Raw genomic sequence first — 56,178 nt, forward strand, 5'->3', positions numbered from 1 at the left:
GCGGCAGCAGATAGGCGTCCTCGCCGGCCATCATCCGCTCGCGGCGCTGATTCATATCGGTGCGCCGTTCCGCGCGCTCGGCCTTGCGCTCCTCGCGGGACAGCTTCGGACCGCGCAGTTCCTTGCGCCGCTTCCTGGCCTCGGCGCTGGTCATCGGAGCCGGTGCGACGGGGCCGCGCCGACGCGACGCCTCGCTGCGCTTCGGAGTCGGTTTGCCCTTCGGGGCCGTGGTGACGCGTTCCACCGGTGCATCGTCGGTGGCTTTCACGGCGGCCTTCCCTGAGACGTTCGTGGAAGGGTCGGCGTCCCCTCGATCTCCGGCGTCGTCGCTCTTGCGGCCCAGCAGCTTCACGGCTCCCAGGTTACTTCTCCGCGGACGGCGCACCCAATCCGTGCCGGGATAGTCTGCCGTGGTGACAGGCACCGAGTCCCCCGCCAGAACCGTGCTGATCGCCCCGGATTGCTTCGGCGACAGTCTCACCGCAGTGCAGGCCGCGCAATCCATCGCGCAGGGGTGGCGGACGTCGCGCCCCGGCGACACACTGACGCTCGCGCCGCAGTCCGACGGCGGACCCGGGTTCGTCGAGGTGCTGGCAACCCGGCTGGGCGAGGTCCGAACGCTCACGGTCAGCGGGCCGTTGGACGTCGACGTGGAGGCGCAGTGGGTGCTCGATTCCGACCCCCCGGTGACGGCGTACATCGAGTGCGCGCAGGCGTGCGGACTCGCGCTGCTCGGCGGCCCGCCGACCGTCCGCACCGCACTCGATGCGCACAGTAGGGGAGTCGGCCAGCTCATCGCCGCCGCGCACGCGGCGGGGGCCGGCCGCATCGTGGTCGGACTCGGCGGCAGCGGAAGCACCGACGGCGGCCGCGGGATGGTCGAGGCGCTCGGGGGGCTGAGCGGCGCCCGCGAATTGCTCGACGGTGTCGAACTGATCGCCGCCAGCGACGTCGAACATCCCCTGCTCGGCCCGATGGGCGCCGCCTCGGTGTTCGGACCGCAGAAGGGCGCCGACACCGAAACCGTCGCCGTGCTTGAACAGCGGCTCACCGCGTGGGCCGAGGAACTCGACGCGGCCGCAGGCCGGCGGGTCAGCGACGATCCGGGCGCGGGTGCGGCCGGGGGTATCGGTGCCGCGCTGCTCGCGCTCGGCGGTCGCCGCGAGTCGGGCGCGGCGATCATCGCCGAACACACCGGCCTGAGCAACGATGTCGCGGCCGCCGACCTGGTCATCACCGGCGAAGGGCGATTCGACGACCAGTCGCTCCACGGAAAGGTCGTCAGCGCGCTGGCCGCGGGGGCCCGCTCGCACCACATCCCGGTGCTGGTGCTCGCCGGGCAGGTCACGCTCGGCGAGCCCGCGCTGCAGGCGGCGGGGATCGAGTCCGCCCATTCCCTCACCGAACACGCGGGATCGGTGGAGAAGGCGATCGAGGACGCAGCCAACCAGCTCACCGGACTGGCCACCGAGGTCGCCGCGGGATGGCAGTAGCCCGCCGTCGATGGGGAATACGGCCGAAACCAGGTACCGTTGAGAAGGTGGAGCCACCCTCGATTCGCCGGGGAGACCGGCTCCACCCACGTACATCCACACGGGAGATTCCATGACTGTTCAGGACGAGTCGGCTGTGCAGGCTGGCCAGACCACCGAGGCTGCGCACGGCGTGACCCTGACGGATGCCGCGGCAGCCAAGGCGAAGGCCCTGCTCGACCAGGAGGGTCGTGACGACCTGGCGCTGCGGATCGCCGTCCAGCCGGGCGGATGCGCCGGCCTGCGCTACAACCTGTTCTTCGACGACCGCTCGCTCGACGGCGACCTGACCGTGGACTTCAGCGGTGTCGAACTGACCGTCGACCGGATGAGCGCCCCCTACGTGCAGGGCGCCACCATCGACTTCGTCGACACGATCGAGAAGCAGGGCTTCACCATCGACAACCCGAACGCCACCGGTTCGTGCGCCTGCGGCGACTCGTTCAACTGAGCTAGTACTGGCCGGCCGTCCGCGGCAGATACGAACACACCAGGATCTCGTTGTCGACCGAGATCAGCTGCGCGACGGCCTGCTCGTCAGCCTCCTGAGGCTGATTTCGTGACGAACCGCTGGCGGGCAACACCCGCATTGTGAACAGCACCTGCGCCTGCGTGGGCGACGACAGCACCATCTTGTCGATGGACGTGACCTCGGCGCTGTCGTATTGCTTGCGGAACGCGTCGCTGGAGAGTCCGGCGAGCGCGAGATCCGACCGCCGCTCCTTGACCGAATCGAACAATCCGCACAGCGTGTGGCGCGCGACCTGTTCGTCATCTCCGTTGGACAGCGCGTCGAGGTAGTCCTGGATCGCCGCCTGCGCGGACGTGTCCGTCAACGCGCCGGTCGCCGCCTGCTCGTCCCGTCCTCCGCTCAGCGCCACCGCGGCGATCACACCGGCCACCGCCAGCACAGCCACCACCGCGACGGCGATCGCGACCCATGGGCCGCGTCTGCGCTTCGGATACTGCACGGGCGGAGGCAGCGTGCCGGGGTAGGACGCGTCGGCACCGCCGGGGTAGGGCTGTGCCATCGGGGGATAGGTCTGCTGGGGGTAAGGCTCCGGATACATCTGAGGGCCTGCTGGTCCAGCGCCGTATGGGGGCGGGTAGGGACCAGTCATCAATTTGCTCCCGGGAACGTCGGTCGGATCCTGCGGCATCTACAGTGGCCGGGCAGGCACTTATAGGCAGGTTAGCGCACCTCGACGCGTGGACCCTGTTCGTGACCCTGCCGATGACATCGGCCGACACTAGGCTGAAACGCTGAGACGACGAAGGGTGGGACTGCGTGACCATCGCGGTGACCGGATCGATAGCAACTGACCATCTGATGCGCTTTCCGGGGAAGTTCTCCGAGCAGCTTCTGGCCGACCACCTGCAGAAGGTGTCGCTGAGCTTCCTCGTCGACGACCTCGTCATGCACCGCGGCGGCGTCGCGGGCAACATGGCCTTCGCGATGGGCGTGCTCGGCGGTAACCCCACCCTCGTCGGCGCGGTCGGCGCGGACTTCGACGACTACCGGCAGTGGCTCACCTCGCACGGCGTGAACTGTGACAACGTGCTCGTCTCCGACAGCGCCTACACGGCACGGTTCGTCTGCACCACCGACGAGGACATGGCCCAGATCGCCTCGTTCTATCCCGGCGCCATGTCGGAATCGCGCAACATCAAACTCGCCGACATCGTCGCCAAGACGGGATCGCCCAGCCTGACGATCATCGGCGCCAACGATCCGGAGGCGATGTTCCTCTACACCGAGGAATGCCGGGCTCTGGGGCTGGCATTCGCCGCCGACCCGAGCCAGCAGTTGGCCCGGCTGTCGGGTGAGGAGATCCGCAAGCTGATCGACGGCGCGACCTACCTTTTCACCAACGACTACGAGTGGGACCTGCTGCTGCAGAAGTCCGGCTGGTCCGAGGCCGAGGTGATGAGCCAGATCGAACTCCGCGTCACCACCCTCGGCGAGAAGGGCGTCGACCTCGTCGGCCGCGACGGCACCTTCATCCACGTCGACGTCGTGCCCGAGACCCACAAGGATGACCCGACCGGAATCGGTGACGCGTTCCGCGCGGGCTTCCTCACCGGCCGCGACGCCGGCCTGTCGCTGGAGCGTTCGGCTCAGCTCGCCTCGCTGGTCGCGACGCTGGTGCTCGAGGCGCCCGGCCCTCAGGAATGGGCCTGGGACAAGGACTCCGCGGTCACGCGCCTGTCCGACGCCTTCGGCGCGGAGGCGGCTCAGGAAATCGCCGCGGCGCTTTAGCGCCGACAGCGCGCGCAGGGGCCCTCTAGATCTGGACCGGGTAGGTCGGCTCGCTGATCTGCGGTGTGACGCTCTTTTCGACGAAGATCGCGTACCACAGCATGAAGATCAGCACCGTCCACAGCCGGCGGCTGTGATCGGTTGTGCCGCTTCGATGTTCGTCGAGCATCCGGCGTACCGCGGCCAGATCGACCAGGTGGCCGGCCTGTGACGAGCCGACGACCGAATACGCCCACTCCAGCAGCTCACCCGCGCGCAGCCAGTGCCGGATCGGCACGGGGAAACCCAGTTTCGGCCGGTTCAGCACATGGGCGGGCACGATGGGCTCAAGCGCGCGGCGCAGCGCGAACTTCGTCGTCGACCTCGTGATCTTCTGGTCATAGGGCAGTCGCGACGCCACCGCGAACACCTCGGGATCCAGGAACGGGACGCGCAACTCCAGCGAATTGGCCATGGTCATCTTGTCGGCCTTGACCAGGATGTCGCCGCGGAGCCAGGTGAACAGGTCGATGTGCTGCATCCGCGCGACGGGATCCCAGCCCTGCGACTGCGCATACACCGGCGCAGTCACGTCGGTGTGCACCCAATCCTCGCGAAACCCGGGCAGTACGGCGCGTAGATGGGCGTCCGAGAAGCTGCGGGCATTGCCGTAGTACCGCTCCTCGAGCGTCAGCGATCCGCGATGGAGCAGGCTCTTGCCGCGCATCCCCTCGGGCAGGGGGCCGGCCATCCTGCCCACCGATTTGCGAACCCCGCGAGGAAGGTAGTCGAAAGGCTTCAGCGACAACGGTTCTCGATAGATGGTGTAACCGCCGAACAGTTCGTCGGCGCCCTCGCCGGACAGCACCACCTTGACGTGCTTGCGTGCCTCCTTGGCGATGAAATACAGCGGCACCAGGGCCGGATCCGCGACAGGTTCGTCGAGATACCAGACGATCTCGGGAAGCGCGGCGACGAACTCCTCCTGTCCGACGACCTTGGTGACGTGCCGTGCGCCGATGGCCTCCGCGGACGCCACCGCCACGTCGACCTCCGAGAAGCCCTCGCGTTCGAAGCCCGTCGTGAACGTGATGAGCCGCGGGTTGTGCCGCATCGCCAGCGCGGCGATCGCCGTGGAGTCGATGCCGCCCGACAGGAACGCCCCCACCGTCACGTCGGCGCGCATGTGTTTGGCCACCGAGTCCTCGAGGACCGCGGTGATCTCGTCGTAGCGCGCCTGCTCTGCACCGGCAGCGAACGGAACCGCCGCGAAGCGCGGCGTGAAGTATCGCTTCACCTCGGGCTGCGCGCCGGGCCGCACGCGGGCGTAGCTGCCGGATTCGAGCCTGCGGATGCCGCGGTGCAGCGTCTCGGGCTCGGGGACGTACTGCAACACCGTGTAGTGCTGGACGGCGCGCTCGTCGATGGCGAGGTCGACGCCGAGATCGTCGGCAAGATCGAGCAGACACTTCTTCTCGCTGCCCACCGCCGTACCGCCCGTCCCGGTGGCCATGTAGAGCGGCTTGATGCCGAACGGGTCCCTCGCGCAGAACAGCTCCTGCTCGACGGTGTCCCACAGCGCGAACGCGAACATGCCGCGCAGCCGGGTCAGCGCGCCCGTGCCCCAGTGGTGATAGGCGGCCAGGATGGCCTCCCCGTCACCGTCGGTGTGAAAGGCCGCGCCGAATTCTGCGGCGAGTTCCTCACGCAATTCCAGGTAGTTGTAGATCTCGCCGTTGAACACCAGGGTGTAGCGCTCGGGCGCCTCACTCGGGCCCCATCGCAGCGGTTGGTGGCTGTGGGCGATGTCGATGATCGACAGCCGGTTGAAGCCGAGCACGACGCGGGTGTCGCTCCATGTGCCGGGTTCGTCGGGGCCGCGGTGACGCATCTGGGCCGAGGCTCCCGACACTGCGTCGACGATCGCGGGGGAGACGTCAGACGACGGGTCGGTTACCAGCGCAAGCAGTCCACACACCGCGCCAGTATGCCCAATCGTCCGGTCGCTTCGCTCCCGCCCGGGGGCGTGGTCTACGCTGCGTAGTATTCAGTGCAGCCGTCTGACCGGCCCCCGGTCCAGAGACTTTGTAGGAGGCGCCAACGTGCCCGCTCGCGGCCTGAAGTTGGTGGCATTGTCCCTGCTCCTGGGCGGGACGGCGGTGCTACTCAGCGGATGCAGTTGGTCTGAGGCCCTCGGCCTCGGATGGCCCAACGGCATCACCCCGGAGGCTCACCTCAACCGTGAACTGTGGATCGGTTCGGTCATCGCGGCATTCGTCGTGGGTGGCCTGGTCTACCTCCTTCTGTTCTGGACCATGGCCTTCCATCGCAAGAAGGCCGGCGACACCGAACTGCCGCGCCAGTTCGGCTACAACATGCCGCTCGAGCTGACCCTGACCGTCATCCCCTTCATCATCATCTCGGTGCTCTTCTACTTCACCGTCGTGGTTCAGGAGGAGATGCTCAACAAGGAGCCGAACCCCGAGGTCGTCATCGACGTCACCGCCTACCAGTGGAACTGGAAGTTCGGTTACCAGAAGGTGGAGTTCGCCGACGGCACGATGTCCTATGACGGCGTCGACAACGAGCGCAAAGAAGCCATGACCTCGCAGCCCGAGGGCGGCGACGGCCACGGCGGCGAGCTGGCCGGCGCCATTGCGGGCAAGAGCCCAGAGGATCGCACCTACCTGAACTTCGACAAGATCGAGACGCTCGGCTCCACCAGCGAGATCCCGGTCCTGGTCGTTCCGTCGGGCAAGCGGATCGAATTCCAGATCGCGTCGGCCGACGTCATTCACGGGTTCTGGGTGCCGGAGTTCCTGTTCAAGCGCGACGTGCTGCCGAACCCGAAGGAAAACAACTCCGACAACATCTTCCAGATCAGCGAGATCTTCCAGACCGGTGCGTTCGTCGGCCGGTGCACGGAGATGTGCGGCACCTACCACTCGATGATGAACTTCGAGCTGCGGGTCGTGGAGCCCAACGACTTCAAGGCCTACCTCGCTCAGCGCGAGGGCGGCAAGACCAACGCCGAGGCGCTGCAGGCGATCAACCAGCCGCCGCTGGCCGTCACCACACGGCCATTCGACAGCCGCCGCGGAGAACTGGCACCCGGGGTGCCCGAGGCGACCAGGTAAGGACGGCACATGCATATCGAAGCCAGGTTGTTCGAGTTCCTGACTGCGTTCTTCGCGTTGTCGACGGTCGTCTACGGCGTGCTGACGCACCTCTTCCAGGATCCCGGGGGCGTGGAATGGGCGGGCACCACGGCTCTGGCCCTGACCACCGGCCTGACCCTGATCACCGGAACTTTCTTCCGTTTCGTCGCCCGCCGTCTGGACACCAGGCCCGAGGACTACGAGGACGCCGAGATCGCCGACGGCGCGGGCGAACTCGGTTTCTACAGCCCGCACAGCTGGTGGCCCATCATGATCGCCCTGTCGGGTTCGATCACCGCGGTCGGCATGGCGATGTGGCTGCCATGGCTGATCATCGCCGGCGTGTGCTTCATCCTGACGACCGTCGCCGGGCTGGTGTTCGAGTACCACACCGGGCCTGAGAAGCACTGACCGAAGGTCACAATCAGGGCATGAGTTGGCCCGCAACCCGCCTCGGGAAGTCTGTTCGAGTGTCGCCGTTGGGTAGTGTTGCCGAGGCGCCATGAGCCGCTGTGGCAACCACCGGCGCTGCAGAAGCAGTCGAAAAGGATAGACGTAGATGAGCGGGCCGAATCCTCCCGGGCGGGACTCTGGCAGCTCTGGCGATCCAGGCGAGGAGCCGGGTGGCGCGTCCGACGACGCGACCCAGAACGTCACCGGTGCGGGAGCCGACAACCCCGACACCGGGCAGACGGATTTCTACTCCCGCGCCTACTCCGCGCCGGAATCCGAACAGTTCGTCAGCAGCGCCTACGCGGCGTCGTCGGACATCGTGCCGTACGACTACGACAGCTATGACGCCGGCGACCCCGGTGACCTCCCCCCGCCGCCCCGCTGGCCGTGGGTCGTCGGGGTCGTCGCGATCGTCGCCGCGATCGCGCTCGTGGTGTCGGTGTCGGTTCTGGTGACCCGTACGGAGACAGACAACCTGGCCACCCCGGAAACGACCACCCAGTCGGCGCCGCCGATCCAGGACGAGATCCTGACGACGACACCGCCCCCTCCGCCACCGCCGCCCCCGCCCACGACGGAGCCGCCGCCACCCCCTCCGCCGCCGGAGACCGTCACGGTGACCGAGCCCCCGCCTCCGCCGCCGCCGACCGAAGCCCCTCCGCCTCCGCCGCCGCAGACGACCGAGGCGCCGCCTCCACCGCCGACGACCACGACGCGGGCAGGGCCACGCCAGGTGACGTACTCGGTCACCGGTACCAAGGCGCCGGGCGACATCATCACCGTCACCTACATCGACGCGTCCGGACGCAGTCGCACCCAGCGCAACGTCTACATCCCGTGGTCGCTGACCGTCACCCCGATCTCCCAGTCCGAGGTCGGCTCGGTGCAGGCGTCGAGCCTGTTCCTGGTCAGCCGACTGAACTGTTCGATCACCACGAGCGACGGGACGGTGTTGTCCTCCAACACCGGCAATGCCGCTCAGACAAGCTGTTAGGCCAACTCACCGCCGATGACATATCTCACCGATACGAGGCCCGGCGCGGGATTCGACGTCGCCGCGCTCGACCGCACCGACCGCCTGCTCCTCGGCGGCTCCGTCGCCGTATGGCTGGCCGCGCTGGGCGCCGGCGTCGCCGCCACGGTCGCCCTGGTCGACCTGGCCGGCGGACACAAGGAGTCCACCGGTGACTCCGGTACGCCATGGATCCTATACACGATCATCGGTGTCTCAGCGGCGGTGATCGTCGCTGCCGTGCCGCTGCTGCTGAGGGCCAGGCGGGCGCCCGACGAGGAACTGACGCCGGTGGAGAGGCGGATGGCCCAGCAGACCGCTGACAGGACCCAGACCCCGTCGCGCACCGGCGACGCGCCGACCGAGAAGCTTCGCGTCCCGCCGCCTCCGGTGGACACCAATAGCGGGCGGCTGCCGCGGATTCTGCAGTCGCCCACGGCCACGGCGTCCGTCGCCGATTCGCCGGCCATCGACCGGCTGTGGCTTCGCAACACCGCTGCTCTGGTGTGCGCGATGGGGGCGGCGACCCTGCTCGTCTCCGCAGCCACCTATCTGATGGCGGTCGACAACGCGACCGCATCCTGGGTGCTCTACGGCCTCGCCGCTGTCGTCACGGTGGGCATGGTCGCCATCCCGTGGTACTTCCTGCGCGAGCTCCGCACCGAGTTGGGCAGCTGATCGTGTCCCTCTGACATCCCAAAAACCAGTCCGCCCCAGCCATTTCGGCTGGGGCGGACTGGTTTGTCGGGACAGTATGGGTCAGTGATGGCCGTTGCTGGAACCGTTGGACGAGCCGTTGGAGGCGCTCGTCCGCTCCTGATGCTCGCGCAACGCCGTCAGGGCCCGATGCTCGGCCGCGTGTGCGGCCTCGGTGATCGCCTCGTGCTCGGACATCGGATCGCCCTTGAGGAAGCCACCCGTACCCGGTGCACCCGCCGACCCCAGCTTGTTCATCCGCTTGGGCAGGGCCGCGCCCTGGTACTCCAGCGGAATCGGGTGGCCGTGGTCGTCGACCGGGCCGAGAGGCTGGTGCAGCTCGACGTAGGCACCGTGCGGGAGCCGCTTGATGATGCCCGTCTCGACACCGTGCTCGAGCACCTCGCGATCGCTGCGCTGCAGCGCCACCGCCCAGCGGTACGCGACGAAGTAGACGATGGCAGGCAGCACGACCATTCCGATACGGCCGATCCACGTGGTCGCATTCAGCGAGATGTGGAACTTCAGCGCGATGATGTCGTTCATGCACGCGAACGTCAGCAGGATGTAGAACGAGATCGCCGCCGCGCCGACCGCGGTCCGTGTCGGTGCGTCACGCGGACGCTGCAGCAGGTTGTGGTGCGCATTGTCCCCGGTGAGCTTCTTCTCGATGAACGGGTACATCGCGAGCAACCCGAAGATCAGCCCCATTCCGACAGCGACCCACACGCCCTGCGGAATCGTATGGCCGAACGGGTAGAACTCCCACGCGGGCCACAGTCGGATCAGACCGTCCGTCCACATCATGTAGAAGTCGGGCTGGCTTCCCGCCGACACCTGTGACGGCTTGTACGGTCCGAGCACCCAGACCGGGTTGATCTGAAGCAGACCACCCATCAGCCCGAGGATGCCGACCGTGACCGCGAAGAACGCTCCGGACTTCACGGCGAACACCGGCATCACGCGCACGCCGACGACGTTCGTCTCGGTACGACCGGGACCGGGGAACTGCGTGTGCTTCTGGAACCACACCAGCGCCAGGTGAACCCCGATGAGCGCCAGGATGATGCCCGGGATCAACAGGATGTGGAGTGCGTACAGGCGGGGGATGAGGATCTCACCGGGGAAATCGCCACCGAACAGCGCCCAGTGCATCCACGTCCCGACCACCGGGATGCCCATCGTGATGCCCGACAGAGCGGCGCGGATGCCGGTGCCCGACAGCAGATCGTCGGGCAGCGAGTAGCCGAAGAAGCCCTCGAACATGGCCAGGATCAGCAGCAGCGAACCGATGACCCAGTTCGCCTCGCGTGGCCGGCGGAATGCGCCGGTGAAGAAGATGCGGGCCAGGTGGACCATGATCGATGCCGCGAACAGCAGTGCCGCCCAGTGGTGCACCTGGCGGACGAACAGGCCGCCGCGGACCTCGAAGCTGATGTCCAGCGTGGTCTCGTAGGCGCGCGACATCGCGACACCGCGCAGCGGCTGGTAGACGCCGTCGTAGGTCACATGCGCCATCGACGGGTCGAAGAACAGCGTGAGGTAGACGCCCGTGATGAGAAGGACGATGAAGCTGTACATCGCGATCTCGCCCAGCAGGAACGACCAGTGCGTCGGGAACACCTTGTTCAGCTGGCGGCGTACCGCGGCCGAGGGGTGGTACCGCGAGTCGATCGCGTCACCCTGCCTGCCGGCAATTTCTCCTGCGCTTGGACGTGGGCTCATGACTTACGCTCCCAGAATGCCGGTCCGACGGGTTCGATGAAGTCGCCGTTGGCGACCAAGTAGCCGTCCTGGTCGATCGTGATCGGCAGCTGCGCCAGCGAGCGGGCGGCCGGGCCGAAGATCGGCTTCGCGAAGTGCAGCGCGTCGAACTGCGACTGGTGGCACGGACACAGGATGCGATAGGTCTGCTGCTCGTAGAGCGAGGACGGGCAACCGAGGTGGGAGCAGACCTTCGTGTAGGCGAACAGCTCGCCGAAGTTGAAGCTCTCCTGGCCACGTCGCTTCACCACACGCGGCATGTCGAGCGGTTTGATGCGGATCAACATCACCGGGTTGCGCACACCCATCGAGATCTCGAAGATGTGGTGCTCGGATTCGACAGTCGTGCCGTCGCCGTCGGATTCCCGCCACGGGTACACGGTTTCCATGCCGCCGGCGTCGAGATCCTCAGGACGCATCTTGACGAACGGCGATTCGCCCGGCTTGCCGGTCGCGCGTGCCAGGAAGATCGTCTCGCCCTCGTACCGGGGCGTCCACCCCGACGTCCACAGCACCGCCTTCATGCCTTCGGCGGTCGGAACGACCGGCTTCCACGGGTTCTTGATCAGGCCGCCGATGAAAGCCACCAGGGTGCCGACGCCGAAGGCGCCGAAGCCGATACCGAGCGACAGGCCGATCATCTTGCGGCGCTTGATGGTTGAGCCGTCGAGCGCATCGCCGAGGTTGGCGGCGACCGTCTTGCGGTGGATCTCGGGGGACGGGCCGTCGTGCCGGTCCTGAATCGAGATCTCCTCGGGGATGAACTTCTTCTGGTAGAGCACCGCGCCGATGCCGATCGCCAGAACCGACAGACCGAAGGTCAGCCCGTACAGAGGTGTGGTCAGCGAGTACAGGAACTCACCCTCGCCGCCGAACGGCACGTACTCCCACGGCCAGAACAGGAAGATCAACAGAAGGGCCAGACCCGAGAACCCCGAGAGCAGGAACCAATAGGCGACGCTCCGCTCGGCACGCTTCTCGGCCTTGGTGCCGGGCACCGGCCAACGCGGCTCTTTGTAGACGATCTCGACCCCGTCGAGCTTGCCGCCGAGTGCGACGAGCTCGTCCTGGGACATCTTGGCCAGTTCGGCGTCGGTGGGCTGTCCGGGCTCACCCTTGTGTCCCGGCACATCGGTGCCCTTGACCTCACCCTTGAGGTCGTCCTGTCCCTCGCTCATGCCCGTGCTCCGATCCAGAGGGCGGCCGCGATGATGGCCACCATTCCGACGATCCATGCGACCATCCCCTCGGATGTGGGGCCGAAGCCGCCGAGGCCGAGGCCGCCCGGGGTCGGCGTCTCGGCCGATTCGCGGACGTAGGCGACGATGTCGCGCTTCTCTTCAGGGTCGAGCTGCCGGTCGGAGAACTTCGGCATGTTCTGCGGCCCGGTAGCCATCGCGGTGTAGATCTGCGCGGGCGTCGCGTCACCGAGATCCGGCGCGTACTTGCCCGACGACAGCGCACCGCCCTTTCCGGTGAAGTTGTGGCACGAGGCGCAATTCAGGCGGAACAGGTCGCCGCCGCGTGCGACGTCGCTGCCGATGAGCGACTGCCCGGCGATCTGTCCGTTCTCGTCGCGCGGGACGACGGGGCCACCGCCGTTGGCCTGCACGAAGGCGCCGAGCGCATCGATCTGCGACTCGTCGAAGGCAGGCGACTTCGCGGGCGCCTGCGCCTCGTTGCGCATCGCGGGCATACGTCCGGTCGAGACCTGGAAGTAGACGGCCGCTTCGCCGACGCCGATTAGGCTGGGCCCGCGGTCGGCGACACCCTGCAGGTTCACGCCGTGGCACGACACGCAGGACGTGTCGTAGAGCTGCTGACCAGTGCGCAGCATCGCCGAAGCGGATTCGTCGGCGACGGCCACCTGCGGGGCAGGCGTCAGGGTGGCAGCCAAACCGCCGGCCATCACCAATCCGCTCAACAGCAGCAATGCCGCCGTCACGCGGCGGCGAAGGCGGCGTCGGCGAACTGTCGCCGGCCGACCGGCTCCGGGCGACTTGCTGGTCATCGAACCCCTTCTGTTGGGCTGATTCTTCGACTGCGGCTCGTCGGACGCATCGGCGGGGCCGATCATCGGACGAAGTAGATGACGGCGAACAGGGCAATCCACACGATGTCCACGAAGTGCCAGTAGTAGGACACCACGATCGCGGCGGTGGCCTGGGCGGGCGTGAACTTGCTCATCCGGGTGCGGACGAGCAAGAAGATGAAGGCGACCAGACCGCCGATGACGTGCAGACCGTGGAAGCCGGTCGCGAGGTAGAAGACGGTGCCGTAGGCGCTGCCCGGGATCGTGGTTCCGGTGTGAACCAGGTGGTAGTACTCGTAAGCCTGTCCCAGCACGAAGAACAGGCCCATCGCGAAGGTCAGCGTGTACCAGCGGCGCAGCCCGAACACGTCGCCGCGCTCGGCGGCGAACACACCCATCTGGCACGTGAACGACGACGCGATGAGGACCAGCGTCACCGGCACTGCCAGCGCGAGGTTCAGCTCGGTGGGCTCGGGTGGCCAGTCGCCCCCGGCCTGCGCGCGTGCGGTGAAGTACATCGCGAACAGCCCAGCAAAGAACATCAACTCACTGGAAAGCCACACGATGGTGCCGACACTGACCATATTGGGTCGGTTCAGCGAATGCACCCGCGACGTGATTGCGGTTCCCGAGGTCCCTACAGCGCTCGTCACAGGAGCAAGTATGACGCTTTGTAGTTGTTGAACTCCACCCGGGTCGAGCAATTCGTCATAATCACGTTCGTGACTACCCCTCCTGCCCCGCCCGTCTCGCGTCAGAACGACCCCGGTACCACCCCCACCTGGGCGATGATTCTCGGCAGACTGACCAACAATCAGGGGCTCCTGCCCGGTCAGGCGGGTTGGGCGATGGACCAGATCATGGGCGGCACCGCGACACCCGCGCAGATCGCGGCGTTCGGCGTGGCGATGAAGATGAAGCGACCCACTTCCGCCGAGGTCGGCGAACTCGCCGAGATCATGCTCAAGCACGCGCGCAAGGTGCCGACGGACACGTTCGGGACGGCGACGGTCGACGTCGTCGGCACGGGTGGCGACGGCGCCAACACCGTCAACCTGTCGACGATGGCCTCCATCGTGGTGGCCGCTGCCGGCGTGCGCGTGATCAAGCACGGAAACCGGGCCGCGTCGTCGCTGTCCGGGGGTGCCGACACACTCGAAGCGCTGGGCCTGCGGATCGATCTGGGCCCCGACGAGGTTGCGCGCTGCGTCGCCGAGGTGGGCATCGGGTTCGCGTTCGCCCCGCAGTTCCATCCGTCCTACCGGCACGCCGGGGTGGCCCGCCGTGAGATCGGCGTGCCGACGGTGTTCAATCTGCTTGGCCCACTGACCAATCCGGCCACGCCGCGGGCGGGTCTGATCGGCTGCGCATGGGGTGAGCTCGCCGAGGTGATGGCCGAGGTGTTCGCCACCCGCGGGGCCAGCGTGCTGGTGGTCCACGGCGACGACGGCCTCGACGAGCTGACGACGACCACGACGAGCACGATCTGGCGCGTGCAGGCCGGGACCGTGGAGCGGCTGAGGTTCGATCCGGCCGCGTTCGGGTTCGCCCGGGCCGAGATCTCCGCGCTGACGGGAGGCGACGCCGAATCGAACGCCGCGTCGGCCAGGGCAGTGCTGGCCGGTGCCGAGGGCCCGGTGCGGGATGCCGTCGTGCTCAACGCGGCGGGAGCGCTGGTATCGCATGCCGGGCTATCCAGCGACGCCAAGTGGGTTCCGGCGTGGGAGTCCGGGCTCGCGAGGGCGAAGGAAGCCATCGACTCCGGGGCTGCCGAACAGCTGCTCGCGCGATGGGTGCGGTTCACTCAGCAACTGTGAGCTGATCGGTTCCACGTCGCGTAACTGTTCGGCGGCCAGTCGCGCCGACCGTGCCGTGGCAGCCCATGCCGCCCAGCGGCCGGCGGCGGTGGCGGGCGAACAGTAGCCGGTGTCGGTGCGCACGATCCGCACGCCCGGCTGGCCCAGCCAGCGCGCGATCAAAGCCGTCTCCTCGACGAGCGCGCCGCCGAGGGGGCCCGCCGTGGGCAGCACCGACTGCGCGGCTGCGGTCAGCGCGTCGACCACCGGCATCGGCGGCACGCCCCGGGGCGCGACACCTGCGGCGGCGAGCTGTCCGTGACGGACGACGGACAGATGCCAGCCTCGGTTGCCATCGGGTCTGGCGGCGACCAGCTCGCCGATCGCGCACAGTGCGCGCAGCCGCTGGCCGCGCCACAGCACGTCGATGGCGGCGGCCGTGTGGTCGCGCAGTCTCGCGGCGGTCTCGTAGCGATTGCGCTCGGCCAGGTCGGCGATGTGTGCCAGGGCCGCCTCGAGCGGGCGTCCGCATCGGCCGTCGATGAGCGCGAGTGCGCCCTCCGATGCGGCCGCGTATCCACCGGCGTCGGCGCCGCGGACGGCGGGACAGGGGGAGACCTCGCGCTCGGGGCAGGCCGGGCCGTGGACGGCCGATCGGCCGAGCCGCTTGGTGCAGGTCCGCACTCCCGTGAAGCGGGCCATCAACGCCGCGGTCTCGACCGCGTCGGTGCGCGACCGGAACGGCCCCACCGCACTGTCGGTGCGCGGCGTGCGTACCGCCGAGAACCGGGGGAACGGTTCGTCGGTCAGGGTCACCCACCACCACCGGTGCGGGAACTTCGACCGCTTGTTGTACGGCGGGGCATGCGCGGCCAGCAGGCGTAGCTCGCGCACGCCCGCCTCGAGGTCGTGCGCGCACTCGACGTGGTCGACGGCGGTGGCCAGCGAGACCATCTCCTTGATCCGCGTGCGCGGATCGGCGCCGTTGAAGTACTGCCCGACGCGGCGGCGCAGATCCACGGCGGTGCCGACGTAGAGCACCTCGGCCGACGGCCCGCGGAACAGGTAGACGCCGGGACTGCGCGGCATGGCGCGGGCGAGGTGGCGCTTGCTGCGCTGCGCCGGGGTGACGTCGGGAAGGTATCCACGCAGTTCGGAGTAGGTGTGCACGCCCTGGTTGCCTACGCGCTCGATGAGGCCGTGCAGGACGTCGACGGTGGCGCGGGCGTCGTCGAGGGCCCGGTGAGTGGGCGTCGTGGAAGCGCCGAACAGCTGGGCCAGCGCCGAGAGCCGCACGCTGGGGGCTTCGTCCCGGGTCAAGACCCGCCGGGCGAGGGTGACGGTGCACAGCACGGGCGGTTTCGGCCATGGCAGGTGGTTGCGTTCGGCCGCGGCGCGCAGGAATCCGACGTCGAAGCCGGCGTTGTGCGCGACGAGGACGGCGCCGCGGGCGAACTCAAGGAAGGCCGGCAGGACGGCGTCGATCTTGGGTGCGTCATAGACCATCGCCGACGTGATGCCGGTCAGCGCGACGATCTGCGGTGGTATCGCGCGGCCGGGGTCGACCAACGTAGCAAACTCTCCCAAGATTTCGCCGCCGCGCACTTTGACCGCGCCGATCTCGGTGATCTCGTCGTGGCGGTCGCCTGAGGAACGGCCGCCGGTCGTTTCCAGATCGACGACGACGAAGGTGGTCTCGCGCAGCGTGGGGTCGGCGAGCGGATCGACATCCGCGAAGCTCAGCTGACCCATGTGCTGAACGTAGGTGCCACCGGTGACAACTTCGGTGAAGCAGAGCCGAGGGTGCGTATCCGGACTCGGCCCGCTCTGGCTGGAGTTGTCGGTGGCCGTCGATACCGTGCGGACGACTGCAATCGAGAGGACAGTGCGATGGCTCAGAATCAGTGGCCGCCGGGGCAGGACGCCGACGACGGCACGGTGAAGATCGACTGCGACGACTGTGCCGTCCGCGGTCCTGGATGCCAGGATTGCGTCGTCAGCGTGCTTCTCGGGGTTCCCGAGACGCTGCACGTGGACGAGCGCCGAGCCCTTGAGGTGCTGGCCGAGGTGGGTCTGGCGCCCAAGTTGCGGCTCGTGCCGATCCATCGGCAGAGTGGCACCGGTGTCGCCTGACGACACGCACCGCCTCGGCGCTCCCGGTCCTCAGGAATGGCTGCTAAATTTGCCTCTTCCGTTGGACAAGGCCGTTGCCGTTTCGTAACCTGTCTGAGACCTAAGTGAGTTCGAGGCGGCTCGTCACGGCAGTTGAAGGACGCAAAAATCTTGAGGCTCGACCGCGCACACAGGAGCATTCGCCGTACTCGGCAAACCATTGTCAGCACGTTGGCCGTTGTGGCTGTGGCCGGCGCCGTGCTGACCGGGCAGGCCTACGCCGACCCCGCCGAGGACGCTCTGGCAAAGCTGAACGATCTTTCTCGTCAAGCTGAGCAGACCACCGAGGCGATGCACTCGGCGCAGCTGGACCTGGACAACAAGCTGGTGATCCAGCAGGCCGCGGAGACCAAGCACGCCGGCGATGTCGCCGCGATGGAATCCGCGAAGGCGCAGCTGACCGATTTCCAGAGCAAGGTCGACAAGCTCGCCGCCGCGCAGTACATGGGCGGGCGTCCGTCCGGTTTCGACGCGATCCTGACCGCTTCGTCGCCGCAGGGCCTGATCGACCAGCTGTCCGTGCAGCGGGTGATGGCCGGCGAGATGCAGTCGCAGATGGCCGCGTTCCGCGACGCCGGCCAGCGGGCCGAGGTCGCCGAGCAGGCGTCGGCCGCTTCCGCTGCCGAGGCCAAGACCGCCGCCGAGCAGGCCGCGGCCGTGCGCGCCGATCTACAGTCCAAGCAGAGCCAGCTGCAGACCCAGATCGCGATCGTCAAGGCGCAATACGAGGCGCTGACCCCGGTCCAGCGCGAAGCGCTCGCTGCCGCTCCGCCGCCTCCTCCCGTCCCTGCCGGTGCCCCGCTGCCGCTCGCGCCGCCCGCACCCGGACAGGACCCCGCGATCCTCGCCGCGCCGCCCGCTCCGCCGGTTCCCGGTGCCATCCCGCCCGGTGACATCGCCCCGCCCGGGTCTCCTGCCTCCACCACCGTCATCCAGGCTGCGCTGAGCCGCATCGGTTCGCCCTACTCGTGGGGTGGGTCCGGTCCGAGCGCTTTCGACTGCTCCGGTCTGGTGATGTGGTCGTTCCAGCAGGCGGGGATCTCGCTGCCGCATTCCAGCCAGGCGCTGGCACGCGGCGGCCAGCCCGTGTCGAGGGATCAGATGCAGCCGGGGGACCTCGTCACCTATTACTCCGACGCCTCGCACGTCGGGATCTACATCGGCGACGGCATGATGGTGCACGCCTCCACCTACGGCACACCGGTGCGCGTCGCCCCGGTGGACAATGCGCCGATCTACAACGTCCGTCGTTACTGACCCGTCCTGGGGCTCCCGCTCCGTCAACCGGCGCAGGCTCGGTGCGCTTCTCGGCGCCGAGCTCATCTGTGCAGTCCTGTTGATCAGCGGGCCGCAGCTGGCGCCGTCGGGCCCCGCGATCGCGTCTCCGGTCTCCGAGTCGCGACCCGCGCAGCTGCCGGGCACGCGCTCGGTCTCCACACCCGACGGGCGCACGACGCAACTGGTCGATCTCGGAGCGACGGGCGGGCGTGCGCTGATCGACCGCATCGCCGCCGAACTGCCCGGCGCCACCAACGCCGTCACCGCCTTCTGGGGCTCTGACTGGCGCCGCGACATCTCCATCGTGGTGGCGGGATCCGCGGAGCAATTCGGCGCCCTGGCGGGCGGCGGACTCGACATCGCGGCCACCACCACCGCCGACCGCATCATGTTCTCGCCGGGCGCGACCGCGATGAACGCCGCCGATCTGCGAACGGTGTTGCGCCACGAGCTGTTTCACTATGCGGCCAGGGCTGACACCGCACCCGATGCGCCGGTGTGGCTCACCGAAGGCGTCGCCGACTATGTCGGCAGACCGCCGGCAGCCACCGCCCCCGCCGCGCCGGCGGCACTGCCGACTGACGCCGAGCTGACCGCACCCGGGCCGGGGCGCTCGGCGGCCTACGACCGCGCGTGGGAGTTCGCCACCTACATCGCCGGCACCTACGGCGTCGACAAACTTCGTGCGCTCTACGTCGCCGCGTGCGGGCACGGCCACCCCGACGTGGACACCGCGATCCTGGCGGTGCTCGGGGTGGATGTCTCGAAGGTGCTGAGCCGGTGAAACGGATGCTGCTGGTCACCAACGACTTTCCGCCGCGCCGCGGCGGCATCCAGTCGTATCTGGAGGCACTTGTCGGTCACCTGGTGGCGTCGGGCGAGCACGCGCTGACCGTCTACGCGCCGAAATGGAAAGGTGCCGAGGACTACGACTCGGTGGCCGCCGCGACGGGATACCGGGTCGTCAGGCATCCGGGAACACTCATGGTGCCCGAGCCCACGGTCGCGCTGCGGATGCGGCGTTTGATCGCCGAGAACGACATCGAGACCGTGTGGTTCGGGGCAGCGGCGCCACTGGCGTTGCTGGCCCCGCTGGCCCGCGCTGCAGGCGCACAGCGCGTGGTGGCCAGCACGCACGGGCACGAGGTGGGTTGGTCGATGCTGCCGCTGGCGCGAACGGCGTTGCGCCGCATCGGCAACGACACCGACGTCGTCACCTACATCAGTGACTACACCCGCGGCCGGTTCGCGTCCGCGTTCGGCGCACAAGCGGCGCTCGAGCACGTACCGCCCGGCGTCGACACCGACCGCTTCAAGCCGGACGAAGTCGCCAGGGCCGAACTGCGGGCCCGCTACGGACTCGGGGGCAGGCCGGTGGTGGTGTGTCTGTCCAGGCTGGTGCCGCGCAAGGGCCAGGACATGCTGATTCGGGCGCTGCCGGCGATCCGGCAACGGGTGCCCGGTGCCGCGCTCGTCATCGTCGGGGGAGGCCCGTACCGCACGTCGCTGCACCGCCTGGCGCACACCTTCGGCGTCGCCGAACACGTCGTGTTCACCGACGGGGTGCCCGGCGACGAGCTGCCTGCCCACCATGCGATGGCCGACGTCTTCGCGATGCCCTGCAGGACAAGAGGATCAGGCCTCGACGTCGAGGGGCTCGGCATCGTGTACCTGGAGGCGTCGTCCACCGGCGTTCCGGTGGTTGCGGGCAGGTCCGGCGGCGCTCCTGAGACGGTCGTCGACGGCGAGACGGGACACGTGGTCGACGGCTGGGATGTCGGGGCCATCGCCGCGGCGGTCGCCAATCTGCTCGCCGACCCCGCCCGCGCCGCGGAGATGGGTGCGGCGGGCAGGCGGTGGGCTGTCGGCAACTGGCAGTGGAGCAGGCAGGCGCAGCGCCTGTCGCGACTGCTCTAGCCCTTCGCGTACAGCGCGTCGATGTCGGCGGCGAACTTCTCCGCGACGACCTTGCGCTTCACCTTCAGCGTGGGTGTCAGCTCGCCGGTGTCCTCGGTGAAATCGACGGGCAGGATGCGGAATTTGCGAATCTGCTCGGCCTTCGACACGGCCTGGTTGGCGTCCTTGACGGCCAGTTCGACCTCGGCCCGCAGGTCGGGATCGTCGGACAGATCGGCGACCGACGCACCGGAATCCTTGCTGTTGCGCTCCTTCCAGCCAGGGAACGCCTCGGGGTCGATCGTGATCAATGCGGCGATGAACGGCTGCTGATCGCCGACGGCCATGGCCTGGCTGATGAGCGGGTGCGCGCGCAGGCGATCCTCGAGCAGCGCGGGTGCGACGTTCTTGCCGCCCGCGGTCACGATGATCTCCTTCTTGCGCCCGACGATCGACAGGAAGCCGGCGTCGTCGATCGCGCCGAGGTCGCCGGTGTGGAACCACTCACCGGTGAAGACGGCTTTGGTCTCCTCCTCGTTGCCCCAGTAACCGTTGAACACGACACCGCCCTTGACCAGCAGTTCGCCGTCATCGCCGAGCTTCATGCTGTTGCCGGGCAGCAGCTTGCCGACCGAACCGACCCGCAGGTCCCCGACCCGGTTGACGGTGATCGCGGCGCTGGTCTCGGTGAGCCCGTAGCCCTCGTAGATGGACAGGCCCACACCGCGGTAGAAGTGGCCGAGCCGGGCTCCCAGCGGGGCACCGCCGGAGATGGCGGCATGGCAGTGCCCGCCGAGTGCGGCGCGCAGCTTGCCATAGACCAGCTTGTCGAACACCGCGTGCTTGAGCCGCAGCACCAGGCCCGCCCCGCCCGTGTCCTGCGCCTTGCTCCACGCGATAGCGGTGTCGGCGGCCGCGGCGAAGATCTTGCCCTTTCCGCCGTTTTCGGCGTTCAGCTCGGCGGTGTTGTACACCTTCTCGAACACCCGAGGAACCGACACCACGAGCGTCGGCTTGAACACCGAGAACATCGGGACGAGGTTCTTGATGTCGCTGGTGAACCCCAGCGTCACCCCGTTGGCGAACGCGCCGATGGTCAACGCGCGAGCCAGCACATGCGCCAGCGGCAGGAACACCAGGAGCTTCTCGCCCTTGGCGAGGTGATCGGGGAAGCACGCCTTGGCGCCGCGGATCTCGTAGAGCAGGTTCGAATGTGTGAGCTGGCAGCCCTTGGGCCGTCCCGTCGTGCCCGAGGTGTAGATCAGTGTCGCGGCATCGGAGGATCTGATGCCGGCAACCCGCTCGTCGACGGCGGCGGCGTCGACCTCGCGGCCCGCCTCGGCGAGCTCGTCGAGTGCCGGCGTGCTGCTTCCTTCGATGACGTACACCTTGCGCAGCTGCGGCAGCGAGTCGCGTTGCTGTTCGATGCGTGCCGCGTGCGCGTCGGTCTCCGCGACAGCGGCGACGGCGCCCGAATCCTGGAGCACGAACTGAACCTGCTCGGCCGAGCTCGTCTCGTAGATCGGCACCGTGACCGCGCCGACCGACAGGATCGCGAAGTCCAGGACCGGCCATTCGTAGCGGGTCGCCGACAGCAGTGCGACCCGGTCACCGGGCTGGATCCCCTGGGCGATCAAACCTCGTGCCGCCGAACGAATCTGATCGGCGGCCTGCCGGCTCGTGACATCGACCCAGCTGCCGTCGACGAGGCGCTGGAAGATGACATGGTCGGGGTCGTCGCGCTCGTGGGCGTATACGGAGCTGACGATGTTGTCGTGCTCGTCGACGGTGAACGGTGCCGGAACGGTGAACTCACGCGCAGTCATCGCAGTGTCAGACCCTCTCGCTTTACAGGCCGCAATGTGTTGTACAGCGTAGTCGTCCGGGAGCCGACTGCGGCCGGGCATGTGTGAAGCTTGTCTGTCATGAACAGCATCCAGATCGCCGACGAGACGTTCATCGCCGCCGATCCCGTCGCCGTCGGCGAGGCTGTGGGCGACAGGGCGAACTGGTCGCGGTGGTGGCCCGACCTGCGGCTGTCCGTCGTCGAGGACCGTGGGGAGGTCGGGCATCGCTGGACGGTGACGGGCGCACTAACCGGGACCATGGAGATCTGGCTGGAGAAGGCGCTCGACGGGGTCATCCTGCACTACTTCCTGCATGCCGAGCCCTCGGGCGCGGCGGCCTGGGAACTGGCGAAGATGAACCTGCCGAAGATGAACCATCGCCGCCGCGTGGCGGGCAAGGACATGGCCTTCGAGGTGAAGCGCACGCTCGAGGCGAACCGCCCCGTCGGCGTCTCGCGATTGGCGTGAACGATTACGGCTATACCTCCCACGGGGGAGTAGATTTCTGGCCAGCGACCAGACCATAGCGGGGAAGGTTCCAGTGGCAGACAAGACGGCGCAGACCATCTACATCGATGCCGATCCGTCGACGGTGATGGACGTCATCGCCGACATCGGCTCGTACCCGGACTGGGTCGCCGAGTACAAGGAGACCGAGGTCCTCGAAGCCGACTCCGAGGGGTATCCGAAGGTCGCGAGGCTGGTTCTCGACGCCGCGGTGCTCAAGGACAGCATGGTGCTGGCCTACGAGTGGCCCGCCGATCACAAGTCGGTGACGTGGTCACTGGTGTCGAGCACTCTGCTGAAGTCATTGGACGGTGCATATCGTCTGGCGCCCAAGGGTTCTGGTACAGACGTCACCTATGAGCTGTCCGTCGATCTGATCATTCCGATGATCGGGTTGCTCAAGCGCAAGGCCGAGCGGCGTCTCACCGACACCGCGCTGAAGGATCTCAAGAAACGAGTCGAGGCTGACTGAGGGCGAGGCTGCTGCCCGGATCAGTCTGTTCGTCGGCAAGGGCGGCGTAGGCAAGTCGACGCTGGCGACCGCCACCGCAGTGCGTGCTGCACGCGCCGGGATGCGGGTCCTTCTGGTGTCCACCGACCAGGCCCACTCGATCGGTGACGTCCTGGGCGCACACCTCGTGCCGACCGGGCGGCGCGAGCCCACCCGTGTGCTGGCCGAATTGGACACCGCAGATGCCGGTGGTGGCTCGCTGGATGCGCTGGCGCTCGACACCTTGGCGCTGCTGGCTGCCAGATGGTGCGAGGTCGCCCACCCGCTGGCCGAACGCTTTCCCGACTCCGACATCGGAGACGTTGCCTCAGAAGAGCTTTCGGCCCTACCCGGGGTGCAGGAGGTGCTCGGCCTGCACGAGGTGGGTGAACTGGCCCGTTCCGGGCACTGGGATCTCGTGGTGGTCGATTGTGCCTCGACCGCTGACGCAATGCGGATGCTCACGTTACCCGCGACGTTTGCCCTCTACCTGGAACGTGCCTGGCCGAGGCACCGCCGGTTGTCCAGTGCCGACGACCCGAGGACAGCGCTGGTGGTCGGTGTCCTCGAACGCATCGGCGCAGGCACCGACGAACTGAGCACGCTGCTGACGGACGGAGAACGCGTCAGCGCGCATCTGGTGATGACAGCCGAGCGCGTCGTGGCCGCCGAGGCGATCCGCACGCTGGGAACGCTGTCCCTGATGGGTGTTCGGGTCGCCGAGCTGATCGTCAATCAAGTTCTGGTGCAGGATGATTCGTTTGAGTACCAGAACCTTCCCGCGCATCCGGCCTTCGATTGGTACTCCGAGCGGATCTCCGACCAGAAGGCCGTGCTCGACGAGCTCGACCGAACGATCGGCGACGTCCAACTCGTGATGGTGCCGCACCTGCCGGGCGAACCGATCGGGCCCAAGGCCCTGGGTGAACTGCTGGACTGCGCGCGCCGGCGGGACGGGTCGCCACCGCCGGGCCCGCTGCGCCCGATCGTGGACCGAGAATCGGGAACCGGCCTGGAGGCGGTGTACCGGCTGCGCCTGGAGTTGCCGCAGGTGGATTCGTCCGCGCTGGCGTTGGGTAGGGTCGACGATGACCTGATCATCGGCGTCGGTGGTATGCGGCGCCGGGTTCGCCTGGCGTCGGTGCTCCGGCGGTGCATCGTCATCGGCGCGCAGCTCCGTGGCAGCGAGCTGACGGTGCGATTCCGACCGAATCCGGAGGTGTGGCCGCGATGAATGGGGCTCACTCCGATCTGGGGCCCGAGCTGCGCGCGTTGGCGCAGTCGATCCTCGACAAACTCGATCCCGCGATCCGGCTGGCTGCAGCCCGCGCGCAGTCGGGCGCCAACAGTCCGGGGCGGTGCCAGCAGGTGTGGTGCCCTGTGTGCGCGCTCGCCGCACTCGTCTCGGGCGACCAGCATCCGCTTCTCGACGTCGTGGCCGAGCACAGCGTGGCCCTGTTGACGCTCGTCAGGGCCATGGTCGACACCATCGACGTGGACGGGGCGGGGCCGCCCGAGCCACCGGCTCCCGGCCCTCCGCCAGAGGACCCCGGGCCGCCGCCGCCGTCGCCGCCGGGCCGCTATCAGCACATCCCGGTCGACGTCGAGGAGTAGCCGGCCGGCGGGTCAGGTAGAAGTACTCACCCGGCTGTGTGGTCGCACGCACAGGCCGTGGGTAAAGTTGTCGCAGAGCATATTGACCGCGCCGCGGTCGGGTGATCCGGAGGGTCCATGTGGTACTGGCTGTTCAAGTACGTTCTTCTGGGCCCGTTGCTGGCTATGATCGCCCGGCCGAAAATCGAAGGGCTGGAGCATATTCCGGCTGACGGGTCGGCGATCCTGGCCAGCAATCACCTCGCCGTGATGGACAGCTTCTATCTGCCCCTGTTGGTTCGCAGGCGCATCACGTTCCTGGCCAAGTCCGAGTACTTCACCGGCACCGGGGTCAAGGGACGTTTCCTGGCGTGGTTCTACACCGCCGTCGGCCAGGTGCCGATCGACCGCACCGACGCAGACAGTGCGCAGGCCGCGCTGGTCACTGCCGAGCGCATCCTCGGCCAGGGCAAGTTGTTGGGCATGTACCCGGAGGGCACACGCTCGCCCGACGGCAAGCTGTACAAGGGCAAGACGGGCCTGGCCAGGCTCGCGCTGGAGACCCAGGTCCCCGTGATTCCCATCGCGATGATCGGAACCGACCGCGTCAACCCGCCCGGCAAGGGGCTGAGGTTCGCGCGTGTCACGATCCGGATCGGTGCGCCGATGGACTTCACCCGCTTCGACGGGCTGGCCGGCAACCGCTTCATCGAGCGGGCGGTCGTCGACGAGGTGATGTACGAGCTGATGCGGCTCTCCGGTCAGGAGTACGTCGACCTCTATGCCGCGGACGTCAAACAGGGAAAAGATGATGCGGCGGGCAAGCCGCCGACCCGCCTGCCGGAATCGGCCGCCGGCTAAGCCTTGACCGCCTTGGCCGTATCCGCCGCGTCGGCCTGCGCGACGTCGTCGCCTCGCCGGAGCGTCACGGTGCCGATGGTCACGATGACCGCGAGCGCCCACCACAGATAAGAGCCGCCCAGCAACTGGCGCCACAGCGACGCCGTGGTCTCGCGATGCTCGGGTAGCAGCGTGATCGGCGACCACATCATCAGCACGAGCCCGATCGCCGAAACGGCGCCGAGAGCGACATGCCGCAGACGCACCCCCAGGACAGCGGTCACGAGCACGGTCGGCAGCATCCACACCCAGTGGTGCGACCACGACACCGGCGAGACGACCAGGCCGAACATCGCGACGCTGAGCAGTGCCAGCACCGGCTGTTCGGCGCGCAGTGCCCTGCGCGCAGCCCACACCGTCACTGCGAGAACGCCGAAGCACAGCGCCGTCCACAGCACGAACCGCTCACCTTCTCCGATGCCGAGCCGGGCCAGGGCGCCCGCGATGTTCTGGTTCGTGTTCAGGGTGGCCGTGCCGATGCGGTCGGTGTTGCGAACCGTCTCCGTCCAGTACTCCCAGGAATCTCGCCAGGCGAACGCGAAGCCGGCGAGCGTGGCGATCATCGCCGACGCGGCCGTGACCAGCATGGCGCGGGTGTCGCGGCGCAGCAGGAAGTACAGCAGGAACACCGCGGGCGTCAGCTTGACCGCGATCGCGACACCGAGCAGCATCCCGCGGGGCCACGGGGTGCGGCGAGGCACGCAGTCGGCGATCACGAGTGTCATCAGGACGACGTTGATCTGGCCGAAGTCGAAGTTCGCGCGGATCGGCTCCAGATAGATCACCGCGGGGGCGACGATCGCCGCCGCCAGCCAGCAGCGCCGCATCCAGGCGGGTTCGCCGGTGACCCGGGTGGTCGGCCACACGTCGAGGCGCGTGAGCACGAGGACCGTCGACACCAGCAGCAGGAACAATGTGGTCGCGGTGATCGCGATGCTCGCCGCATTCAGTGACAGGAGCGCGAACGGCGAGAACGCGACGGCGGCCAGGGGCGGATAGGTGAACGGCAGTTCGAGGCCGCCCTGGGTCTGGAACATCTGGCCGTCGGCGTAGAGCGAGCGGCCGTCGAGCCAGGCCTGCCCGCCCATGCGGTAGACGTCGATGTCGATGCGGTAGGGGACATGTCCGAGCAGGCTCCACGCCGCTGCGGCCAGCGCCGCGAGCGTCAGAAGTTGGAACACCCGCCAAGCGAGCCGTGGCCCCCAGTTACTCATGTCGCCGACCAGACTATCGGGGCCGACCGGCGAGTCGTCAGGTATCCCGGCCGCGACACACGCAGGTCGGCGTAAGTTTTCTGCGTGCGCACGGACCTGGACCTCCACTGGGACTTCTCGCTGCACGTCCCCGAGACCCGGCAGCCGTTGATGTGGTGTCTCATCGCGTTCATCGTCACGTTCGCGATCACCCGCACCATCGTGCGGTACATCCGCAGCCAGTCGGGCAGCGACAAGCCGCACCGATGGTGGCAGCCGCGCAACATCTCCGGTGGGGGCGGCCTGCACATCCACCACATGGTCATCGGCGTGATTCTGGTCATGGTCTCCGGCGTCGCGATGGTGACGATGGCGGTCGACGGGGGAGTACCCGAGTTCACGGCCGCGTCGATCCTTTTCGGCATCGGCGCAGCGCTGGTCCTCGACGAGTTCGCGCTGATCCTGCACCTGTCCGACGTGTACTGGGCCGAGGACGGCCGCACCTCGGTCGACGCGGTGTTCGTGGCGGTCGCCGTCGCCGGTCTGCTGATCGTGGGGCTGAACCCGTTGTCGTTCTTCGACGTCGGGACATGGGAGAACGATCCAACCGTCGGCATGCGCACGGTCGTTGTCGTGGCGGCCCTGTTGAACCTGGCCCTGGCGGTGATCGTGCTGCTGAAGGGCAAGGTGTGGACCGGTCTGGTCGGCATGTTCGTCACGCCGCTGCTGTTCGTCGGCGCGATCCGGCTGTCCCGGCCGCATGCGCCGTGGGCGCGGTGGCGCTATACCACGCGGCCGCGCAAGATGCACAAGGCGCTGGAACGGGAGCGCTGGCTGCGCCGGCCGGTCGTGCAGGCCAAACTGTGGCTGCAGGATGCGATCGCCGGGATGCCGAAGTTCCCCGACGACGCGCTGGTCGACCAGCAGCTCGACCGCGAGATCCACGCAGCGCCCGCGCCCCCGGGCGTTCGCGAGCCTGCCGAACAGAAAGCCTCCTGAGTTGCGGTACTTCTATGACACCGAGTTCATCGACAACGGCCGCACCATCGAGTTGATCTCCATCGGCGTTGCAGCCGAGGATGGTCGCGAATACTACGCCATATCAACGGAATTCGATCCGGAGCGGGCCGGCCGCTGGGTGCGCAAGAACGTCCTGCCGAAACTGCCGTCACCCGCCTCGCCGCTGTGGCGCTCGCGCAGGCAGATTCGCACCGAGCTGGAGGATTTCTTCGGCATCGACGGTGACGAACCGATCGAGCTGTGGGCGTGGGTCGGCGCCTACGACCATGTGGTGCTGTGCCAGCTGTGGGGGCCGATGACCGACCTGCCGCCGGCCATCCCGCGGTTCACCCGCGAGCTGCGCCAGTTCTGGGAGGAGCGCGGCTCGCCCCGGATGCCACCGCGCCCGCGTGATGCGCACGATGCGCTCGTCGACGCGAAGCACAACCTGGTGCGCTTCCGCCTGATGACCGGGGTCTGAGTGTGCTGCCGCACTGACATGCGGTTTTGCGGCGCGGTTACGATTGACCGGTGAACTGGACCGTCGACGTGCCCATCGATCAGCTGCCTGCGCTCCCGCCGCTGCCCGAGGACCTGCGGCAGCGTCTGGACGCCGCGCTGGCCAAGCCGGCGCTGCAGCAGCCGTCGTGGGACGCGAGCCAGGCCGCGGCGATGCGCAAGGTCCTCGAAAGCGTGCCGCCCGTGACGGTGCCCTCGGAGATCGAGCGGCTCAAGCGGCATCTCGCCGACGTCGCGCTCGGCAAGGCGTTCCTGCTGCAGGGCGGCGACTGCGCCGAGACGTTCGTCGACAACACCGAGCCGCACATCCGCGCGAACATCCGCACGCTGTTGCAGATGGCGGTCGTGCTCACCTACGGCGCGAGCATGCCGGTGGTGAAGGTGGCCCGCATCGCGGGCCAGTACGCCAAGCCGCGGTCCGCCGACGTCGACGCACTGGGGCTGAAGTCCTACCGGGGCGACATGATCAACGGCTTCGCCCCCGATGCGGCCGTGCGCCAGCACGATCCGTCCCGCCTGGTCCGCGCCTACGCCAACGCCAGCGCCGCGATGAACCTCGTGCGCGCGCTGACATCGTCGGGCATGGCGTCCCTGCACCACGTGCACGAGTGGAATCGCGAGTTCGTGCGGACCTCGCCCGCCGGGGCCCGCTATGAGGCGCTGGCCGGGGAGATCGATCGCGGACTTCGTTTCATGAGCGCCTGCCGCGTCGATGACCGGAACCTCGACACCGCCGAGATCTACGCCAGCCATGAGGCTTTGGTGCTGGACTACGAGCGCGCGATGCTGCGGATGGACACCGAGTCGTCGAGCGGGCCGAAGCTCTACGACCTCTCGGCGCACTACGTGTGGATCGGTGAGCGCACCCGTCAACTCGACGGCGCCCACGTCGCGTTCGCCGAGGTGATCGCGAATCCCATCGGCATCAAGATCGGCCCGACGACGTCGCCGGAGCTGGCCGTGGAGTACGTCGAGCGGCTCGACCCGAACAACGAGCCCGGCCGGCTCACGCTGGTCAGCCGGATGGGCAACCACAAGGTCCGTGACGTGCTGCCCGCGATCATCGAGAAGGTACAGGCGTCCGGCCATCAGGTGATCTGGCAGTGCGACCCGATGCACGGCAACACCCACGAATCATCGACCGGTTACAAGACACGGCATTTCGACCGCATCGTCGACGAGGTGCAGGGTTTCTTCGAGGTGCACCACGCGCTGGGCACCCACCCCGGCGGCATCCACGTCGAGATCACCGGTGAGAACGTCACCGAATGTCTCGGTGGCGCACAGGACATCTCGGACACCGACCTGGCGGGCCGCTACGAGACCGCCTGTGATCCGCGGCTGAACACGCAGCAGTCGCTGGAGTTGGCGTTTTTAGTGGCGGAGATGCTCCGCGACTAGAGCAGGTTCGGGAGGTTCGCGCCCAGGGTCCAGGCGCCGGCGGCGGCCAGCCCCGCCAGTGTGATCACCGCGACGACCCAGAAGAACAGCACCCGCCGCGCGCGCTGGCGTGCCCAGTGGAACTGCTCGAGGTCGATTCCGGCGAACCGCCCTGCCTTTGAGGGGTATTCGTCGTCCCCGAAGTCGTCATCGTCGAAGTCGTCGGTGATCGCCGGAAGTTCGTCGCGGGTGAACACCTTCGTGTGCGGGTGCCCGGCCCGCTTGTCGAGGTTGACCGTGGTGGTGCCCAGAGAGTTGTGCGACGCCGAGTTCTTCGGGGCGGGCACCCGGAAATAGGGCAGCGCCAGTTCCTGGGCGATGATGTCGAGCTGGTCGGCCATCTCGGCGGCGTCGGCGAAGCGGCCGCTCGGGTCGCGCGAAGTGGCGCAGTGCACGAGATCGTCGAATTGCCTTGGGACGCCCTCGATCGCGCTGCTGGGCGGGGGGACGTCACGGTCCATCCGCTGATAGGCGACCGCGAGCGCGGTGTCCCCGGTGAACGGGGTCTGGCCTGTCAGCAGCTCGTAGACGAGGATGCCGACGGCGTAGACGTCCCCGCGGGCATCGGTGTCGCCGGTGGCGACCTGTTCCGGGGCGAGGTAGGCGGCGGTGCCCAGGATGACGCTGGTGGAGGTGATCTTGGCGTCGGCGACGGCGCGGACCAGCCCGAAGTCAGCGATCTTGACGGCGCCGTCGTCGCTGATCAGCACGTTCTCGGGTTTGATGTCCCGGTGCACCAGGCCGGCGTGATGTGCGGCAGCCAGTCCGCCGAGGACGGGACGCAGGACGGCGGCCACAGCGTGCGGCGGCATCGGGCCGCGCTCGCGGAGCAGCTCGCGCAGCGTGCCGCCCTCGACGAGCTCCATCACCAGAAATGGGTGCGCTCCGTCGAGTCCCTGGTCGTAGACCGCCACCAGCCCGGGATCGTTGAGCCGCGCCACCGCGCGGGCCTCGCGCTGGAACCGTGTCATGAAGTGGTCGTCGCCGGCGTAGCGCGAGTCCATGATCTTCAGCGCGACGGGGCGGTCGAGGCGCAGATCCAGGCCGCGGTACACGCCGGACATTCCACCGGTCGCGATCAGCGAGTCCACGCGGTAGCGACCGTCCAGCACCGCCCCGCTGAGCGGGCTCGACTGCTGGTAGGTCTCCATCGGACTCATGGTACGAGTCGGGGTCGAAGATCCCCGCGAGGTCCTAGACTCGGTGCGATGAGCAGCATTCCGACTGCCGACGACGTTCTCGATCCCGACGAAGCGGTGTACGACCTGCCCGCGGTGGCCCAACTTCTGGGTATCCCCGTGACGAAGGTGCACCAGCATCTGCGCGAAGGGCATCTCGTCGCGGTACGGCGCGGCAAGACCGTGGTGGTGCCGAAGGTGTTCTTCGACGACACCGGCCATGTGGTCAAGAGCCTGCCCGGTCTCCTGGTGGTGTTGCACGACGGTGGATACACCGAAACCGAGATCGTGCGGTGGCTTTTCACCCCCGACTCGTCACTGACGATCCGGCGCGACGGCTCCGCCGACGGGGAGGCTAATGCCCGCCCGGTCGATGCGTTGCACTCGCATCAGGCTCGTGAGGTGGTTCGCCGGGCTCAAGCGATGGCGTACTGACTCCGGTAACGGACTGGTCGGCGGGCCTGTACCTGTAGAGCCAATACCACGCCCCGGCCGCGCACGCCGTCGACAGCAGGACGTGCACCCACGAGTACATGCCGTGGGCACCGTCGGGCCGCCAGATCACCGTGATCCATGTCGAGAAGCCGGCGATCAAGGCGATGGACTGCCGTGATTGGGCGAGCGCGGCGACGACGGCGAGCGGCCAGGTGTAGTACCAGGGCAGTGCCGCGGGCACGAACAGCACCACGACCGCCATCACCAGGGCGATGCCCATCAGCGCGTCTCGGTCGGTGCGGCGGTAGCGCCACCACAGCAGCGGCGCCGAGATCGCGATGACCGCGACGCCGATGATGCGCGTCGTCTCCAGCACCGCATAGAAGTTCACCGGCACCACGAGGCCGACGAGGACATTGGTCAGGTTCGCGATCGCGGTGGGCACCGTCAGCCAGTTGATGATCTTGACCGAACCGGCGAGGGCGGTCAGCCAGCCCAATCCGACCCCGGCGGCCAGTGACAGCACGGCGAAGACCGTCACGAAGACCAGCAGCGACCCCGCTGTCGCGGCGACGAACGCCTTCAGCGGTGAATAGCCGCGGCGGTCGCGCAAGGCCCGCGCCCACACCCACACCATGAACGGAAGTGCCAGCCCTGCCGTGGCTTTCACCGCCACGGCCACCGCGATCAGTGTCACGCCTGCGATGTTGCGGCCGCCGAAACACAGCGCGATGCCCGCCATCATCAAGCCGACCATCAGCATCTCGTTGTGCACCCCACCCATGAGGTGGATGATCACCAGCGGGTTGAGCACCGCGATCCAGAGCGCGGCCGCGCCGCTGGCTCCGACGTGGCGCGCCACGCGCGGTGCCGCCCAGATCAGCAGCGCCAGACCGGGAAGCATGCACAGCCGCAGCAGCATGGTGCCCGCGACGACATCGTTGCCGACGATCATGGTGACGAACTTCGCGACGAGGATGAACGCGGGACCGTACGGTGCTGTCGTCGTCGTCCAGATCGGGCTGACGTTGTCCAGCAGCGAGTTCACGTTCTCGATGGGTCCGACGAGGTAGGGGTCGAACCCGTCGCGCAGCAGGGCGCCCTGGGCGAGATACGAATACGTGTCGCGGCTGAACAGCGGCACACTCAGCAGGAGCGGCGCCAGCCAGAACCCCGTGGTGGCGAGCATGGTGTATTCGGTTGCGGTGCGGTCGATCACCCGGCGGCCCAACCACAGCCACGCGATCAGCATCAGCGCCACGCCTGTCCACAGCAGCAGTGACGACACCACCAGCCCGTGCCCGAACCGCAGCCAGGACAGGTGCATCGACTCCAGAAGCGGATCGTGCAGTCGGGTGCTGCCCGCACCGAGGCCGCCCGCGGTCAGCAGGACGGCGCCGATCGCGCCCACCACCGCGGGCCGCGCCTCGGGGGAGCGTGCGAAGCCTTTGAGGCGGTGAAGGTGTTGCGGCAGCCCGGTTTTCGGGGCCTGGGCCGCGGCGGGCGTGGACATGCTCGGGGTCATGCTCCTAGGCCGACCGGTTCGCGGCCAATCTCGCGAGCTCGGTGAGCCCCGCCTTGGCCTGGGCGTCGATCGGCGCCGCGTTCAAGGTTTGCAGTGCGCGCCGGGTCAGCGTGTCGATCCGGTTCTCGACGGCCGCCAGCGCACCCACCGATTCGATGACCTGGCAGACGTCCTTGACCTGGGCGTCCGTCAGATCGGTGCCGACCGAGGTGCGCAGCAGCTTCGCGGCGATGGGGTCGTGTTTGTCGGCAAGCTCGACCGCTTCGGCCAGTAGCACCGTGCGCTTGCCGGACCGCAGGTCGTCTCCCGACGGTTTCCCGGTGACGGCCGGATCGCCGAAGACGCCGAGCACGTCGTCGCGCAGCTGGAATGCCACTCCGAGGCTGGTGCCCAACTCGTGGAACGCCTCGAGGATGTCGGGGCAGTCGGCGGCCGCGGCGGCGCCCATCTGCAGTGGCCGAGAGATGGTGTACGAGGCCGTCTTGTAGATGTTGACGGTCAATGCCGAGGCGACGGTCTCGGATCCGCTCGACTCGTTGACGATGTCGAGGTACTGCCCGCCGAGCACCTCGGTGCGGATCGCCGCCCAGACCCGTTGGACGCGGCGGTGGGCATCGACGTCGATGGCGGCGGTGGCGACGATGTCGTCGGCCCAGACCAGCGCGAGGTCGCCGAGCAGGATCGCCGCCGAGAGTCCGAACTGTTCCGAGGAACCGTGCCAGTTGTTGGTGCGGTGGCGTTCGGTGAAGATCTTGTGCACGGTGGGCAGCCCGCGCCGGGTGGCCGATGCATCGATGACGTCGTCATGGACGAGCGCGCAGGCGTGGAGGAGTTCCAGGGCCGAGAACAGCCGCAGCACATGCGGTTCGGGTTCGGTGCCGGCGACCGCGCGCCAACCCCAGTATGCGAAGGCGGGGCGTAACCGCTTCCCGCCGCGCAACACGAATTCCTCGACGGCTTCGGTAAGGACCGCGTAGTCCGCCCCGATGTATGCGGCATCTCGGCGGCGCCCGCGCAGATAGTCGCGAAGCTGTTCGGTGACGGCCGCTGCCAGCTCGACGGCTGACGGTGCCGTTGCATCCACGCTCAGCGGGCGCCCCTTTCTGTGATCACACTACGTCGTTCAGTACTGCGCCCCGGGTGTTCAGCGTAGAGCCTGTGACCCGGGGAAGAGCAAGCAAGGCTCAGCGCGTCTGCTCCTGCGGTTCGCCGGGGCGTGGCGACCGGTCTCTGCTGTTGTAGGCCAACCAGCCGGTGATGCCTGCCACCACGAACGAGGCGACCCCGAGCCAGATCGCTGCGCCGGTGAATGACCGCGCGCTGGGGTCGGTGTAGCGCGCCTGCGCGTTCATCGTGCTTACCACGCCCGGGCGTAGTTTCCATTCGACGACCGACGAAGAGATCTGGTCGCCGTTGGTGGATGTCACCTCGCCGGGGAACGCGACCGACAGCGAGACGTCGGCTTCTGGATCACTCAGTGAGGTCAGGTCGGCGCGGCCCTCCAGGATGACGAGGTCGCCGGCACGCCGCAGCGAGATGTCGACGCCGGCGGCGTCGCGGTTCATGCTCGCGAGCTGGGGGAGTTCGGCGAACGAGAGGTCGGAGAACACGGCCTGCGAACCGACGTAGTCGTCCCGGCTGTACTCGGACACGGCCACCTTCTGGGCGAACGGCAGGTTGTTGAGCAGCTGAGGGCCCTTGTCGTTGTCGTCGCGGGGGATGGCTGCCGCGACGATCTGGCCGGACACCCGGTCGTCGGGCGAGACGGTGATCGATGCCCGGATCCGCACACACCCGATCAGCGAAGGCGCCACCACCAGGAGCAACATCCCCAGCGCGAGAAGACGTCGACGGGTGCGGTGACGGTTCAGCACCTGGTCATCGTGCCAGATCAAAGCGGCAACGAACGGCCGAGGATGGCAAATGGGCGCGGGTCGCCCGCAAAGTGGTAGCCGCGGATGACGTCGGTGAACCCGAGGCGACGGTAGAGCCGCCAAGCACGGTTGGCCTCCCCGTTGATTTCCGGGGTGGACAGCAGCACCTGCTTCTCTGTCCGGTCGTCGAGCAGTCGGCGGATCAGGGCCTCACCGAGGCCGCGGCCCTGGGCGTCCGGGTGGATGTGCAGTTCGGTGAGTTCGAAATAGCTGTTCATCAGCTGAGAGATTCGATCGCGGTCGGCGCCGCTGCGCCGAAGACCTGAGACCACCTGCTGCTGCCACCACTGGTCGGGCGCACCGCAGTAGCCGTAGGCGATGCCGAGCATCGGGGCAGTGGCAGGTGGCGCCCCTGTGGTCGCCTCGTCGGGCAGGTCATCGGGCATTTCGACCGCCGCGACCGCTTTCCAGCCCCGCCTGCGGATGTGTTCGAGCCACATCGAGGCACGCTGATCCTCGGTGCCTCGCGGGTATCGCATGGCGTCGACGTAGACGGCCAGAGCGTCGCCGAGACGCTGCTGCATATCGCTCGGCGACAGATCGATCAGACGTGTCGCCAAGTGTCTGTCCCTCCCAGAGCTCGATCGTGTGGCCGACCTCCATTATCGGGAAGACCATGCGCTGCCTCCCACCGGCGGTGCACGTCATAGAATCGGGCGGCGAACAAGGTGGTACGGCTCAGATTCTGCTCGTATCATTACTGTTAAGTGCCCGTACACGCGGGCACGCCTGGTTTTGAACGACTGCGACGCCCCCACGGCAAGAGGGAGGGACGAATGCCACTCTCCGATCATGAGCAGCGCATGCTCGACCAGATCGAGAGCGCGCTCTACGCCGAGGACCCCAAGTTCGCGTCGAGCGTTCGCGGGGGCACTCTGCGGGCCCCCTCCACTCGACGCCGCCTGCAGGGAGCTGCTCTTTTCGTACTCGGCATCGCGATGCTGGTGTCCGGGGTGGCGTTCAAGGCGACCATGATCGGCAGCTTCCCGATCCTGTCGGTGATCGGCTTCATCGTGATGTTCGCCGGCGTGGTGTTCGCGATCACCGGGCCTCGGGTCGGTAAGGGAGATCGACTGCCCTCCGATTCGGGCGCACCACGGCAGAAGCGCGCCAAGGGGCCGGGCGGGTCGTTCACCAGTCGGATGGAAGATCGCTTCCGTCGTCGCTTCGACGAGTAGCGGATAGTACGAGTAGGGGCAGCCGATAGGGCTGCCCCTCTTTTTTGCCCCACCTCGCCCCACTGGCGCCTTCGGTGGGGCTTTCTGGTGTGTTGAGCTGGACATTCGCCGGGGACATCGTGTGGTCTGTGTTCGCGGCGGCAGCGGCGTGCGCTGGCATCTGCCCTGATGGTGGAGGTGCAGGAGAAACGCCGGGCGGTATTTGGAGCAAAGTGGGGCGTTGTGGGGTAAAGTGGCGGACAACGGAGCGACCGGGGTTCCGTTGAAAGCAGGGACTGCGAGGTGGCGGGATGTTCTTCGGCACCTACACGCCCAAGCTCGACGACAAAGGGCGACTGACGTTGCCCGCCAAATTCCGCGACGCGCTGGCAGGAGGGTTGATGGTCACCAAAAGCCAAGATCACAGCCTTGCTGTCCACCCCAGGGCCGAGTTCGAGGAGATGGTCGCCGAGATCTCCGCGAAGGCCAAGCGCGGCAACCCCCAGGCGCGCGCCTACCTGCGCAACCTGGCCGCCAGTACCGACGAGCAGTACCCGGACGCACAAGGCCGCATCACCCTCTCAGCAGAACACCGCCGCTACGCCAACCTGACCAAGGAGTGCGTGGTGACGGGTTCGATCGGGTTCCTGGAGATCTGGGATGCCCAGGCATGGCAGGACTACCAGGAGCTTCACGAAGAGAACTTCTCCGCGGCCAGCGATGAAGCACTCGGCGACATCCTCTGATCTGGCCACCGGCCCGCAGGCCCGTGCAGTGCGGCCTCTGCCCGAACCGGCCCTGACGTACTTCCCCGACGTCAGGTCCGCGCTCTCGGGCAGGGACCTCACTGCAGGGGCCGCCTCAATCTCACAGAGTGCAGCGATGGTGGACGAGCCTCATATCCCGGTCCTTCTCGACCGATGCGTCGAACTACTCGCGCCGGCGCTGATCCGCGAGGGCGACGACGGAGCCGGTGCGACACTGGTCGACGCGACGTTGGGGGCCGGCGGACATTCCGAGCGGTTCCTCACCCGATTCCCCGGCCTTCGGCTGATCGGCCTCGATCGCGACCAGGACGCGTTGCAGATCGCCGGCGACCGACTGGCCCCGTTCGGGGATCGAGTGACGCTGGTGCGCACCCGCTACGACGGCATCGCCGACGCCGTTGCCGCGCACGGCGGGAATGTCGATGCGATCCTGTTCGATCTCGGCGTCTCCTCCATGCAACTCGACCGGGCCGAGCGTGGCTTCTCGTATTCGGCCGACGCGCCGCTGGACATGCGGATGGACACCGGTTCCGACCTCACGGCGGCGCAGATCCTCAACTCCTACGACGAGAGGGCGTTGGCGCGCGTGCTGCGGGAGTACGGCGAGGAGAAGTTCGCCGGCCGCATCGCCTCCTTCATCGTGCGTCGCCGTGCGACGACGCCGTTCACTACCACCGGCGAGCTGGTCGAACTGCTCTATGACGCGATCCCTGCGCCCGCGCGACGCACCGGCGGCCACCCCGCCAAGCGCACATTCCAGGCGCTGCGGATCGAGGTCAACGCCGAGTTGGAATCGCTGCGGCGTGCTCTTCCCGACGCGCTCCGGGTGCTGCGTCCCCACGGCCGCGTCGCGGTAATGGCCTACCAGTCGCTGGAGGACCGGATCGTCAAGTCCGTGTTCGCCGGCGCCACCGCATCGCGCACCCCACCCGGGCTCCCGGTCGAACTGCCCGGGCACGGCCCCGAGTTCGTCGCGCTCACCCGAGGTGCCGAGCGCGCCGATGACGAAGAGATCGAACGCAATCCCAGAAGCGCCCCGGTCCGGTTGCGCGCGGTGGAGAAAGTTGGGGGACAGTAGCGATGAAGGCAAAGAGGCCAACGCGCACCACGGCGAACGCATCGTCGCGCTCTCGCGAGTCGGCGAAGAAGCCGCAGGCCCGGCGTAAGAGCAGGGGAGGGCGTGAGACCAAGCGAGTCCCATCCGACGCGCAGCCCCGCGGCGGCCGCAAGACGACCCGCGATGCCCGCCCCGCGCGGTCGGCGCCGCGGACGACGCCGATCGCACGCCCCGTCGACGCCCCGGCTCGCCCGAAGAGCGCCAGCCAGGCCAAGGCACGCGCCAAGGCGCGGAAAGCCAAGGCGCCGAAAGTCGTTCGGCCACCACTGCGGGAGCGGCTGCTCGTCAAGTTGGCATCGATCGAGCTGAACCCGCGCCGGCTCGTCGCCCGTGTGCCGTTCGTCGTCCTGGTGATCTCGGCTCTGGGTGTCGGCCTCGGCGTGACGCTGTGGCTGTCCACCGATGCCGCAGAGAGGTCGTATCAGCTCGGCAATGCGCGCGAGCTCAACCAGGCGCTGATGCAGCAGAAGGAAGCGCTCGAGCGCGATGTGCTGCAGGCCCAGGCCGCGCCCGCGCTCGCCGAAGCGGCCCGCCAACTGGGCATGATCCCGTCCCGGGACACCGCGCATCTTGTGCAGGATCCGTCGGGAAACTGGGTGGTTGTCGGGACACCGAAGCCGGCCGAGGGTGTCCCGCCGCCACCCCTCAACGCACCACTACCGGATCCGGCGCCCCCCGCGCCCCCGGCGCCTCGCGTCGTGGAGCCCCGTGAGGTGCCGGTGCGCATCCCGTCCGCCGCCACCCCGCTCGTCGTCGTCCCCGGCACCCCCGGCGCCCCGGGTGTGCCCGCTGCGCCGGTCGCCCCCGGTGTGACCGGTGTCGAGGTGCCGCACGCGGTGTCGGGACAGCTTCCCATCCCCGGGCCCGTCGCTCCGGTCGCGCCCGCCGAACCCCTGGCTCCGGCCCCCCTGGCCCCGGCGCCCCTGATTCCCGGGGCTCCCGCATGAGCCGCGGCGCCAAGCAGGGCAAGCCCGGCAAGGCCGTCGCCCGGGTCGCCGCCAAGGCACCGAACCAGGAACACTCGGCACGGGCCAGGCGCACTCGGCAGGCCGCACCCCAGAACGGGCTGCGCAGTGCGTCGTTCGTGTTCCGGCACCGCGCGGGCAACGCGGTCATCTTCCTTCTGCTGGTGGTGGCGGCAGCGCAACTGTTCACGTTGCAGGTTCCCAAAGCTGAGGGGTTGCGCGCGGAAGCGGCGGGCCAGTTGAAGGTCACCGACATCGACCCGGCGCTGCGCGGATCGATCGTCGACCGCAACGGCGACAAGCTCGCCTTTACCACCGAGGCCAGGGCGCTGACCTTCCAGCCGGTGAAGGTGCGCAAGCAACTGGAGGAGGCCTTCCAGAAAAGCGGTGAGCAATCCGACGAGGCGCCCGAACCCGACGCGCGGCTTCGTGAGATCGCCGCCGAGATCTCCCAGCGGCTGGGCAACAAACCCGACACCGCGACGGTGCTCAAGAAGTTGCGCAGCAATGAGACTTTCGTGTACCTCGCGCGTGCGGTCGACCCGACGATCGCCGACGCGATCACCTCCAAGTTCCCCGAAGTCGGTGCGGAACGCCAGGATCTGCGCCAGTACCCCGGTGGCGTGCTGGCCGCCAACATCGTCGGCGGCATCGACTGGGACGGCCACGGCCTTCTGGGACTTGAGGATTCGATGGACTCCGTGCTTGCGGGCACCGACGGTTCGGTGACCTATGACCGCGGCTCCGACGGTGTGGTCATCCCGGGCAGCTACCGCAACCGCCACGACGCGGTCAACGGGTCCACGGTCACGCTGACGATCGATGACGACATCCAGTTCTACGTGCAGCAGCAGGTGCAGCTGGCCAAGGACGCGTCAGGCGCCAAGAACGCCTCCGCGGTCGTCCTCGACGCCAAAACCGGTGAAGTGCTGGCGATGTCGAACGACAACACGTTCAATCCGGCCCAGGACATCAGCCGCCAGGACAACCGGCAGCTGGGCAACCTGCCCGTGTCGTCGCCGTTCGAGCCGGGCTCGGTGAACAAGATGATCACCGCTGCGGCCGTCATCGAGAACAAGCTCACGACGCCCGACGAGGTGCTGCAGGTGCCGGGGTCGATCAACATGGGCGGCGTCACCGTCGGCGACGCATGGGAGCACGGCACCATGCCGTACACCACGACGGGAGTGTTCGGAAAATCGTCGAACGTCGGCACGCTGATGCTGGCGCAGCGGCTCGGTCCTGAGAAGTACTCGGAGATGCTGAGGATGTTCGGCCTGGGGCAGCGCACCGGTGTCGGCCTGCCCGGCGAGAGCTCGGGCCTGGTGCCGCCGATCGACCAGTGGTCGGGCAGCACGTTCTCCAATTTGCCGATCGGGCAGGGTCTTTCGATGACCCTGCTGCAGATGACGGGCATCTACCAGACCATCGCCAACGACGGCGTGCGCGTTCCGCCGCGCATCATCAAGGAGACCGTGGCGCCGGACGGCACCGTGAAATCGGAGCCCCGGCCCGACGGCATCCGGGTGGTGTCGGCGCAGACGGCCCGCACCGTGCGCGACATGTTCAGGTCGGTGGTGCAGCGCGATCCGATGGGTGTGCAGCAGGGCACCGGCCCGCAGGCCGCGGTCGAGGGCTATCAGATCGCAGGCAAGACGGGCACCGCGCAGCAGATCAACCCGGCCTGTGGCTGCTACTACAGCGACGTCTACTGGATCACCTTTGCCGGCATGGCGCCTGCCGACGATCCGCGCTACGTCATCGGCGTGATGCTGGATGCGCCGCACCGCGCGGCGGACGGCTCGCCCGGCTCCTCGGCTGCGCCACTGTTCCACAACATCGCGTCGTGGCTGCTGCGGCGCGAGAACGTGCCGCTGTCGGCCGATCCGGGTGCGAGGCTGACGCTTCAGGCCGGCTGATCTGGCGGTCGGTACTGTGTCAACGCCATGAATCTGCGCCCCAGCCATCCCGTCGGTCTGTCGCTCGGCGCGTTGTCCGATCTGGTCTCCGCGGTTGCGGCCGCCGACCGTCCGATCCCTGACCTCCATGTCACCGGTGTCACCTTGCGGGGGCAGAACGCTCAGCCGGGCGACCTGTTCGCCGCGCTGCCCGGATCCAGAGCGCACGGCGCCCGCTACGCCGCCGATGCCGTCGAGCGGGGCGCGGTCGCGGTCCTGACCGACGCCGACGGCGTGGCCGAGATCGCCGAGCGCGGCGGACTGGATGTGCCGATCGTGGTGCACCCGCAACCCCGCGCGGCGCTGGGAGAAGTCGCCGCCGCCGTCTACGGAAGGCCGTCGGAGCATCTGCGCGTCATCGGCGTCACGGGCACGTCGGGCAAGACGACCACCACCTATCTCGTCGAGGCGGGTCTGCGCGCAGCGGACCGGGTGGCGGGGTTGATCGGTACCGTCGGCGTCAGGATCGATGGCCGCCAACAGCAGGGCGGGCTGACCACACCGGAAGCGCCCGAACTGCAGGCTCTGCTGGCGGTGATGCTCGAACAGGGGGTGGACACCGTCGTGATGGAGGTGTCCAGTCACGCCCTGACCCTCGGTCGTGTCGACGGTGTGGCGTTCGCCGTCGGCGGGTTCACCAATCTGTCGCGGGACCACCTCGATTTCCATCCGTCGATGGAGGACTACTTCGACGCGAAGGCCCGGCTGTTCGACCCGGCCTCGCCCACGCACGCCGCCCTGTCGGTCGTCTGTGTCGACGACGAGTGGGGACGCGCGATGGTGTCCCGCGCAGGCAAGGCGGTCACCGTGAGCGCGACAGGTACGGCCGACTGGCGGGCCGAGAACGTCGTTGCCGCCGACGGCGCGCAGGACTTCGTCGCCGTCGACCCCGCCGGGGTGCACCACAGCCTGGCGATCGGGCTGCCCGGGAGCTACAACGTGGCCAATTGCCTTCTCGCGGTGGCGCTGCTGGATGCAGTAGGGGTGTCCCCGGAACAGGCAGCGCCCGGACTGCGGGCGGCCACCGTACCCGGTCGTCTGGAGACCGTGGACCGCGGCCAGCCGTTCCTCGCGCTCGTCGACTATGCGCACAAGCCGGGTGCGTTGCGCGCCGTGCTGCAGACCTTGCGCGAGCAGGGTGAGGGCCGGCTGGCGGTCGTGTTCGGTGCGGGCGGCAACCGGGATGCGGGAAAGCGTGAGCCGATGGGCCGGGTGGCCGCGGAGCTGGCGGATCTGGTGGTGGTGACCGACGACAATCCGCGCGACGAGGACCCCGCGGCTATTCGTGCGGCGATCGTGGCCGGTGCTGCCGGTGCGGCGGCGGAGGTGGTCGAGATCGGTGACCGGCGCGCCGCGATCGACCATGCGGTGGCGTGGGCCGGGGCGGGGGACATCGTGCTGATCGCGGGCAAAGGCCATGAGGCCGGCCAGACCAGCAGGGGGGAGACGCGGCCCTTCGACGACCGCGACGAGTTGGCGGCGGCTCTGGAGGCGCGGTCGTGATCGCGCTGACGCTGAGCCGGATCGCCGAGATCGTCGGCGGCCGCCTCGCCGACGTGTCCCCCGAGGAGGCGAGCCTCATCCAGGTGACGGGCACCGTCGAGTTCGATTCCCGGAAGGTGACGCCCGGCGGGTTGTTCCTGGCGCTGCCGGGTGCGCGCACGGACGGGCACGACTTCGCGAAGACGGCCATCGCGTCGGGTGCGGTCGCCGTCCTGGCGGCTCGCCCGGTCGGCGTGCCCGCGATCGTCGTCGACCCGGTGACCCCCGATGCCTCGGTCGCGGGAACGGCCGGGGTGCTCGAACACGACGCCGACGGCTCCGGCGCCGCGGTGCTCGCCGCGCTGGCGAAGCTGGCCGCCGCGGTGGCCGCGGAACTCGTGGCGGGTGGGCTGACGATCGTCGGCATCACCGGCTCGTCCGGTAAGACATCGACCAAGGACCTCATCGCCGCGGTGCTCGCGCCGCTCGGGGAGGTGATCGCTCCGCCGGGGTCGTTCAACAACGAGCTGGGTCATCCCTGGACCGTGCTGCGCGCCACGCCGTCGACGAAATTCCTCGTGCTGGAGATGTCGGCGCGCCACCCCGGCAACATCGCCGCGCTCGCCCGGATCGCGCCACCCTCGATCGGTGCGGTGCTCAACGTCGGCACCGCCCACCTCGGCGAGTTCGGCTCCCGCGAAGCCATCGCTGCCACCAAATCCGAACTCCCACAAGCAGTTCCGGCGTCCGGGGTGGTGGTCCTGAACGCCGACGATCCGGTCGTCGCCGCGATGGCCGAGAAAACGGCCGCGCGGATCGTGCGCGTCGGCCGGGGGCCCGACGCGGACATCCGCGCCGAGGACGTCAGCCTGGACGCGCTGGCCCGGCCCAGGTTCACGCTGCACGCTGCGGGCTCCCAGGTTCCCGTCAGCCTCGCCGTGCACGGCGACCACCAGGTCGGCAACGCACTGGTGGCCGCGGCGATCGCCCTGGAGTGCGGAGCCACGCCGGAGCAGGTGGCGGCGTCACTCGCCGCGGCCGGTCCGGTGTCGCAGCACCGCATGCAGGTCACCGCCCGCCAGGACGGCGTCACGATCATCAACGACGCCTACAACGCCAACCCGGATTCGATGGCCGCGGGGCTCAAGGCGCTCGCGTGGATGGCCCGGGAGGCCCGCAGTTTCGCCGTGCTGGGCGAGATGGCCGAGCTCGGTGACGACGCGATAAGCGAGCATGACCGCATCGGAAGGCTGGCGGTGCGCTTAGATGTGTCTCGACTCATCGTCGTCGGATCCGGGAGGCCTATGAGCGCCATGCTGCACGGGGCAGTCATGGAGGGGTCGTGGGGATCCGAGGCGACCCCGGTCGCCGATGCCGACGCTGCACTTGCGTTGCTGCGCGACGAACTGCAGGCCGGTGACGTGGTCCTGGTGAAGGCATCCAACTCGGCGGGCCTCGGTGCGCTGGCCGAGGCACTGGCAGCCGACGACACCGGCGGGGGCGGCCGGTGAGGCAGATCCTGATCGCGGTCGCGATCGCGGTGGCGGTCTCGATCCTGCTGACCCCGGTGCTGATCCGGCTGTTCACCCGGCAGGGCTTCGGCCACGAGATCCGCGAGGACGGCCCTCCCAGCCATCACAAGAAGCGCGGCACCCCGTCGATGGGGGGCGTCGCGATCCTGGCGGGCATCTGGGCCAGCTACTTCGGCACCCACCTGGTCGGCGTCCTGATGGACGGTAAGGGTCCGTCCGCCTCGGGCCTGTTGGTGCTGGGCCTGGCCACCGCGCTGGGCATCGTCGGCTTCCTCGACGATCTGATCAAACTCCGCCGCGCCCGCAACCTCGGCTTGAACAAGACGGCCAAGACGATCGGCATCCTCGTCGCCGCCGTGCTGTTCGGGGTTCTGGCGCTGCAGTTCCGCAACGCCGATGGGCTGACCCCCGGCAGCGCCGAGCTGTCCTACGTGCGCGAGATTGCCACGGTCACGCTGGCGCCCGCGGTGTTCGTGCTGTTCTGCGTGGTGATCGTTAGCGCGTGGTCCAACGCCGTGAACTTCACCGACGGGCTCGACGGCCTCGCTGCGGGCGCGATGGCGATGGTGTGCGCCGCCTACGTGCTCATCACGTTCTGGCAGTTCCGCAACGCGTGCGCGACCAGCCCCGGCGTGGGCTGCTACAACGTGCGCGACCCGCTCGACCTCGCGATCATCGCCGCGGCCACCGCGGGAGCGTGCATCGGGTTCCTGTGGTGGAACGCCGCGCCGGCCAAGATCTTCATGGGTGACACCGGCTCACTGGCGCTCGGTGGCGTCATCGCAGGTCTGTCGGTGACCAGCCGCACCGAGATGCTCGCGGTCGTGCTCGGCGCCCTGTTCGTCGCCGAGGTCACCTCGGTCGTCGTGCAGATCCTTGCGTTCCGCACCACCGGGCGGCGGGTGTTCCGGATGGCACCGTTCCATCACCACTTCGAATTGGTGGGCTGGGCCGAGACGACGGTGATCATCAGATTCTGGCTGCTCACGGCCATCGCCTGCGGGCTCGGCGTCGCGCTCTTCTACAGCGAATGGCTGACCACTGTCGGGGCTTGAGCCCCTGGCGAAGGGCTCACGCGTACTCGTCACCGGCGCGCGCGTCACCGGCCAGGCGATTCTCGCGGCGCTGGCACCGCTGGGGGCGCGCGCCACGTTGACCGACGACAGCCCCGCCGCGCTGGAGGCCTTCGCCCAGCAGGGGGTCGAGGTACTCGATCCCGCTGCTGCCGTCGACCAGATCGACGACTTCGCCCTCGTCGTCACCAGCCCGGGCTTTCCCCCGACAGCGCCGGTGCTGGCCGCTGCGGCGGCCGCCGGGGTCCCGGTGTGGGGTGATGTGGAGCTCGCCTGGCGGCTGGACCGGTCCGGCCGGTACGGCCCGCCCCGGAAGTGGCTCGTGGTGACGGGCACGAACGGCAAGACGACGACGACGTCGATGCTGTTCGCGATGCTCGAGGCGGCGGGCAGGCGCGCGGTGCTGTGCGGCAACATCGGCGACCCCGTCCTGTCACTGCTGGACCATCCCGCCGAGGTGCTGGCCGTCGAGCTGTCCAGCTTCCAGTTGCACTGGGCGCCGTCGCTGCGCCCCGAGGCAGGCGTGGTGCTCAACGTCGCCGAAGATCATCTCGACTGGCACGGCTCGATGGATGCGTACGCCGCGGACAAGGCGCGGGTCCTGACGGGCAGGGTCGCCGTGGGCGGGCTGGACGACGCCGTCGCCGCTGCGCTGCTGCGCGACGCGCACGCTCCGGTCAAGGTCGGCTTCCGGCTGGGTGAGCCGGGGCCGGACGAACTCGGCGTCCGCGACGGGATGCTGATCGACCGGGCGTTCGGTGACGCCGTGCCGCTCGCGGCCGCCGACAGCATTCCGGTCGCCGGACCGGTCGGCGTGCTGGACGCGCTCGCGGCGGCGGCGCTCGCCCGCGCGGTCGACGTGCCGCCCGCAGCGATCGCCGAGGCGCTCACGTCCTTTCAGGTGGGTAGGCACCGGGCCGAGGTCGTTGCGGTCTCGGGCGGCATCACCTACGTCGACGACTCCAAGGCGACCAACCCGCACGCCGCCCTGGCCTCGATCAACGCCTATCCGCGGGTGGTCTGGGTGGCCGGAGGCCTGCTCAAGGGCGCATCTGTGGACGAGGTCGTTGCGGCGAGCGCACCTCGCCTGGCCGGCGCCGTGCTGATCGGGCAGGACAGGGCGGTCATCGGCAACGCGTTGGCGCGACACGCGCCGGATGTCCCCGTCGTCGAGCTGGTGACGGGGGAGGATTCTGTGGTGCATGAGAACGATGTGGCGGGTGTTACTCGTGTGACTCAGGTTTTCGCCGGGACGCGTCCGCTGGGCGACGCTGTCATGGAGGCCGTGGTCGACGCCGCCCGCGGACTGGCCAGGCCGGGTGACACCGTGCTGCTCGCCCCCGCAGGGGCCTCGTTCGACCAGTTCACCAGCTACGGGCACCGAGGCGACGCGTTTGCCGCGGCCGTGCGCGCAGCGACCGGGTAGATCGTGAGCACCATCGTTCAGCGGCTGCGCAGCCGTCGCGCCAACCCGGCGAACGACGACGGCCAGACCGGCAAGCCGGTCGCCGCCCCTCAGGGCGCTCAGGCGGTGGTCGCGATGCCGCGCACCCGCGTCGGCGCCTGGCTGAGCCGGCCGATGACCTCTTTTCACCTGATCGTCGCGATCACGGCGCTGCTGATCACCATGGGTTTGACGATGGTGCTGTCGGCGTCGGGCGTGTACTCCTACGACACCGACGGCTCACCGTGGTCGGTGTTCGCCAAACAGCTGCTGTGGACCGTGATCGGGCTGTTCGCGTTCTACGTCGCGCTGCGGACGCCGGTGGCGATCATGCGCCGCTTCGCCTTCGCAGGCTACGGCTTCACCATCGTCCTGCTGGTTCTCGTGCTCATCCCGGGAATCGGCAAGGTGGCCAACGGCTCTCGCGGTTGGTTCGTCGTCGCCGGTTTCTCGATGCAACCGTCGGAGCTGGCCAAGATCGCGCTCGCGATCTGGGGCGCCCACCTGCTGGCGGCACGGCGTATGGAGCACGCGTCGCTGCGCGAGATGCTCGTGCCGCTGGTGCCCGCCGCGGTGATCGCGCTGGCCCTGATCGTTGCGCAGCCCGACCTCGGGCAGACGTTGTCGATGGGCGTGATCCTGCTCGGACTGCTCTGGTACGCCGGCCTGCCGCTGCGGGTCTTCCTGACCTCGCTGGGGGCCGTCCTGGTCTCCGGTGTGATCCTGGCGCTCGCCGAGGGCTACCGGTCGGCCCGCGTGCAGTCGTGGCTGAACCCGACCGCCGACGCGCAGGGTTCTGGCTACCAGGCCCGGCAGGCCCGCTTCGCGCTCGCCAATGGAGGTGTGTTCGGCGACGGTCTCGGCCAGGGCACCGCCAAGTGGAATTATCTGCCCAACGCGCACAACGACTTCATCTTCGCGATCATCGGCGAAGAGCTCGGCTTCATCGGCGCCGCGGGGCTGCTGGTGCTGTTCGGTCTGTTCGCCTACACGGGCATGCGGATCGCGCGGCGCTCGGCGGACCCATTCCTGCGCCTGCTCACCGCGACCGCCACGCTGTGGATCCTGTCCCAGGTGTTCATCAACGTCGGCTACGTCGTCGGGCTGCTCCCCGTCACCGGCCTGCAGCTGCCGCTGATCTCCTCGGGCGGCACGTCGACGGCCACCACGCTGCTGATGATCGGCATCATGGCCAACGCCGCGCGCCACGAGCCGGAGGCGGTGGCCGCCCTGCGCGCCGGCCGCGACGACCGCGTCAACCGCATTCTGCGGCTGCCGTTGCCCGCGCCGTACGTGCCGACCCGTACCGAGGCGTTGCGCGACCGCCTGCGCCGTCGTCCCGCGGCGCAGGACAAAAAGCCCACCGGAAAGCCCCCGAAGAAGGGCAAGACCCGCAAGCCCCAGCCCGCCCGGCACCCGGTGCGCTCCGGGAAGGCGTCCGGCGGTTACGGTGATACCCAGCGCAATCAGGGCCGCAGGGCTCGCACACTGGAAGGTCAGCGTTACGGGTGACGGGGATATCGGTCCCGGCGGGGCAGGAGCGCAGCGACCGGGGGATTTCCATCGTTCTGGCCGGCGGCGGCACGGCAGGCCACGTCGAACCCGCAATGGCGGTCGCCGATGCGTTGACCGCGCTCGATCCGCGAGTGCGGATCACCGCGTTGGGCACCCAGCGGGGTCTGGAGACCAGGCTGGTGCCCCAGCGCGGATATGACCTCGAGCTCATCACCCCTGTCCCGTTGCCGCGCAAGCCGTCCGGCGACCTGCTCCGGCTGCCGATGCGGGTACGGCAAGCCGTCAGGCAGACCCGTGCGGTTCTCGACAGCGTCTCCGCCGACGTCGTCATCGGGTTCGGCGGTTACGTGGCGCTGCCCGCATATCTGGCCGCGCGGCGTCGCGTGCCCGTCGTGGTCCACGAGGCGAACGCGAGCGCCGGGTGGGCCAACAAGGTCGGTGCCCGGTCCGCCCAGCGGGTGCTGTCCGCGGTTCCGGATCCCGGTCTCGGACGCGTCGAGGTGGTGGGAGTTCCTGTGCGCGAGGCGATCACGTCTCTGGACCGCCTGGCCCTGCGTACCGAGGCTCGCAGGCACTTCGGGTTCACCGACGACGCGAAGGTGTTGTTGGTGTTCGGCGGGTCCCAGGGTGCGCAGTCGTTGAACCGGGCTGTTGCCGGCGCGGCGGAAAGCCTTGCCGCCGCGGGTATCTCGGTGCTGCACGCACACGGTCCCAAGAACACCCTAGAGCTGCGCACGCCGCGGCCGGAGGATCCGCCCTACGTCGCGGTGCCGTATCTGGATCGGATGGATCTGGCTTACGCCGCCGCCGATCTGGCGGTGTGCCGGTCCGGGGCGATGACCGTCGCCGAGGTCAGCGCCGTCGGACTGCCCGCCGTCTACGTGCCGCTGCCCATCGGCAACGGCGAACAGCGGCTCAACGCCCTGCCGGTGGTCGAGGCGGGGGGCGGCATGGTCGTCGACGACCGTTCCCTCACATCGGAATTCGTCGCAGGCACGGTCCCCGGTCTTCTGAACGACGACGCCGGTCTCGCGGCGATGACGACGGCCGCAGCGCTGGCGGGCCACCCCGACGCCGCGCGCCGGGTGGCCGAGATCGCACTCGACGTTGCGCGAGGGGCACGCCGATGAGCGCCGAGCTGCCGGAGGAACTCCAGCGGGTTCACATGGTCGGCATCGGCGGGGCCGGCATGTCGGGCATCGCGCGAATCCTGCTCGACCGCGGGGGACTGGTGTCGGGATCGGACGCCAAGGATTCCCGCGGGTTGATCGCGTTGCGTGCCCGCGGGGCTCAGGTCCGCGTCGGCCACGATCCGTCCGCATTGGACATGTTGCCCGGCGGACCCACCGCGGTGGTGACGACGCACGCCGCGATCCCGAAGACCAACCCGGAGCTGGTCGAGGCCCGCAGTCGCGGAATCCCGGTCATCCTGCGCCCGGCCGTGCTCGCCAAACTGATGGCGGGTTACACCACCCTGATGGTGACGGGAACGCACGGCAAGACGACGACGACATCGATGATCATCGTGGCGTTGCAACACAGCGGTTTCGACCCGTCCTTCGCCGTCGGCGGCGACTTCGGCCAGGCGGGCACCAACGCCCACCACGGCAGCGGCACGAGCTTTGTCGCCGAGGCCGACGAAAGCGACGGCTCCCTGCTCGAGTACAGCCCGGACATCGTGGTGGTCACCAACATCGAGGCCGATCACCTCGACTTCTACGGCAGCGTCGAGGCGTACACGGCTGTCTTCGACCAGTTCGTCGAGCGCATCAGGCCCGGCGGCGCCCTGGTGGTGTGCGCCGACGACGCGGGTGCGGCGGCGTTGGGAGACCGCGCCGCGGAGCTCGGGGTGCGGGTGTTGCGGTACGGAAGCGCAACGGATCTCGACGCAACCCTGGTCGAGTGGAGCCAGCAGGGCACGGGTGCCGCCGCCGAGATCGCGCTGCGTGGCGAGAGTCGGCCGCGGGCGGTACGACTGTCGGTGCCGGGCAGGCACATGGCGCTCAACGCGCTCGGCGCACTGCTCGCGTCGGTCGAGGCCGGGGCCGCGGTGGATTCGGTGCTCGACGGTCTCGCCGGATTCGACGGTGTGCGACGCCGTTTCGAGTTGGTCGGGACCGCAAACGGGGTCCGAGTCTTCGACGACTACGGACATCACCCGACCGAGGTTCGCGTCACACTCGCCGCATTGCGCGCCGCGGTCGAGGGCCAGGGCCGCGCGATCGCCGTCTTCCAGCCGCATTTGTATTCGCGCACAGAGACTTTCGCTGCCGAGTTCGGTGCGGCGTTGAGCGCGGCCGACGAGGTCTTCGTCCTGGACGTCTACGCCGCCCGAGAACAACCGCTGGCCGGTATCAGCGGAGCGACGGTCGCCGATGCGGTGTCGGCGCCCGTGACCTATGTTCCCGACTTCTCCGCGGTGGCCGCGCGGGTGGCCGCGTCCGTGGCTCCCGGGGACGTCGTCGTGACGATGGGGGCCGGTGACGTCACGCTGCTGGGGCGCGAGATCCTCGCCGAGGTTCAGGCCAGGGCATGACGGAGCCGACGGAGCCCGCCGAGCCCACGGAACCCGAGTCCGAGTCCGAGGATTTCGAGGGCCCCCGGCGGCGTGCGCGGCGGGAACGCGAGGAGCGCCGCGCGGCACAGGCCAGGGCCACCGCGATCGAGGAGGCCCGCCGGGAAGCCAAGCGGAAGGTGCTCGGTCAGCCCGAACCGCAGACCAAGACCCTCGGCCGCGGCACCGTCCGCGGGTTGAAGGTGCTCATGTGGACAGCCGTGCTCGCCGTCGTCGTGGTCGGCCTCGGGCTGCTGCTGTATTTCACGCCGATCATGTCGGCGCGCAGCATCGTCGTCACGGGGGTGGGGGCGGTGACGCAGGAAGAGGTGGTGGCCGCGGCCGCCGTCGCGCCGGGAACGCCGCTGCTGCAGGTGAACACCGATGCCGTGGCCGAGCGCGTGGCGGGGATCCGCCGCATCGCGTCGGCCCGGGTGCAGCGCCAGTACCCGTCGACGCTGCGCATCACGGTCGTGGAGCGGGTGCCGGTCGTGGTCAGGGACTATCCGGATGGTGTGCACCTGTTCGACAAGGACGGCGTCGACTTCGCCACCGGCCCGCCTCCGCCCGGCATTCCGTACCTGGAGACCGACAACCCCGGGCCCAACGACCCGGCCACCGAGGCGGCGCTGCAGGTGATGACCTCGCTGCGGCCCGACGTCGCCAGCCAGGTGGGCCGCGTGTCGGCGCCGTCGATGGCCTCGATCACGCTGACGTTGATCGACGGCCGGACCGTGGTGTGGGGGACGACCGACCGCACCGAGGAGAAAGCCCTCAAGCTGGGCGCGCTGCTGACGCAGCCCGGCCAGATCTACGACGTTTCCAGCCCGGATCTGCCGACCGTCAAGTAGCGGACCGTTACGCAAGATTTTTGTCGTGTCGTTTCGGCGCGCCTGCCCGGCATGGGCGGCACCCGGCCCTACCGTTCTGGTTGCGCGGAACAACTTGACATAACTCTAAGCCTCTTGTTGAGGTTGAGGGTTTGCTCCAGCGGTTATCCGTACCACGACAGGCAATCCGAAGCAGGAAGGGCACCCATGACCCCCCCGCATAACTACCTCGCAGTCATCAAGGTGGTCGGCATCGGCGGCGGTGGCGTCAACGCCGTCAACCGGATGATCGAGCAAGGCCTCAAAGGCGTCGAGTTCATCGCGATCAACACCGACGCGCAAGCGCTGCTGATGAGCGATGCCGACGTCAAACTCGATGTCGGCCGCGATTCGACCCGCGGTCTCGGCGCAGGCGCGGATCCGGAGGTGGGCCGCAAGGCCGCCGAGGACGCCAAGGACGACATTGAAGAGCTGCTGCGCGGCGCCGACATGGTGTTCGTCACCGCCGGCGAAGGCGGCGGCACCGGCACCGGTGGCGCGCCCGTCGTCGCGTCGATCGCCCGCAAGCTCGGCGCGCTGACCGTCGGCGTCGTGACGCGGCCGTTCTCGTTCGAGGGCAAGCGGCGCAGCAACCAGGCCGAGAACGGTATCCAGGCGCTGCGCGAGAGCTGCGACACCCTCATCGTCATCCCCAACGACCGGCTGCTGCAGATGGGCGATGCCGCCGTGTCCCTGATGGACGCCTTCCGCAGCGCCGACGAGGTACTGCTCAACGGCGTGCAGGGCATCACCGATCTGATCACCACGCCGGGTCTGATCAACGTCGACTTCGCCGACGTCAAGGGCGTCATGAGCTCGGCAGGCACTGCCCTGATGGGTATCGGCTCGGCCCGCGGTGACGGCCGTGCCCTCAAGGCCGCCGAGATCGCGATCAACTCGCCGCTGCTGGAAGCCTCGATGGAGGGTGCGCAGGGCGTGCTGCTCTCAGTCGCCGGCGGCAGCGACCTCGGCCTGTTCGAGATCAACGAGGCCGCCTCGCTCGTGCAGGATTCCGCGCACCCGGACGCCAACATCATCTTCGGCACGGTCATCGACGACTCGCTCGGCGACGAAGTGCGCGTCACCGTCATCGCGGCGGGCTTCGACGCCGCGGGACCGGGCCGCAAGCCCGTCACCGGGGAATCGCAGGCTGCCGCCGCGGCAGCGGCGCCGGCTCAGCCGATCGCGCCGGGCAAGGCAGGCCGGGTGAACTCGTCGATCTTCGAGCCTTCGGATGCCGCGAGCGTGCCCGCCGGGCACACCAACGGCGCCACAGTCCGGATCGGCGGCGGGGGCGACGACGGCATCTCCGATGACGACGTCGACGTGCCGCCGTTCATGCGCCACTAGTCCGCCGGGTCGCGCTGTGTCCTTCCGGGTTAGGCGCGTCACCACCACCCGCGCCGGTGGGGTTTCCAAGCCGCCGTTCGCGACGTTCAATCTGGGCGATCACGTGGGTGACGATCCGCGTGCGGTCGCGGCCAACCGGCGCCGTCTCGCAGAGGCGATCGGGCTGGGTGTCGACCGGGTGGTGTGGATGAACCAGGTCCACAGCGCCAACGTCGCTCTCGTCGATCACGGTGGCGACACCATGTCCGACACCGACGCTTTGGTGACGACGGTGCCGCGGCTCGCACTGGCGGTGGTGACCGCTGACTGCGTTCCCGTGCTGATGGCCGATGCGCGCGCCGGGGTGGTGGCCGCGGTGCACGCGGGCCGGGTCGGCGCCGCGAACGGGATCGTCGCGCGGACGTTGGAGACGATGGTCGAGGCCGGGGCGGATGTCGGCGACGTGTCGGTGCTCCTGGGGCCTGCGGTCAGCGGACGCAATTACGAGGTGCCCGAGGCGATGGCCGCGGACGTCGAACGGGTGCTGCCCGGCAGCCGCGCAAGGACGAGCCGGGGCACGCCCGGTTTGGATCTGCGCGCCGGAATCGCTACGCAGTTGCGGTCTCTGGGCGTCACGTCGATCGACGTCGACCCGCGTTGCACCGTCGAAGACCGGAATCTGTTCAGCCACCGGCGGGACAACCCGACCGGACGGCTGGCGTCGTTGATCTGGTTGGAGCCGGGGCGATGACGTCGCGTGAACAGGAACTCGGCGCGGCGCTGACGGCGCTCCGCGAGCGACTGCACGATGCGGCGCAGGACGCGGGCCGGGATGTCGCCGACATCGAATTGCTGCCGGTCACCAAGTTCTTCCCCGCATCCGACGTGGTCGCGTTGTATCGGCTCGGCTGCACGGCGTTCGCGGAATCGCGCGATCAGGAAGCTACCGCCAAGGTCGAGGAGGTTCGTCGCGAGGTCGGGTCTGCGCAGATCCGCTGGCACATGGTCGGCCGGATCCAGCGCAACAAGGCGCGGTCGGTGGCCGAGTGGGCCTATGCGGCGCACTCCGTCGACAGCGTCAAGGTGGTCGCGGCGCTCGACCGTGGCGCCTCGGAGGCGCTCGAAGCAGGGCGACGATCGGCGCCGCTCAAGGTGTATCTGCAGCTCAGTCTCGATGGAGACGAAGCGCGAGGCGGGATCGACGTCGACGCGACAGCGCGTATCGACGAGCTGTGTCACGCGGTCGACGCGGCGGCAGGTCTGGAATTCGTGGGCCTGATGGCCATTCCACCGTTGGGATCTGATGCCGGCGAAGCGTTTTCGCGCCTGGAGCGCGAGCGTGACCGGGTGCAGGGCCAGTACCGGCAACGATTGAAGCTGTCGGCGGGCATGTCCGGCGATCTGGAATCGGCGGTCAAACACGGGTCCAGTTGTGTGCGTGTCGGTACCGCGCTAATGGGACCGCGACCGCTAACGTCACCGGAAGTAGTCACACCAGTCACACCTTCATCACAGGCACCGCAAGAAGGGTCCGAACAATGAGCACACTGCACAAAGTCAAGGCCTACTTCGGTATGGCGCCGATGGACGACTACGAAGACGATTACTACGAGGACGACGACCGCGGCCCCGCGCGCGGTTACCGGCGCCCGCGCGAGGACCGCTTCGAGGACGAGGGCTACTCGCGCGGATACGACGACCGTGCTCGCGAGTACGACGAGCCGGCGGCATACCGCGGTGGGATGCCCGGCGGCTTCGACGACGCCCGCTTCGAGGCCCGCATGCGAGCGCCGCGTGAATTCGACCGCACCCCACCACGTTTCGGTGCCATGCGCGGTTCGACCCGCGGTGCCCTGGCCATGGACCCGCGCGGAATGGCCGAGCTGTTCGAGGCCGGCAGCCCGCTGGCCAAGATCACCACGCTGCGCCCGAAGGATTACAGCGAGGCGCGCACCATCGGCGAGCGGTTCCGCGACGGAACCCCGGTGATCATGGACCTGGTCTCGATGGACAACGCCGATGCCAAGCGACTCGTCGACTTCGCGGCAGGGCTCGCGTTCGCGCTGCGCGGCTCGTTCGACAAGGTCGCCACCAAGGTGTTCCTGCTCTCACCAGCGGATGTGGATGTCACCGCCGAGCAGCGCCGGCGCATCGCGGAGGCGGGCTTCTACGCCTACCAGTAGGCAGGTCCGTCACCCCGGGTAGGCTGACTTCGTCGCACTCGAGCTGCGGCCCAGGCTGTAGTTGGCCTGTTGTCAAAGTCACACATCTGCCTGAGTGAGGTCGGCTTCGTTGGCGCTCTTCTTCGAAATTCTGGGTTTCGCGCTGTTCGTTTTCTGGCTGCTTCTGATTGCCCGGGTCGTTGTCGAGTTCATCCGCTCGTTCAGCCGCGACTGGCATCCGCGCGGGGTGACGGTCGTCTTGCTGGAAATCATCATGACGCTGACGGATCCGCCGGTGAAGCTGCTCCGACGGATAATCCCGCAGCTCACGATAGGTGCGGTCCGGTTCGACCTGTCGATCATGGTTCTGCTTCTCGTCGCGTTCATCGGCATGCAGCTGGCTTTCGGCGCCGCCGGCTGACCCACGTCCGGTGCCGGCGATTCGGCCGCGAAACCGTGGCCGTCAGGGGACACCCAGGGTGCCGACCGCCACCGGAAAAGTTGAGTTTCGGTCTTAATTATCGGCCTCGCCTGCAACCGCCGGGTCTGGTGTGACAGGATGGACGCCAGTTACGTTCCAGTAAGGCTTTACACTTCGTGATCAGTTGACGGTCCAGACTTCAAGGGGGCAGACGATGCCGCTCACTCCTGCCGACGTGCACAACGTGGCGTTCAGCAAGCCACCCATTGGCAAACGCGGCTACAACGAGGACGAGGTCGACGCCTTCCTCGACCTGGTCGAAAACGAGCTGTCCCGCCTCATCGAGGAGAACACCGATCTGCGTCAGCGGGTCGCTGAGCTGGATCAGGAACTCGCCGGTGCCCGCGCAGGCGGAGGCGCCGCTCAGCCGACCCAGACCCTCCCAGTCTACGAGCCGGAGCCCGAACCCGCACCGGCTCCCGCGCCGGAGCCCGTATACGAGGCGCCGCCCGTGCAGCAGCAGCCGGCCGCTCCGGCGACCGAGGATCAGCACCTCCGGGCCGCCAAGGTGCTCAGCCTGGCGCAGGACACCGCCGACCGCCTCACCAACAGCGCCAAGGCCGAGTCCGAGAAGATGCTGGCCGACGCCCGTGCCGAGGCCGACCAGCTGGTCACCGAGGCCCGCCAGACCGCCGAGACCACAGTGACGGAGGCGCGTCAGCGCGCGGACGCGATGCTGGCCGACGCGCAGAACCGTTCCGAGACGCAGCTGAGGCAGGCGCAGGAGAAGGCCGACGCCCTCCAGGCCGACGCCGAGCGCAAGCATTCCGAGATCATGGGCACCATCAACCAGCAGCGCACTGTCCTGGAGGGTCGCCTCGAGCAGCTCCGCACCTTCGAGCGCGAGTACCGCACGCGTCTGAAGACCTACCTGGAGTCGCAGCTCGAGGAGCTGGGGCAGCGCGGCTCGGCCGCGCCGGTGGATTCGGGGGCCAACAACGACGGCGGCTTCAACCAGTTCAACCGGGGCAACAACTAGTCGCGTGCCTCTAGCACCTAGGGTGGGCCCATGCTGATCGTCGCGCTCGTGCTCGCCGTCGTCGGTCTCGCTGCTCTGGTGATGGCTGTCGTCACCAGCAACGAGCTCATCGCCTGGGTGTGTATCGCCGCCAGTGTCATCGGTGTCGTGTTGTTGATCGTCGACGCCATCCGGGACCGCTCCAAGAGCGATGCCGGCGAAACACC

The 56,178-nt window shown here is 68.5% G+C and carries 55 protein-coding genes and 1 pseudogene (2 of these 56 running past the window's edge); 41 read left to right on the forward strand and 15 right to left on the reverse strand.

Annotated features, from left to right (window positions below):
* Positions 1–352, reverse strand: partial view of a DUF3043 domain-containing protein gene (locus tag ACAG24_RS16810; protein WP_370473578.1) — the 5' portion only. 347 nt of this gene lie to the left of the window's left edge; 352 of the gene's 699 nt are visible here — the first part of the coding sequence; it begins with the start codon at positions 350–352; its stop codon lies beyond the left edge, outside the window.
* 61 nt (positions 353–413) lie between these two features.
* Between ACAG24_RS16810 and ACAG24_RS16815 the strand changes: the two genes are divergently transcribed.
* Both ACAG24_RS16815 and ACAG24_RS16820 read left to right on the forward strand, forming a co-directional pair.
* On the forward strand, positions 414–1,493 hold the full coding sequence (locus tag ACAG24_RS16815; RefSeq protein WP_370473577.1) for a glycerate kinase family protein: 1,080 nt from the start codon (positions 414–416) through the stop codon (positions 1,491–1,493).
* A 112-nt stretch (positions 1,494–1,605) separates the two neighbouring features.
* Entirely contained in the window at positions 1,606–1,983 is a 378-nt protein-coding gene (locus tag ACAG24_RS16820) for a HesB/IscA family protein (RefSeq protein ID WP_370473576.1), read from the forward strand.
* A gap of 1 nt (position 1,984) precedes the next feature.
* Here ACAG24_RS16820 and ACAG24_RS16825 read toward each other — a convergent pair whose 3' ends face one another.
* Positions 1,985–2,653, reverse strand: coding sequence for an Rv0361 family membrane protein (locus ACAG24_RS16825; protein WP_370473575.1), 669 nt, complete (start codon positions 2,651–2,653; stop codon positions 1,985–1,987).
* Positions 2,654–2,820: 167 nt separating this feature from the next.
* Here ACAG24_RS16825 and ACAG24_RS16830 point away from each other — a divergent pair, with 167 nt between their 5' ends.
* Positions 2,821–3,792: a carbohydrate kinase family protein gene (locus tag ACAG24_RS16830; protein WP_370473574.1), complete on the forward strand. Its 972-nt coding sequence runs from the start codon at positions 2,821–2,823 to the stop codon at positions 3,790–3,792.
* A gap of 25 nt (positions 3,793–3,817) precedes the next feature.
* Here the strand turns inward: ACAG24_RS16830 and asnB are convergent, their stop codons facing one another.
* Positions 3,818–5,749 carry an asparagine synthase (glutamine-hydrolyzing) gene (asnB, locus tag ACAG24_RS16835; RefSeq protein ID WP_370473573.1) on the reverse strand — a complete coding sequence of 644 codons (1,932 nt, stop codon included), beginning with the start codon at positions 5,747–5,749 and terminating at the stop codon, positions 3,818–3,820.
* 82 nt (positions 5,750–5,831) lie between these two features.
* Here asnB and ctaC point away from each other — a divergent pair, with 82 nt between their 5' ends.
* From ctaC to ACAG24_RS16855, 4 genes are all read left to right on the forward strand, one after another.
* Positions 5,832–6,908, forward strand: coding sequence for an aa3-type cytochrome oxidase subunit II (ctaC, locus tag ACAG24_RS16840; RefSeq protein ID WP_370473854.1), 1,077 nt, complete (start codon positions 5,832–5,834; stop codon positions 6,906–6,908).
* Between the two features lie 9 nt (positions 6,909–6,917).
* On the forward strand, positions 6,918–7,340 hold the full coding sequence (locus tag ACAG24_RS16845) for a cytochrome c oxidase subunit 4 (protein WP_370473572.1): 423 nt from the start codon (positions 6,918–6,920) through the stop codon (positions 7,338–7,340).
* Between the two features lie 148 nt (positions 7,341–7,488).
* Positions 7,489–8,376 (forward strand): MmpS family transport accessory protein, encoded by an 888-nt coding sequence (locus tag ACAG24_RS16850; protein WP_370473571.1) that lies wholly within the window; start codon positions 7,489–7,491, stop codon positions 8,374–8,376.
* Between the two features lie 15 nt (positions 8,377–8,391).
* Positions 8,392–9,072: a DUF2561 family protein gene (locus tag ACAG24_RS16855; protein WP_370473570.1), complete on the forward strand. Its 681-nt coding sequence runs from the start codon at positions 8,392–8,394 to the stop codon at positions 9,070–9,072.
* A gap of 81 nt (positions 9,073–9,153) precedes the next feature.
* Here ACAG24_RS16855 and qcrB read toward each other — a convergent pair whose 3' ends face one another.
* The 4 genes from qcrB to ctaE form a co-directional block, all read right to left on the reverse strand.
* Positions 9,154–10,815 (reverse strand): cytochrome bc1 complex cytochrome b subunit, encoded by a 1,662-nt coding sequence (gene qcrB, locus ACAG24_RS16860; RefSeq protein ID WP_370473569.1) that lies wholly within the window; start codon positions 10,813–10,815, stop codon positions 9,154–9,156.
* Entirely contained in the window at positions 10,812–12,032 is a 1,221-nt protein-coding gene (gene qcrA, locus ACAG24_RS16865) for a cytochrome bc1 complex Rieske iron-sulfur subunit (protein WP_370473568.1), read from the reverse strand. The genes qcrB and qcrA overlap by 4 nt, the downstream gene beginning before the upstream one ends.
* On the reverse strand, positions 12,029–12,865 hold the full coding sequence (gene qcrC, locus ACAG24_RS16870) for a cytochrome bc1 complex diheme cytochrome c subunit (protein ID WP_370473567.1): 837 nt from the start codon (positions 12,863–12,865) through the stop codon (positions 12,029–12,031). Before qcrC ends, qcrA begins: the two co-directional genes overlap by 4 nt.
* Before the next feature lie 62 nt (positions 12,866–12,927).
* On the reverse strand, positions 12,928–13,539 hold the full coding sequence (gene ctaE / locus ACAG24_RS16875; protein ID WP_370473566.1) for an aa3-type cytochrome oxidase subunit III: 612 nt from the start codon (positions 13,537–13,539) through the stop codon (positions 12,928–12,930).
* Between the two features lie 69 nt (positions 13,540–13,608).
* Between ctaE and trpD the strand changes: the two genes are divergently transcribed.
* The gene (trpD, locus tag ACAG24_RS16880) at positions 13,609–14,703 is read left to right on the forward strand and encodes an anthranilate phosphoribosyltransferase (protein WP_445206201.1); all 1,095 of its coding nucleotides are present in this window, start codon (positions 13,609–13,611) and stop codon (positions 14,701–14,703) included.
* Here trpD and ACAG24_RS16885 read toward each other — a convergent pair.
* Positions 14,641–16,434: pseudogene (locus ACAG24_RS16885) on the reverse strand (DEDD exonuclease domain-containing protein); the annotation flags it as partial. The gene trpD and the pseudogene ACAG24_RS16885 overlap by 63 nt on opposite strands.
* A gap of 138 nt (positions 16,435–16,572) precedes the next feature.
* Between ACAG24_RS16885 and ACAG24_RS16890 the strand changes: the two are divergent.
* From ACAG24_RS16890 to ACAG24_RS16905, 4 genes are all read left to right on the forward strand, one after another.
* A complete protein-coding gene (locus ACAG24_RS16890; RefSeq protein ID WP_370473565.1) occupies positions 16,573–16,815 on the forward strand; it encodes a hypothetical protein in 243 nt (80 codons plus the stop codon).
* Positions 16,816–16,965: 150 nt separating this feature from the next.
* Complete coding sequence (gene ripC / locus ACAG24_RS16895) at positions 16,966–18,111, forward strand: peptidoglycan hydrolase RipC (protein WP_370473564.1); 1,146 nt, start codon at positions 16,966–16,968, stop codon at positions 18,109–18,111.
* Positions 18,080–18,916 (forward strand): peptidase, encoded by an 837-nt coding sequence (locus ACAG24_RS16900; RefSeq protein WP_370473563.1) that lies wholly within the window; start codon positions 18,080–18,082, stop codon positions 18,914–18,916. The genes ripC and ACAG24_RS16900 overlap by 32 nt, the downstream gene beginning before the upstream one ends.
* The gene (locus tag ACAG24_RS16905) at positions 18,913–20,049 is read left to right on the forward strand and encodes a glycosyltransferase family 4 protein (RefSeq protein WP_370473562.1); all 1,137 of its coding nucleotides are present in this window, start codon (positions 18,913–18,915) and stop codon (positions 20,047–20,049) included. Before ACAG24_RS16900 ends, ACAG24_RS16905 begins: the two co-directional genes overlap by 4 nt.
* Here the strand turns inward: ACAG24_RS16905 and ACAG24_RS16910 are convergent.
* Positions 20,046–21,854: an AMP-dependent synthetase/ligase gene (locus tag ACAG24_RS16910; protein ID WP_370473561.1), complete on the reverse strand. Its 1,809-nt coding sequence runs from the start codon at positions 21,852–21,854 to the stop codon at positions 20,046–20,048. The two genes, ACAG24_RS16905 and ACAG24_RS16910, sit on opposite strands and share 4 nt — an antisense overlap.
* A gap of 99 nt (positions 21,855–21,953) precedes the next feature.
* Here ACAG24_RS16910 and ACAG24_RS16915 point away from each other — a divergent pair, with 99 nt between their 5' ends.
* The 5 genes from ACAG24_RS16915 to ACAG24_RS16935 all read left to right on the forward strand — a co-directional run bounded on the left by ACAG24_RS16915 (position 21,954) and on the right by ACAG24_RS16935 (position 25,326).
* Complete coding sequence (locus ACAG24_RS16915) at positions 21,954–22,343, forward strand: polyketide cyclase / dehydrase and lipid transport (RefSeq protein WP_370473560.1); 390 nt, start codon at positions 21,954–21,956, stop codon at positions 22,341–22,343.
* 73 nt (positions 22,344–22,416) lie between these two features.
* Entirely contained in the window at positions 22,417–22,854 is a 438-nt protein-coding gene (locus ACAG24_RS16920) for an SRPBCC family protein (RefSeq protein ID WP_370473559.1), read from the forward strand.
* Positions 22,847–24,106 carry an ArsA family ATPase gene (locus ACAG24_RS16925; RefSeq protein WP_370473852.1) on the forward strand — a complete coding sequence of 420 codons (1,260 nt, stop codon included), beginning with the start codon at positions 22,847–22,849 and terminating at the stop codon, positions 24,104–24,106. Before ACAG24_RS16920 ends, ACAG24_RS16925 begins: the two co-directional genes overlap by 8 nt.
* Entirely contained in the window at positions 24,103–24,486 is a 384-nt protein-coding gene (locus ACAG24_RS16930) for a hypothetical protein (RefSeq protein WP_370473558.1), read from the forward strand. The genes ACAG24_RS16925 and ACAG24_RS16930 overlap by 4 nt, the downstream gene beginning before the upstream one ends.
* Positions 24,487–24,603: 117 nt before the next feature.
* The gene (locus tag ACAG24_RS16935; RefSeq protein WP_370473557.1) at positions 24,604–25,326 is read left to right on the forward strand and encodes a lysophospholipid acyltransferase family protein; all 723 of its coding nucleotides are present in this window, start codon (positions 24,604–24,606) and stop codon (positions 25,324–25,326) included.
* On the opposite strand, the gene ACAG24_RS16940 is transcribed toward ACAG24_RS16935, so the two are convergent.
* Positions 25,323–26,579: a glycosyltransferase 87 family protein gene (locus ACAG24_RS16940; protein WP_370473556.1), complete on the reverse strand. Its 1,257-nt coding sequence runs from the start codon at positions 26,577–26,579 to the stop codon at positions 25,323–25,325. The two genes, ACAG24_RS16935 and ACAG24_RS16940, sit on opposite strands and share 4 nt — an antisense overlap.
* A gap of 84 nt (positions 26,580–26,663) precedes the next feature.
* Here ACAG24_RS16940 and ACAG24_RS16945 point away from each other — a divergent pair, with 84 nt between their 5' ends.
* Genes ACAG24_RS16945 through ACAG24_RS16955 form a run of 3 tightly spaced genes read left to right on the forward strand, consistent with a single transcriptional unit; the run spans position 26,664 to position 29,477 of the window.
* Positions 26,664–27,557, forward strand: coding sequence for a hypothetical protein (locus tag ACAG24_RS16945; RefSeq protein WP_370473555.1), 894 nt, complete (start codon positions 26,664–26,666; stop codon positions 27,555–27,557).
* Between the two features lies 1 nt (position 27,558).
* Positions 27,559–28,038: a polyadenylate-specific 3'-exoribonuclease AS gene (locus ACAG24_RS16950; protein ID WP_370473554.1), complete on the forward strand. Its 480-nt coding sequence runs from the start codon at positions 27,559–27,561 to the stop codon at positions 28,036–28,038.
* A 50-nt stretch (positions 28,039–28,088) separates the two neighbouring features.
* Positions 28,089–29,477: a class II 3-deoxy-7-phosphoheptulonate synthase gene (locus ACAG24_RS16955; protein WP_370473553.1), complete on the forward strand. Its 1,389-nt coding sequence runs from the start codon at positions 28,089–28,091 to the stop codon at positions 29,475–29,477.
* Here the strand turns inward: ACAG24_RS16955 and ACAG24_RS16960 are convergent.
* Positions 29,474–30,676 (reverse strand): protein kinase domain-containing protein, encoded by a 1,203-nt coding sequence (locus ACAG24_RS16960; protein WP_370473552.1) that lies wholly within the window; start codon positions 30,674–30,676, stop codon positions 29,474–29,476. The two genes, ACAG24_RS16955 and ACAG24_RS16960, sit on opposite strands and share 4 nt — an antisense overlap.
* A 48-nt stretch (positions 30,677–30,724) precedes the next feature.
* Between ACAG24_RS16960 and ACAG24_RS16965 the strand changes: the two genes are divergently transcribed.
* Entirely contained in the window at positions 30,725–31,129 is a 405-nt protein-coding gene (locus ACAG24_RS16965; RefSeq protein ID WP_370473551.1) for an Rv2175c family DNA-binding protein, read from the forward strand.
* Here ACAG24_RS16965 and ACAG24_RS16970 read toward each other — a convergent pair.
* The 4 genes from ACAG24_RS16970 to ACAG24_RS16985 form a co-directional block, all read right to left on the reverse strand.
* Positions 31,050–32,654 carry an alpha-(1->6)-mannopyranosyltransferase A gene (locus ACAG24_RS16970; RefSeq protein WP_370473550.1) on the reverse strand — a complete coding sequence of 535 codons (1,605 nt, stop codon included), beginning with the start codon at positions 32,652–32,654 and terminating at the stop codon, positions 31,050–31,052. The genes ACAG24_RS16965 and ACAG24_RS16970 overlap by 80 nt on opposite strands.
* A gap of 4 nt (positions 32,655–32,658) precedes the next feature.
* On the reverse strand, positions 32,659–33,738 hold the full coding sequence (gene idsA2 / locus ACAG24_RS16975; RefSeq protein ID WP_370473549.1) for a bifunctional (2E,6E)-farnesyl/geranyl diphosphate synthase: 1,080 nt from the start codon (positions 33,736–33,738) through the stop codon (positions 32,659–32,661).
* Positions 33,739–33,838: 100 nt separating this feature from the next.
* Entirely contained in the window at positions 33,839–34,528 is a 690-nt protein-coding gene (locus tag ACAG24_RS16980) for an LppM family (lipo)protein (RefSeq protein WP_370473548.1), read from the reverse strand.
* A gap of 17 nt (positions 34,529–34,545) precedes the next feature.
* Positions 34,546–35,148, reverse strand: coding sequence for a GNAT family N-acetyltransferase (locus ACAG24_RS16985; protein ID WP_370473547.1), 603 nt, complete (start codon positions 35,146–35,148; stop codon positions 34,546–34,548).
* Positions 35,149–35,364: 216 nt separating this feature from the next.
* Between ACAG24_RS16985 and ACAG24_RS16990 the strand changes: the two genes are divergently transcribed.
* The 20 genes from ACAG24_RS16990 to ACAG24_RS17085 all read left to right on the forward strand — a co-directional run.
* Positions 35,365–35,766, forward strand: coding sequence for an SCO2097 family morphological protein (locus ACAG24_RS16990; RefSeq protein WP_370473546.1), 402 nt, complete (start codon positions 35,365–35,367; stop codon positions 35,764–35,766).
* Positions 35,767–36,056: 290 nt separating this feature from the next.
* Positions 36,057–36,491: a division/cell wall cluster transcriptional repressor MraZ gene (locus ACAG24_RS16995; RefSeq protein ID WP_370473545.1), complete on the forward strand. Its 435-nt coding sequence runs from the start codon at positions 36,057–36,059 to the stop codon at positions 36,489–36,491.
* Complete coding sequence (rsmH, locus tag ACAG24_RS17000; protein WP_370473544.1) at positions 36,466–37,590, forward strand: 16S rRNA (cytosine(1402)-N(4))-methyltransferase RsmH; 1,125 nt, start codon at positions 36,466–36,468, stop codon at positions 37,588–37,590. The genes ACAG24_RS16995 and rsmH overlap by 26 nt, the downstream gene beginning before the upstream one ends.
* A 2-nt stretch (positions 37,591–37,592) precedes the next feature.
* Complete coding sequence (ftsL, locus tag ACAG24_RS17005; RefSeq protein WP_370473543.1) at positions 37,593–38,576, forward strand: cell division protein FtsL; 984 nt, start codon at positions 37,593–37,595, stop codon at positions 38,574–38,576.
* Positions 38,573–40,513: a peptidoglycan D,D-transpeptidase FtsI family protein gene (locus ACAG24_RS17010; protein WP_370473542.1), complete on the forward strand. Its 1,941-nt coding sequence runs from the start codon at positions 38,573–38,575 to the stop codon at positions 40,511–40,513. Before ftsL ends, ACAG24_RS17010 begins: the two co-directional genes overlap by 4 nt.
* Positions 40,514–40,540: 27 nt before the next feature.
* Entirely contained in the window at positions 40,541–42,055 is a 1,515-nt protein-coding gene (locus ACAG24_RS17015) for a UDP-N-acetylmuramoyl-L-alanyl-D-glutamate--2,6-diaminopimelate ligase (protein WP_370473541.1), read from the forward strand.
* A complete protein-coding gene (locus tag ACAG24_RS17020; protein ID WP_370473540.1) occupies positions 42,052–43,545 on the forward strand; it encodes a UDP-N-acetylmuramoyl-tripeptide--D-alanyl-D-alanine ligase in 1,494 nt (497 codons plus the stop codon). The genes ACAG24_RS17015 and ACAG24_RS17020 overlap by 4 nt, the downstream gene beginning before the upstream one ends.
* Positions 43,542–44,621, forward strand: coding sequence for a phospho-N-acetylmuramoyl-pentapeptide-transferase (gene mraY, locus ACAG24_RS17025; RefSeq protein WP_370473539.1), 1,080 nt, complete (start codon positions 43,542–43,544; stop codon positions 44,619–44,621). Before ACAG24_RS17020 ends, mraY begins: the two co-directional genes overlap by 4 nt.
* Complete coding sequence (gene murD, locus ACAG24_RS17030) at positions 44,608–46,065, forward strand: UDP-N-acetylmuramoyl-L-alanine--D-glutamate ligase (RefSeq protein WP_370473851.1); 1,458 nt, start codon at positions 44,608–44,610, stop codon at positions 46,063–46,065. The genes mraY and murD overlap by 14 nt, the downstream gene beginning before the upstream one ends.
* Positions 46,066–46,068: 3 nt before the next feature.
* Positions 46,069–47,595 (forward strand): putative lipid II flippase FtsW, encoded by a 1,527-nt coding sequence (gene ftsW, locus ACAG24_RS17035; protein WP_370473538.1) that lies wholly within the window; start codon positions 46,069–46,071, stop codon positions 47,593–47,595.
* Complete coding sequence (gene murG, locus ACAG24_RS17040; RefSeq protein WP_370473537.1) at positions 47,592–48,728, forward strand: undecaprenyldiphospho-muramoylpentapeptide beta-N-acetylglucosaminyltransferase; 1,137 nt, start codon at positions 47,592–47,594, stop codon at positions 48,726–48,728. The genes ftsW and murG overlap by 4 nt, the downstream gene beginning before the upstream one ends.
* On the forward strand, positions 48,725–50,134 hold the full coding sequence (gene murC, locus ACAG24_RS17045) for a UDP-N-acetylmuramate--L-alanine ligase (RefSeq protein WP_370473536.1): 1,410 nt from the start codon (positions 48,725–48,727) through the stop codon (positions 50,132–50,134). Before murG ends, murC begins: the two co-directional genes overlap by 4 nt.
* Entirely contained in the window at positions 50,131–51,003 is an 873-nt protein-coding gene (locus tag ACAG24_RS17050) for a cell division protein FtsQ/DivIB (RefSeq protein ID WP_370473535.1), read from the forward strand. The genes murC and ACAG24_RS17050 overlap by 4 nt, the downstream gene beginning before the upstream one ends.
* A gap of 186 nt (positions 51,004–51,189) precedes the next feature.
* Complete coding sequence (gene ftsZ / locus ACAG24_RS17055) at positions 51,190–52,371, forward strand: cell division protein FtsZ (protein ID WP_370473534.1); 1,182 nt, start codon at positions 51,190–51,192, stop codon at positions 52,369–52,371.
* Positions 52,372–52,387: 16 nt separating this feature from the next.
* Entirely contained in the window at positions 52,388–53,101 is a 714-nt protein-coding gene (gene pgeF / locus ACAG24_RS17060; RefSeq protein ID WP_370473533.1) for a peptidoglycan editing factor PgeF, read from the forward strand.
* The gene (locus ACAG24_RS17065) at positions 53,098–53,892 is read left to right on the forward strand and encodes a YggS family pyridoxal phosphate-dependent enzyme (protein ID WP_370473532.1); all 795 of its coding nucleotides are present in this window, start codon (positions 53,098–53,100) and stop codon (positions 53,890–53,892) included. Before pgeF ends, ACAG24_RS17065 begins: the two co-directional genes overlap by 4 nt.
* A complete protein-coding gene (locus tag ACAG24_RS17070; RefSeq protein WP_370473531.1) occupies positions 53,889–54,533 on the forward strand; it encodes a cell division protein SepF in 645 nt (214 codons plus the stop codon). The genes ACAG24_RS17065 and ACAG24_RS17070 overlap by 4 nt, the downstream gene beginning before the upstream one ends.
* A 109-nt stretch (positions 54,534–54,642) precedes the next feature.
* Positions 54,643–54,933: a YggT family protein gene (locus ACAG24_RS17075; RefSeq protein WP_370473530.1), complete on the forward strand. Its 291-nt coding sequence runs from the start codon at positions 54,643–54,645 to the stop codon at positions 54,931–54,933.
* A 214-nt stretch (positions 54,934–55,147) separates the two neighbouring features.
* On the forward strand, positions 55,148–55,972 hold the full coding sequence (gene wag31, locus ACAG24_RS17080) for a DivIVA-like cell division protein Wag31 (protein ID WP_370473529.1): 825 nt from the start codon (positions 55,148–55,150) through the stop codon (positions 55,970–55,972).
* A 30-nt stretch (positions 55,973–56,002) separates the two neighbouring features.
* Positions 56,003–56,178 carry the 5' portion of a phage holin family protein gene (locus ACAG24_RS17085; RefSeq protein ID WP_370473528.1) on the forward strand. The gene runs 172 nt beyond the window's last position, so 176 of the gene's 348 nt are visible here — the first part of the coding sequence; its start codon is at positions 56,003–56,005; its stop codon lies beyond the right edge, outside the window.

This window comes from Mycobacterium bulgaricum (assembly GCF_041287165.2).
Classification (GTDB): domain Bacteria; phylum Actinomycetota; class Actinomycetes; order Mycobacteriales; family Mycobacteriaceae; genus Mycobacterium; species Mycobacterium bulgaricum.

Bases quoted from the DNA above. Each gene is read 5' to 3' on its own strand.
- qcrB (WP_370473569.1), bottom strand. From the start codon at position 10,815: ATGAGCCCACGTCCAAGCGCAGGAGAAATTGCCGGCAGGCAGGGTGAC.
- ACAG24_RS16930 (WP_370473558.1), top strand. From the start codon at position 24,103: ATGAATGGGGCTCACTCCGATCTGGGGCCCGAGCTGCGCGCGTTGGCG.
- ACAG24_RS16850 (WP_370473571.1), top strand. From the start codon at position 7,489: ATGAGCGGGCCGAATCCTCCCGGGCGGGACTCTGGCAGCTCTGGCGAT.
- murC (WP_370473536.1), top strand. From the start codon at position 48,725: ATGAGCGCCGAGCTGCCGGAGGAACTCCAGCGGGTTCACATGGTCGGC.
- ACAG24_RS16845 (WP_370473572.1), top strand. From the start codon at position 6,918: ATGCATATCGAAGCCAGGTTGTTCGAGTTCCTGACTGCGTTCTTCGCG.
- ACAG24_RS16890 (WP_370473565.1), top strand. From the start codon at position 16,573: ATGGCTCAGAATCAGTGGCCGCCGGGGCAGGACGCCGACGACGGCACG.
- ACAG24_RS16970 (WP_370473550.1), bottom strand. From the start codon at position 32,654: ATGACCCCGAGCATGTCCACGCCCGCCGCGGCCCAGGCCCCGAAAACC.
- ACAG24_RS16910 (WP_370473561.1), bottom strand. From the start codon at position 21,854: ATGACTGCGCGTGAGTTCACCGTTCCGGCACCGTTCACCGTCGACGAG.
- ACAG24_RS17050 (WP_370473535.1), top strand. From the start codon at position 50,131: ATGACGGAGCCGACGGAGCCCGCCGAGCCCACGGAACCCGAGTCCGAG.
- ACAG24_RS16900 (WP_370473563.1), top strand. From the start codon at position 18,080: ATGCGCCGATCTACAACGTCCGTCGTTACTGACCCGTCCTGGGGCTCC.
- ACAG24_RS17065 (WP_370473532.1), top strand. From the start codon at position 53,098: ATGACGTCGCGTGAACAGGAACTCGGCGCGGCGCTGACGGCGCTCCGC.
- ACAG24_RS16940 (WP_370473556.1), bottom strand. From the start codon at position 26,579: ATGAGTAACTGGGGGCCACGGCTCGCTTGGCGGGTGTTCCAACTTCTG.
- ftsL (WP_370473543.1), top strand. From the start codon at position 37,593: ATGAAGGCAAAGAGGCCAACGCGCACCACGGCGAACGCATCGTCGCGC.
- ACAG24_RS16960 (WP_370473552.1), bottom strand. From the start codon at position 30,676: ATGAGTCCGATGGAGACCTACCAGCAGTCGAGCCCGCTCAGCGGGGCG.
- ACAG24_RS16820 (WP_370473576.1), top strand. From the start codon at position 1,606: ATGACTGTTCAGGACGAGTCGGCTGTGCAGGCTGGCCAGACCACCGAG.
- qcrC (WP_370473567.1), bottom strand. From the start codon at position 12,865: ATGACCAGCAAGTCGCCCGGAGCCGGTCGGCCGGCGACAGTTCGCCGA.
- ACAG24_RS16935 (WP_370473557.1), top strand. From the start codon at position 24,604: ATGTGGTACTGGCTGTTCAAGTACGTTCTTCTGGGCCCGTTGCTGGCT.
- ACAG24_RS16990 (WP_370473546.1), top strand. From the start codon at position 35,365: ATGCCACTCTCCGATCATGAGCAGCGCATGCTCGACCAGATCGAGAGC.
- ACAG24_RS16825 (WP_370473575.1), bottom strand. From the start codon at position 2,653: ATGACTGGTCCCTACCCGCCCCCATACGGCGCTGGACCAGCAGGCCCT.
- ACAG24_RS16995 (WP_370473545.1), top strand. From the start codon at position 36,057: ATGTTCTTCGGCACCTACACGCCCAAGCTCGACGACAAAGGGCGACTG.
- ftsZ (WP_370473534.1), top strand. From the start codon at position 51,190: ATGACCCCCCCGCATAACTACCTCGCAGTCATCAAGGTGGTCGGCATC.
- rsmH (WP_370473544.1), top strand. From the start codon at position 36,466: ATGAAGCACTCGGCGACATCCTCTGATCTGGCCACCGGCCCGCAGGCC.
- wag31 (WP_370473529.1), top strand. From the start codon at position 55,148: ATGCCGCTCACTCCTGCCGACGTGCACAACGTGGCGTTCAGCAAGCCA.
- ACAG24_RS17070 (WP_370473531.1), top strand. From the start codon at position 53,889: ATGAGCACACTGCACAAAGTCAAGGCCTACTTCGGTATGGCGCCGATG.
- ACAG24_RS16855 (WP_370473570.1), top strand. From the start codon at position 8,392: ATGACATATCTCACCGATACGAGGCCCGGCGCGGGATTCGACGTCGCC.
- ACAG24_RS16965 (WP_370473551.1), top strand. From the start codon at position 30,725: ATGAGCAGCATTCCGACTGCCGACGACGTTCTCGATCCCGACGAAGCG.
- ACAG24_RS17015 (WP_370473541.1), top strand. From the start codon at position 40,541: ATGAATCTGCGCCCCAGCCATCCCGTCGGTCTGTCGCTCGGCGCGTTG.
- qcrA (WP_370473568.1), bottom strand. From the start codon at position 12,032: ATGAGCGAGGGACAGGACGACCTCAAGGGTGAGGTCAAGGGCACCGAT.
- ACAG24_RS16915 (WP_370473560.1), top strand. From the start codon at position 21,954: ATGAACAGCATCCAGATCGCCGACGAGACGTTCATCGCCGCCGATCCC.
- ACAG24_RS17010 (WP_370473542.1), top strand. From the start codon at position 38,573: ATGAGCCGCGGCGCCAAGCAGGGCAAGCCCGGCAAGGCCGTCGCCCGG.